We start from the raw sequence: 57,671 nt of genomic DNA, 5'->3' as shown, positions 1-57,671 counted from the left end.
AAAGATCGTGACATTGCAATGGTATTTCAAAATTACGCACTATACCCACATATGTCTGTTTACGATAATATGGCGTTTGGTTTAAAATTACGAAAACTACCAAAAGGTGAAATTAATCGTCGTGTAACTGAGGCAGCAAAAATATTAGGTCTTGAAGATTATTTAAAGCGAAAACCAAAAGCATTATCGGGTGGACAGCGCCAGCGTGTGGCATTAGGAAGAGCTATCGTTCGTGATGCAAAAGTATTCTTAATGGACGAGCCTCTATCCAATTTAGATGCTAAATTACGTGTAAGTATGCGTTCAGAAATTTCTAAGCTTCATCGCCGCTTAAACACAACTACTATATATGTAACACATGACCAAACGGAAGCAATGACAATGGCATCACGCCTTGTTGTGATGAAAGATGGTATCATACAACAAGTTGGTACACCAAAAGAAGTTTATGATACTCCTGAAAATGTTTTTGTTGGCGGATTCATTGGTTCTCCAGCTATGAATTTTTTTACTGGAACATTAAAAGATAACTATTTTCATATAGAAAACATTCGTTTTAAAGTACCAGAAGGGCAATTAAAAAAATTGCAGAAAAAGGGATACAATAAAAAAACACTTATACTCGGTATTCGTCCAGAAGACATTCACGATGAACCAATTGTCCTTCAATCTTCTCCCGATTCAACTGTCGAAATTAATGTTGAAGTTGCTGAACTATTAGGTGCTGAGACTATGATACATGGAAAACTTGAAAATCAAAGTTTTGTCGCACGAATTAATGCTCGATCAGAACTGAAAGCTGGCGATAAACTTTCAGTAGCCTTTAGTTTAACAAAAGCACATTTTTTTGATAGTGAGACAGAACTACGTATACGTAACAATTAAATACACTTAATTGATTATTCTAAAATTAGATGTACAAAAAAGCTGTGTAGTATGACCTTTACACAGCTTCCTTCTTTAATCCCTTAAACATACTATTACTATTTAACCTTATGATGAGAGAATTCTTCTCTTAAACATTTTGATATTAATCATTTTATTTGTAGGGTTAAGGGGATGACCGTCCGTTTAATTAAAAACAAATGAACGCTGTTAGTATCACATACCATTGCCATATCAAACTCGTTACATATCCCTTCAACCAACACCTTAAAACATTCTTCTATTATCATTTATTTCTGAAAAATTAAAATAAAAAATCTGAAGACACTATCTAAACTTCGGATACTTAAAGTACCACGATCCTTACGGTTTTTAGTAGTATTCCGGATCCAACTTCCCTTTCATTTCATTCCATGCCTAAAGGCGGATCGGCTTTCTTGTTTAGAAAAAGATGTAATAAAACTAAGTACAAGCATAGCAAATAATATAATAACTCCTAACCCAATATTCATAAAACGAATCCCTTACATTATATGGTATAACTTAACATAAAGAGAAGATAATAACAAATAAATCCGTTACAGAATGGGAGCTCTCTAAAAATGAAACGAAAAATATTTTCTCTCTTTTCACTAATCTGTTTAGTACTACCAATACAAGCTAGTGCATACACATTTCAATCACTACCAATTGCATCAAAGTCTAAACAATGGTATATCGAAATTGATAAATCTCATAACGTAAACAAGCAAGCAATCCAGCCAAAACAAGGTGTATTTGATACATATAGTTTACTCGTAAAAAACATCGGTCATGATGTATCAAACGTATCCGTGGAAATACTTGATAACAATCCTACCTCTAAAGCTACCTTTAAACCTACTACACCTAATGAAAATATTTCTAAAAGTCATACAAGCTTTGACTACATGGTATTCCCATTAGACTTTAATAGCCATAATTTTAAAGTTGTGATTACTTGGGAAGAAAAGAACTTTTCTTACAACGGCCATCCAGTAAATGAAAGTAAAAAAATGAAACAAACATTTGTATTTAATGAAGAGTAAGCCCTAATTTAATTAGGGCTTACTCTTCATTTACAAAACCAGTTTGAATGGCTTCTGTCACTTCTTTTGTGATGTCCAGTTTTGTTGCATCGGTGCTAATTTTCTTATGCCAAATATGCACGGAAGGCTTTTCGTTACAAAAATGTTTTATTAATACTAGTTGATTATATGCTAGCTTATTTTCTCTATGGGTAGCAATATAGACTGTGAAATTTTTTGCTTCAAAGACCTTTTCCTGCAAAGTATATTGGTTGTCCCATTCCTTTGCGACTATATCGTTCAAATTTTCTATAAGCATATAAGTCGTTCCCACCTTCCCTTATATCATCAATCAAATCTTCGAATACTCGGCACACATAATGCTACTCCAATTGTTACAAGTACTAAAATAGCTAGTGTTATAATCGTTATCTCGCCACCTATGACAGTAGCTAACCATCCTACAGCTACATAACCTAGTGGCAATAAAGCAAATGAACCTAACATATCAAGGCTTGCCACTCTTCCAAATGCTTCTTCTGGCACAAGCTCTTGTAAACTCGTTTCCCAAATGAGTCCAAATATCATCATACCGAACCCTTCAATTGCCATTAATACAATTAAAACAGGTGCCCAAGTAATGAACGGCATTATTAAAAGCGCACAACCACTTATTAAAACACCACCATAGGCAAGTATTCCCCGCTTATACCACCGTTCTCTTCCGCCAAATATTAGCGCAGCAACTACAGCTCCAACACCAGAGGATGCCATTCCTAATCCATACACATATGCTTCAAAATGATGATGAACATTAAATAACCATGGAATTAATACGACGATAATTCCTGCATAACAAATATTGATGAAAGAAAAGACTAAAATTGTAATCCATAGCCACGGATGACTTTTTAAAACAAAAACACCTTCCATAAACTCTTGTTTATAATCGACTTTTTTCTTTTCAATAGGTTTTACTTTTTTAAACTTTATTTCTCTTAAAAATAATAAACAAAAAAATGATAACAAATACGTTACTGCATCTAGTCCAAACCCTATTCCGGCAGATGCAACTGAAACGATTAATCCTCCAAGAGCCGGTCCAATTAGTCGTATACCTTGATTACTCATTTGCGTTAATGCATTAGCTGCATTTCGAATTTCTGGTACAAATACTTTCGCTCTTACAGCCGCATACGCTGGCTGAAATATGCCTTCCATAAGTCCATATAATGCTACAAGTACATATAGAAGTGGAATTGTTAATACATCCATAAATATAAGTGTTGCAAGTAATAGCATTAATATGCAGCGAATTATATCTGTAAATAACATTACTTTCACCCGATCCATTCGATCTACGACTAATCCAGCAAACGGTAACGCAAGAATATTAGGGAGCATGTACATTGCCATAGTCATTCCCATTACAACTGTTGAACCAGTTAATGAATACACAACGACTGGCAAAATAACCATCGTTATCGAACTACCTAAAGTCGAAAGCAATTGCCCAATCCATAAAAATTTAAAATGTGGTGACGCTTTAACTGGCAATAGCAATTTACCGATATAGCTTAATTTTTTCTCTGTTGGTATTTCTTCTTGCATATACCTCTCCTCTTTTCAAATTAAGTTAACAATAAAACAAAAACAGAAAATTCAATCTTCAACACTTTTAATTATATATGAAACGGTTTAATTATTGGTAAAAACATAAAAAAGAAACTCATACTGAATCTAAAAATATTACATGTTAAATATAAATAAAAAAGGTGTTTTCATAAATGAAAACACCTTTTTATTTATAATTTTAAGTTCTTCTTCAATGTCCAATATTTTTCTTGCGCATTTTCAAATGAAAATTCTACCCAGCCATTTGGATCTTCACGATATACATTTACTTTTGTACCATTTTCTAATTTTCCAACTTCATTTTGTGTCACATTTGGTACACTCTTAATTGGATTGTTAAACGGGAATGGAACTTGATAGTAAGATCCTACCGATTGGACAGTAGCTTTTGCATCTTTTGCATAATCTGTATAAGGAATCGCTTCACTTAATACTTCTACATTTAATGTATTAGGGTTTTTCGGTAGTCGTTTTGCATTTTGGTAATCTGCTTTATTAAAAGGCTTAATGCGTTCCATGATATTAGCGATTTTTCCAGCCCATGCTGTATCTGTTGAATACATAACATTCATTGCTGGCAATGTGTAACCTTTGAAATATCTTGCACCCTCTTCTAAGTAGTTCTTTTTTACATAATCAGCGTTATATGAAATACTTAGTCCGTATGACGGTAAATATTTTGCATATGCAAATGGATCACGATCATATGCTCTTAAACCAAATAAATTATGTTTACGATATGCAATTTCTGATTTACCGTAACCAGATTCTAAGATTGCATGTGCAGCTAAGTATAGTGCATTCACACCATACTCATTTTGCGCTTTAATAAAGTCTTGTCCAATTCCAACTAACGGGCTATCTGGATGGAATCTTTGAATATAATTATCAATCTCTTGCGCTGTTACGTTAGATGGTAATGTCACATCTAGATTAATATATGAAGGCTGTTCAGCAGGAACATCCTTTTTAATTTGCATCGCTCTATATAACAATTGTGCATAGCTTTCACGTGTTAATACACCTGATGGATCAAATCCTCCAAGTCCATTCCCTATTGATACACCATTAGATTGCAATGCACTAATTGCTTCTTTTGCCCACCAATATGATGCATCTATATCATTAAATGTATGTGGTGCTTTTACTTCTAATTTAAATGCTCTTTGCAAAATAACAGACATTTCAGCACGAGTTAATGATTCTTTCGGTCTAAACGTTCCTTTATCATCACCTACGAAAATCCCCATATCTGTTAATGCTAAAATTTCCTTTGGGAACATTGTCGTTCCTGCACTAATATCAGAGTATGGATTTTTATAATCACTTTTTGCTTCTGGTTTTAATGCGCGATACATTAATGCTGCTACTTGCTCACGAGTTACAACATCTCCGAAGCCGAATTTACCATTATCGTAACCTGCAATAATCCCTTTTGACGTTAAATCAGTAATTGCTTCAAGTGCCCAATGATTTTTTGGAACGTCTGGAAATTCTTTTGTAGATGCAAACGAAGTTGCTGGAGCCATCACTACTTGAAGCGCGACTGTCACTGCTAACACATTAGAAATAACTTTTTTCATAAATTTTTTAACACGTTTTTTATATGCTTGTTCCCGTGTTAACTTGCCTCCCTTTATCGTGTAATTTTCCCTATTAAACTAACAAACTCTTAAATAGTCAACAGTAAAAGTATACGTGATAAAAATCAACTAATCTACCATTATTTTATTTATAATTAACATAATACGATATATCTTTTTATTTCGATACAAAATTACATAAAATCACATAAAAAGCCCATCTATATAAAGGCGATGGGCTTAGTAATCAACATTGTTATTTAGCTAAACGATATTTTGCAACATCGAAACCTTTCCATTCATAATAATCTAAAATACCAGCATAAACTGCCTCAGCAGCAATTTGTCTTCCTGATTCAGTAGCTAATTTACCATTATCTATATCATTATCAATAAAGGCAAGCTCTGTTAAAACTGCTGGTACTGTATTATTATTTACTACATAAAGTGAGTGATTGTCTTTTATCTTTCTATCTCTTGTATGTAGTGCTTCTACTACTCTATTTTGAATTTTATTCGCTAATACTTCACTATCCTTTTCAATCTGTGTCTCTTCTCCACGCTTGGATTTTTTATAATAATATGTTTCCGTTCCATGACCATCATGTTTTTCAGAAGAATTTGCATGAATGCTTACAAATATATCTGCATTGTTCTCTTGACCAAATTTTACTCGATTCGCAAGAGATTCATTTTTGTTACTTCCTGGATTTCCGTTTTCTTCACGTGTTAACAAAGCTTTTAAAGGTGTATTTTTTTCTAACAACTTCTGTAATCTTAAAGATGTATCAAATACAATTTTACTTTCCTCTACGCCTTGTCCTGGATTCCCCGGATCAAATCCTCCATGACCAGGATCAATAATAACTACCTTTTCTACTAAAGGGTTACCTATTCTAAGAGAATCTGCCTTTTTAATAAATTGAGCTGCCTCTGCTTTAGTTAGAATTTTTTCAGGCTCCCATTTGTCACCAGTTCCAATAGAAATCCCTAATTCAACTAGAATGTTAGCTTTTGCTTTACCCCAACTTTTTTCTAGATCACTGAATTTAGTTGCTGGAGTACCATTTACTTTAGAATCTAATTTGTAAGCTTCTACAATAAGAGAGGCCATTGAAACTCGGTCAATTTTCCCAGTTGGATCGAATACGCCCGCTCCTTTCCCTTTTACAACGCCAGCTTTTTCTACAGCTGCGATGAATGGGGTATACCATTGGTTTTGAGAATCACCGAAAGATGGTTTAGCATTTTTATCGATTGGTAAGTTTAAGACTTTAGCCATCATTGTAGCTGCTTCTGCACGAGTGATTTCTTTTTCTGGCTCAAACATTCCTTTTTCGTTACCTGTAACTGCACCTTTCTCTACTAAATAGTAAATAGAGTCTTCTGCCCAATGTTTAGCTGGGACATCTGGAAATTTTTTCGTTTGCGCGAAACTACTAGATGAATAAGATAATATACTAGCTGCAATTACTCCTGCTGCGATTATTCTATTTTTCATAGAATATATTCCCCTCTCAAGTACGATGTATTTATGTAACAGACTCATTATAGTACTGAAAATTAGTAATAGTCAATTGAAAATTGTATAATATTGTATTATTATTGTATTTTTTGTCATACATAACTATAGTTAAAAACTATAAGATTTTATTAAGAGGAGAGATTCATATGAGCAACAATTGGAAAGATATAGAGCACCGTATGTATACAATGTGTATGATTCAGCGGAATAACAAAGTATTGTTAATACAGCGCCCCAATCACCTTGGCTTCCCTGGTTACATCGCTCCCGGCGGAAAAGTAGATTTTCCAGAAAGTATCGTTCAAGCTGCTAAACGGGAAGTAAAAGAAGAAACTGGATTACTTGTTTCAAATTTAACTTTTAAAGGATTAGATGAATACGTAAATCCGAAAGAAAATGTTCGATATATGGTATTTAACTATTGGACAGATTCATTTGAAGGTGAACTCCTTTCGAATCCTCCTGAAGGCAATTTATTATGGGTACCAATCAATACAGCACTAAATCTTCCTATGCAAGATTGGTTTAAAGAAAGATTTCCATTATTTTTTGAAAAAGGTACGTTTGAAATTCAACGTGTTTGGGACAAAGACTTAGATAAACAAGTCGCTATGACAATTACCCATACGTAAAAAAGCTTGGAATCTCTCCAAGCTTTTCTTACTTCTCCTCTATTTTCTTAATCTCATAATCAATTTCTAAAAACTTAACTCCAAATATCCACATTTTATGGTTAGCTTCTAACATTTGATTGGTGCCCTCTTTAATAATAAACGTCTCTGCTAACGGTAACCGTACTGTAAAGAAACGAGTATGTAAATAAATCCCCTCATCTCCCTTACCATTTCTTCTCAGCTTACTAGTAATAATTAAATTATTATTATCATTACGTAATTTTAAAATCCCCGTCATATTCGAATATGGTAGAGGTAATGCGATATTCATATATGTCTCATTCTTATACGTATGTTTTGAGTAAAGAGCTACAAAAATAGATGCTCCTGCTTCATTTTTTCTTAACCAAGCTCTTACATTCTCCCTTCCATCCTTCTCATCCATTACCCCTATGATAGAGCCGTGCATTGTTTCCCACTTGCCGCCCATTCCTAAATGTATTTGTCCTACACGCTTACTCATTTTCTCATAACAAAATGCTAACAGGCGGAACGAACGAGTCCATTTAATATGCGATTGTAACTCATACTCTTTTGTATTTTCATAAAACCGAATAATGCTTAAAGGTATCTTCGTCACGTCAAATGCCTCACTATGAAAATCATTCATTTTATCAACTAAACCGTTGTATTCCTTACTATCTATTACATTTCTGTTATGTAAAAACGCTTCACCAACTGTCGCCTTTCCTCTTAATCTGCTCATTGGTTTCCCGTAATATTTATAGTTCGGAACACTATTTTCAATCATCCAGCCGACAAATGCCGGTAACGCTACTCCAATTCCATTCACAACACCGTGAATCCAAACCATTTGAGCAATTGTAATCGTCATTACATGTTTCAAATTCCCATACGAGTATATAAGTGAAAACATAATTGTTACCATAAGTGTACTAGACGATATGATCAGAAGAATCTTTGCGTTGATAGCATTAAATTTCGTACGCCAAACATAAATTCCATAACCATAAATAGCGCATAAATATAGGAACACTGCAAAAAATTCAAATACCCTTGAATACGTAATTCCTACTGCGACTGTCAGAGGTGAAATAACGATGACAAACATAATAACATCATATACTTTACTTCTCTTTTCTCTTTTTCTCCCAATTAAACCAGCCGATAACGGCAATAGAAACGCCGAATAATGAAAGTGTGCAGCTGTGAGTAAAACAATGTCAGAACTAAAGTGCATAATGGAAAGCTTTGCTACTGAGGCGAAAAACCAGAAGCCACCTAAAAACAAATAAATAAACGCACTATCGATTGCCGTTTCTTCTAACGGTTTCCATCCTCTTTCTAGTAATCTACTCACACCAAATAACGCGACAATTCCTGTATATACAAACCAAAATAGCGCAAAGAAATAGTGACTTGTTACGAAAGCTAACATTGCACTAATTGCTGCGATTGGATATAAAAACGATAAAAATTTATAAAAGAATACATATGATCCATTTCTTATTTTCTTATCAATGATGCTAAATGACATCGGTATAAATAACAACATAGCTAATAAAATAATTGCTTCCACTGGATTTATATTTGGCCACTCACATATTAGAAAAATAATATAACAAACAAGTCCAACTATTATATTTTTCATATTATTTATTTCCTCTCCACAAACATTCCCCTATATGAAAATAATGAACCAATTAACGGATTGCGTACTTGAACATGAATTCGAAAGCATTGTTGTGTTTCATCATAACTTTCTACAATGTTGGCCTCCCCGTATAAAAACCTAGGTAACGGGACTTTCCTTCCAAACATGTAAAACCATTGTTTCTTTGAAGAAATATGCATTGCCCCTAACTCATCAATATAAAAATTCAATGTAGAGACGAGTAAATGTGGTTCACCAAAATAATCTACAATTTCATTTTCATCAAGTTTCATTACCGCATTAAAATATCTTTTCTTATTATGAAAATAAAAAGTACGATTCCACCGCACAAGTTCATGTCCATGTTCATCACGCTCAGCGGTATTATGTATTGTAAATGGCACTCCCTTACCTCTCTCAGAGAAAAACATTCGAAACTTCGATGCAATTTTTAATATGAATTTTACGAAAAAAGAACCACCGTAAATTTCATCCATCTTCCCTTCTCCAATAAAGCTATTTTCTTCTGTAATCTCATAACGTTTCTGTAATTTCGGATGAAGTTTTTTATAAGAATCCCCTAATAGTCTTTCATACATATTAGCCATACATTATCCCTTTCTCTTCCTCTTGCAATTTTTTGCACTTGGCAAATTCGTACTATTTATATAACCGACAATCGATAATCCAATTAGAAGTAGATTTAACGTAATTGGATTAAACGGCTCTGTAAAGCTTGCGATATTCGTAAATCCTGCTGCTATCGTTAAGGCTATTAACATAAAAATATGTACGACAAATACTTTTCGTTTTGGAAATGGTAACAGCCATAGGACACCAAAAATAATTTCTAGTAATCCAATTATTTTAAGTACAAAAATACTATGTTCAGTTGAACCAACCATCACCGATAGCATTTTTACTTCTTCTGAATGAGTAAACACTAGTTTCGGTACTATTCCTTGATACATCCATACGAAAGCAAATAAAAAACATATGAGCCAATACGTCACTGTTCTTCTAATGAGCAATCTAGGATGAAGTCCCTTTTCTAACCATAATTTTAAAGCATCAAAACTCCAAGCAGTCGCCCAGCCTAATAATGGCCGAAACATATAGAAATCTATTACATTCCCTATACGACCAAACCTCGTATCATAATCATATTGTGTCTCAAAATGAATGTGTTCTTTACACGGTGCATACTTCCAATAACCACGCCCTATTTGAATAAGTGATAATTGATTGTCTGTCCAAAATTTTAAAGAAGAAATCCGTTCACCTGTTTCTTTTCTTATTTCACCTATCGATTCCCCTTCCCCAGCTATTTCAAGTCCAAATCCGATTTTTGTTTTATATAGAAATTTCTGTGGTTCTCCTTCTTTTTTCTCTAAATATGAAATTTCAGTAAAGCGAGCATCCCATTCTGTATGTATATGTGGTTCTTGCGTATATTCCCATAATTTCTCCATCGTTGTGTTCATTTCTGCTGAAACATAAATAGGCTTTTTCCCTTTCATTCTTCCACCTCCAATGAACTATAATTTTAATGTACATGTAATAAATTTATTTTGCTACATTTTTCACAAACTTCCTCGTAAAAAATAGAATTTTTAAAATTTATACAAAACACTTGATTCCCCAAAAAATTTAAATTATTATAAAACAAATGTTACCAACAACTTCATAAATCAAACACTCTCGCCTAAAACGTGAGATAGAGGTTGCGATACTTATGAGTATTCTAATGGAGACACAGAGAGGTCTATGAAATTAGATGAAAGGAAGTATTGCCGAAATCGATATATTTCTCTGTATGTATCGATTGGGGCTGTTTTCGAATAGAAACAGAACTGTCATATGTACAGACGCGTATGTATGAAGAGCTATCTACAAAAAAGAGATATCATTTTCATGGTATTCCTTTTTTGGCGGTTTTTTTATTAGCTCCGTTTTCTGTTTCCCTTTTCCTGTAACAGCACCATCCTCACTTATTTGAGATGGTGTTTTTTGTTTTTCTCTGGTAACTACAGGAATATTGGGATTTATATATGTCCTAATCTATTCTTAAAAATGGATGAAAGAAGGAATTCGCAATGGAAACGATTGTACAAAAATTTGGTGGCACTTCTGTCGGAAGTGTTGAGCGTATTCAACATGTAGCAAATTTAATTATTGAAGAATATGAACGAGGACATAGTATCGTCTCTGTCGTTTCAGCAATGGGAAAAAGTACAGATGAACTTGTAGCACTTGCTAACGCAATTACAGAAAATCCAAGTAAACGTGAAATGGATATGCTTCTATCGACAGGAGAGCAAGTAACTATTTCATTATTAACGATGGCACTACAAGCAAAAGGGTATAACGCGATTTCATTAACAGGATGGCAAGCTGGTATTACGACAGAATCTGTACATAGTAGTGCACGGATTACTGAAATTAATACAGATCGCATTCAATCTTATCTTACTAAAGGCACGATTGTTATTGTAGCTGGTTTCCAAGGAGTCAGTGAAGATTTTGAAATTACAACGCTTGGACGAGGCGGTTCTGATACAACTGCTGTCGCATTAGCTGCTGCACTAAACGCAAAAAAATGTGATATTTACACAGATGTGACAGGCGTATATACGACGGACCCACGAGTTGTAAAAGATGCTTATAAATTAGATGAAATTTCTTATGACGAAATGTTAGAACTTGCAAACCTCGGTGCTGGTGTATTACACCCACGTGCTGTTGAGTTTGCTAAAAATCATAATGTCATGTTAGAAGTTCGCTCAAGTATGGAACAAGAAAACGGAACAATTGTAAAAGGAGAATGTAACATGGAACAACAATCAATCGTTAAAGGTATTGCATTTGAAGATAATATTACACGCATCACATTGAAAGGATTGGAACAAGGCTCACTTTCAACTGTTTTCTCTACATTAGCAGCGGCACATATTAATGTAGATATTATCATTCAAAGTATTACAAATGAAGGAACTGTTCATCTCTCCTTCTCCATCCATTCTAATGATTTAAGAGAAACATTAGAAGTATTGGAACAAAATCAAGAGGCACTTCACTATGAATCAGTAGAATATGAAAATCATTTAGCAAAAGTATCAATTGTAGGATCTGGTATGGTCTCTAATCCAGGTGTTGCTGCGAATATGTTCACTACTTTAAAAGAAGAAGATATTCATATTAAAATGGTAAGTACATCAGAAATTAAAGTGTCTGTCGTTATTGACCGCCTTCATTTAGTAACAGGTGTTGAAGCACTTCACCAATCATTTATGGCGAAAATTCAGCCTTTAGTGCAGATGAGCTAATTTGATATGCTCAGTAACACTTATAAAAAAATCATATTAATCTACTTCCTTCCTAATTAAATAAAAGCTGTTCGTTAACAAGATGCTATATGACATATAAAAAAACACCTTGTCACATTTTCCTATACTGTGACAAGGTGTTTTTGACTGAAAGGAATTTGTAACTACTTAGTAGTATAATTATGAAGATGATTAAATAATAAACTTTTATACATAAGGAGATAAGACTATGGCAAAAAACAAATTACTACGAATGGACAATGTCAGCATCGTTGTAGAATCTCTTGATAACGCAATCTCTTTCTTCGAGGAGATTGGCTTGAACCTCGAAGGACGAGCCACTGTCGAAGGTGAATGGGCTGGTCGCGTAACTGGACTCGGCTCTCAGTGCGTAGAGATTGCTATGATGGTCACTCCAGATGGCCACAGTCGAATTGAACTTTCGCGATTTCTCAACCCTCCTACTATAGCAGATAACCGAAATGCTCCTGTAAACGCTCTCGGTTATCTACGCGTCATGTTCACCGTTCAAGATATTGACGAAATGGTATCGAGACTCACTAAGCATGGTGCAGAGCTCGTTGGCGAAGTAGTTCAGTACGAGAACTCGTATCGTCTCTGCTACATTCGTGGAGTGGAAGGAATTTTAATCGGTTTAGCGGAAGAACTCGGTAATAAATAAGTAATGTTTTATAAGAAGTCTTTACTAAAGTAAAAATATTTGAAAGAAATTATCGCTTCATAAAAACTTAGATTTTGAACCCCGTCCTAGCTTGAGAACGGGGTTATGCTTGTTTGAACTTTTTAACATACTATCAATATCCTAAAATCATTATGAAGCAATTCAATTGCTTCTTTTACTCTTTCCTAGGAAATATAACTGATTCTTCTCACTTCTTATCATATATATCTTTTCTTTTAAAAAACGATCTGAACTCATTCAAAATAACTTTCTTAACATCAGAGTAAAAAACCATCATGAATAGCGCAACTCCTAATACAACCACCTGTATTTTTTCATAATCAACGAAAGCACTCATAATTAACAAACCAAATCCAATATAAAAACCAAATTCATTCTCTTCCTCAAAATCCTCATCTTCTTCATCAATATGTATTTTTTCTTTCATGTTTTGATTCCCTTTTATTAACTCATCGAGCGTAACATTATACATTTCGCTCAGTAAAATTAAATTATTAATATCAGGATAACTTTTATCATTTTCCCATTTATATACCGCTTGCCTCGTTACACCAATCTTTTTAGCAACATCCTCTTGTGAAAATTCCTTTGACTCTCTTAGCTTTTTCAACTGCTCTCCTAAGCTCATAACGTCCCCTCCTTTAACAAATTATTACATAAAAAGAGATATAAAAGAAAGAAACCATTAGTAAAATCCACTGTAAACCATTCGTTTACACCATAAAAAAGAGAGGATAACTCTTTGAGCTATCCTCTCCCATTTCTATTAAAACAGATGAATGTTTTCCTTTTTACAAGCTTCACGTAAATCATCAGGCCATACAGAAGATTGAACTTCACCGATATGTGCTTTACGTAAGAAGTACATGCACATTCTTGATTGTCCGATACCACCGCCAATTGTTAATGGTAGTACGTCTTCTAAAATACCTTTATGGAAATCGTACTCACGTTTGAAGTCTTCACCTGTTTTCGTTAACTGCTCATCAAGTGATTTACTGTCAACACGAATTCCCATTGATGATAATTCGAATGAAGATTGTAGTACTGGGTGCCAGAATAAGATGTCACCGTTTAATTTCCAATCATCATAATCAGCTGCTCGTCCATCATGCTTTTCACCTGAACGAAGTGCATCACCAATTCCGATAATGAAGACTGCACCGTGTTCTTTTGCAATTGCATGTTCACGATCTTTCGGTGTTAATTCTGGATATTTATCTTCTAGTTCTTGAGAAGTAACGAACACAATTTCTTCTGGTAAATACTTCCCAAGGAACGGATATTTTTCAAATAAGTGATCTTCTAAATCTTTGAATATTCCATAAATTGTTAGTACTGTTTTTTGTAAGTAATCTACAGTACGCCATTCTTTTTGAACGATTTTTTCCCAATCCCATTGGTCAACGTAAATAGAATGTGTTGCATCAAGCTCTTCATCACGACGGATCGCGTTCATGTTTGTATATAAACCTTCACCAGCTTCATATCCATATTCATGCAGTGCAAATCGTTTCCACTTTGCTAGTGAGTGCACAATTTCTAATTCTTCTCCTGAGTGTAACATATCAAATTCAATTGGACGTTCTACACCGTTTAGATGATCGTTTAGTCCTGATTTTTTCGTTACGAATAATGGTGCAGATACACGGAATAGTTCAAGTCGTTTTGCTAATTGATCCTCGAAAAATGTTTTAACTTCCTTAATTGCGATTTGAGTCTCTCTTACTGTCATTAATGATTGATACATGGTGGTTTCCTCCTAAAATGTTTGGATGTTGTGAAAAGAAGCCAACAAAAAAAGCCCTTCTTTCCCAAAAAACTGGGACGAAAGGCTTTGGTTCCGCGGTACCACCCAAATTAGCAACAGAGGTTGCTCACTTATACAATACGGAGATGAAATATCTCGATACTGTTCTTCTTGTAACGGCGAAGTTCCCGGCTAAGTCTACTTTCCTGTAAAGGGATTTCGGTTAGCAACTCCAGGAGGTTCTTCATAATAGGCTTCGTATCAGGCTCACACCACCCCTGACTCGCTTAGACTACGTCCTACTACTACTCGTCCTTTCATAGTCGTTTTGTTGTCACATCTCTGAAACATTTTATTAATGATTATTCTATACAAAAAATAAAGAAAGTCAACAAAAAGTTTTAAAATGTTTTTCAATTCTTTATTTTACGGCTTTATTGATTGTTTCCAATATACCTTCTTTACTTCTTTTGTCTGGGTATTCCAAAAAACGTCTCACTAACAGAAACTAACATATATACAACAATTAATGTAATCGTCCGAAATATAGAATCCGCAGTATTTCGTATTATTTTCATTTTCTTTGTAATTCCTTTCAGTTTACTTGCAAATTCATGATATACTATAGCATTCAAGCAGTTTGTTTTTACTTAAAACAAACATAGTCATTTATAAAGAGTATTTTCTAAATCATTGACTATTATCAAATAAGATTTTTATATAACGGAGTGATTATATGAGTAAAACGAAAGCAAAACCGAAAAAAGGTGTAGGACAAGGTACAGGAAGTAAAGGATGGAACCGTTGGCAATCAAGCGCAAAGAAAAAGAAAGCAGCAAAGCCATACAAAAGTAAAGGTACAAAGAAATAATTGAAATAACATTTGATTTCTTTACTTTGTACAAAACAAAATATAATTATTACAACAAAAAAGCTATACCCTCATACATTTGAAGGCATAGCTTTTTTTATTAGATCATTAAAATATCTCGAATTTCTTCCTCCGTGATTGATGATAATTTCTCTTCTCCTGGCTCAATCACTTCAGCGATTAAATGTTTCTTACTCTCTTGTAGTTCATGCATTTTTTCCTCAATGGTTCCGTGTGCTACTAATTTAATAACTTGTACTGTATTTTTTTGCCCCATTCGATATGCCCGATCTGCTGCTTGTTGTTCAACAGCTGGATTCCACCATAAATCGTATAATATAACCGTATCAGCGCCTGTTAAGTTAAGACCTGTACCACCAGCTTTTAAAGAAATGAGGAATAGGTCTCCTTCTCCTTCGTTAAACCGATTACATAGTTCTACACGTTCTTGCGAAGGTGTATTCCCGTCTAAATAAAAGTATGGAATTGCTTGACGATTTAATTCACGACCAATAATGGACAGCATCTTCGTAAATTGAGAAAAGATTAAAATTCTCTTACCAGTGCTTCTACATTCCTCTAGTATGTCTAACAGTTGCTCGAATTTAGCTGAACTCCCTTTGTAATCATCAACGAATAAAGCAGGATGATTACATATTTGTCTTAATCTCGTTAAGCCAGCTAAAATTCTAATTTTATTTTTACGTAACGTATCTTTGTCTAAATGCTTTAATGTTTCTTCCCTTAATTTCGCTAAGTAAGCAGCATATAGTCTCTTTTGATCCGGTAATAACTCCGATGACTGTAAGTGCTCTATTTTATCTGGAAGCTCTTGTAATACATCTTCTTTTAATCGTCTTAATACGAACGGTTTTACGCGCTTCGCAATATCTTCACGCCTTAAATCACCGAATTCTTTTCTTCCTGGTAATAATTCTGGAAATACGACATGAAAGATAGACCATAGCTCTTCTAATGAATTTTCGACAGGCGTTCCCGTTAGTCCAAAACGATATTCAGCTTGAATTGTTTTCACTGCTCTTGCAGTTTGTGTTGTAGGATTTTTAAATGCCTGTGCTTCATCAAGAAATAGTGTATGAAATGGCCTCGCATATGACCTTACATCTCTTCTCAGTAATGGATATGACGTAATGACGACATCAAATTCCGCTACGTCTTTTAAGATTTTTCGTCGTTCTGTTTGATTTCCATCTGCAATAACCGCTCTAATATGTGGGGCGAATTTTTTCAATTCACTAAACCAATTATAAACAAGCGAGGACGGTGAAACGACTAATATAGGCAGCTTCTTCTCCCGAATTTCAGGCAAAACAGAATCTATATAAGCAATACTTTGCAGCGTTTTTCCAAGTCCCATATCGTCTGCTAAAATACCGCCAAAACGGTAATAGGCGAGTGTTTTCATCCATTCGAACCCGTATACTTGATACTCTCTCATTACAGCATGTAAAGTTGGCGGTACTGTAAACTTTAACTTTTTCGGATTTTGAATGCTTTCAACTAAATCTTGAACAGACTCATCTAAACTTAAAACATTACCTTCATGTAGTCCATTCATCCATTTTACACTCCGAATAAGCGGAACATTCACTTCTTCCCCATGTAAAAATTCTTTTCGAATACCTGATTCTTTTACAAACTGATTAATTTCATTAAACTCTTTGCTCTCTAGTGATAATAAAGAACCATTCGCAAGCCGATAATATTTCCGTTTTTCTTCAAGAGCCGCTAATACACCTTTAATTTCAGCTTCCGGTATTCCTTTTATATCAAAACGAAATGACAACCAATCAATTCTTTCTTTCCTTCTCACTCTAATAAGTGGCGCTGTATCCCCTTTATGAATGCGTAATTTGATTGCTGTTGTCGCGTAAATATCAACTAAACCTTTTAACGTTGGAACAATGTGATATAAAAAGTTATACTCAGCTTCTTCATTATGCATAAAGTAACCGCCTTCTGTTTTCGCAAAGGCACTTTCACTCATAATGTCTAAAATCTCTTTTTCCTTTTTCTCATCACGATTAAAAACAGAAGGTTGCCCGTCTTCTTCTAGCGGATTAATCACAACGTTTCCATAATGAAATTCAAGACCTGCTAGCAAACGATTTTTCACTCGATCTAAATATAGCTTTGCTTTTAACGACGGCGTTTCAACACGATCGGATATGACTTCATCAATGCGCACTGTTCCAAGTTTCATTAATCCAGGCACAACTTTCGCTACGAAATGCTCCATCTTATTTTCAGGAATATAAAACTGATTGCTATTTGAGCGACTCATCATCTTTTGCAATTCAATAAGTCGCATACAATCTTCCATAGGTAAATGATATAATTTCCCATCGTAAAGAGCGTTGTTATACATCTCCATAACTCGAACACGATTTAGACCGTCTATATGAAGGGTAAACCCGCCATTATTCCCTTTCGTAAACTCAAAATGTAATGGCAATAACCCTTTTGAAATGTGTAATCCCTGGAACAGTTGCTCATTTTGTTTCAACTGTACATACTCGGCTCTAGAAAGTGCAGAGAGCATATCATTCCATGAAGCTGGCGGTATAAATATCATACTTTCATCTTGTTTCGCATGTACTTCTAGTGCATCTTCATACATTTTTTCGTTATGATATATTTTAATAAGTTGTTGTATAATCGCGTCTGTTTCTTGTTTAAAACTGTGTACATCTGGCGTATATGTAAATTCATTGGAACAATGAAAAGCCTCTCTCTTCTCCACTTTAGAAAGAAATTCTCTAATATGATTTATAAAATATGTTTTCGCAAGTTTTAACTGAATTCCAAGAAGAGCCCCACCGCTTTTCTTCGCTACTGGTGAACATATAAACGCAACATCTAATATTTCACGTGTATCAAACCGATGTTGTTTACTTTTTGGCCTCAGTGGTTTGTCTGCAAATAACTGAAACATCCCGTTTGTTAATTGATCATTTCTGTTACTAACAGAGCCCATTCCACCCGTTTGTTGGTTATAATTTATTTGTATTAGTACGGCTGCAACATGTTGACAGTACGTTTGAAAAGACGCTAATGAAGGACAACTACATCTCGCAACAACATCACCTTTTTTAGCTTTTTCTACCGTAACACGAAAATCCTCGTTCCCTTTTACCGTCGCCTCACAAATTTCTTTCGTTTCATCATAGTAATTAACGATTACTTTATTTGATTTATAATAAGCTTCGCCTCTTTTATATGAGGTTTCTCCACATACTTCTTTAATAATCGATTTATTTAATGTAAAACTCATTGTTTTAACACTTCCTTAATGTAAAACCATTTTCTCTTACTTAACATTTTACATGCTTCACGAGAAAATATAAAATGTTGATTTAACAAAAAAAGATGCTTATTTATAAGCACCTTTTCACTCTATCTCCATCAGTCGTTTCGCCTCAAAGTACAACACTTGAATAAATTTTTTCGTATTAATTCGTATATGTCCAGAAGTCGCTACCCCATCCTTTGTCATTTCTGTCATCCGTTTTCTAACTACAGTGAAATCAAAAAACTTCGGAGCATAACTTTCAAATTTCGGATTTGAAAAGTCTGTTAATCCAAGGGAAGCTAAATGATTCAATGATTGATAAATCGCTCTTCTTACACGTTGTTCAGATGCTTTTTTCTCCTTCTCTATATCTGCATCTGAAGCTATTTCCCCTAATTTTTTCAGTGTAATTTGGTGGAAAATATCTTTTAACGCAGGAAATCCAAATTCAAATGTTTGCGCCTTTTCTTGTCCATATAAATATTCCAGCATACTAAGTAAATCTTTACTTCCGTTCTCTCCCGCAATACCGAGTTCTGCTAGTAAGAAGCGTCCTGAATCTGATATCTTTTTCCCTTCTTGCACTGTTTCACTACGCATTTGCGGCTTTTCCCACTGAAATACATTATTTAATGATTTTTGAATGTCATATATAGATCGCTCCAAACGAATACGCTCTATCACTTTTCGTACAACAGATACTACTTCTATTTTGTTGAGTGGTTTGGTAATATAATATTCTACACCAAGTGTATATGCCTCACCAATGAGCTGTTTCGATTCAACTTGAGAAATCATAATAATTTTCCCAGTAAATGAAGACGCTATATGACGAACTGTTTCAATACCGTCTCTCACCGGCATGAGTAAATCAATAAATAAAATATCCACTTTTTTATAATTTAGCTGTTCTGCTTCAACAAAAGCCCCATCTTCCGATTCTCCAATTACTTCCCCAAGATCGCCATCCTCAATAATTTGCGAAAGCATCGAACGGAAAACTTCATCATCATCTACAATATAATAAAACAAACCTATTCCCCTTCCCGCTTTAAACTGCACTCCGGTAAACAAACGATAAACTTACACCCGTTCCCATTTTCATTGTCTTCTAACCTTACTTCTCCGCCGAGCTCTGTTACCATTTCATATATGTAAGAAAGTCCAATACCTGTGGACGGCGTTCCTGTTTGATCATACTTTGAAGTAAAACCGGGCTTAAATACTAATTTCTTATACTTTTGCGCAATACCAGGGCCATCGTCAATTACTTCAAAGATTACATGTTGCTCTCGTTTATATAACTTAATACGAATGAGTCCTCTATCTTCAATTGCTTCAACTGCATTCGCAACTAAATTATTAAAAATTGATAGCACTGTATACACGTGATATGCAGCATGCTCGCCTTCTATATGTTTAGAGAAACGTATATCTTTCTCTAGCATTTCAGCATACTTTTCATTTATTCTTACAATCATTTCTGTAAGCTCATGACCTTCTACGTACTCAGCCACATTTTTATCTAATAACAGTTTAGATAATCCTGCAAAAATCCTTTGATTATCTTTTTTTATTTCATGCACTTCTCCTGCTATTTTCAATGCAGTTTTACCATTCGAATGATCGCTTACTTGTAAATTCCGATATAATTGATACGCTTCTTGTGTAATTAATTCTGCATTTTGTAACGTTTTTTTCAAATGAACAGATTCTACATATAAATTGGATAAGTGCATTAACATTTTTTCATTTTCTTTTCGCACTTGTGATTCTTTTAATTTCGTTTCATATAAATTCATCATATTTAAAAAGCCAAGTGCAAAAAAGCTACGAAAAATAGCAATAATGATGAGTTTATTTACTTCAGAAATTGTTATTGTTGTACCTAGTACTAACATGTGATAAAACGCAAGTTCCGACATACTTGCAACAATTTCAATTGAAATTCCAAGACATCCAATAATAATTGGTTTCTGATGGAACTTATTTACCCTGCAAAGTGAAAAAAGACTTCCATAAATAAAATAATAAAAAAACACAGGATAGCGCAAATAAAATGATTCTGTCATATGAAATGAACCTTGCATGACCCAGTCAAGACATACGCGGAATAAGACTACACATATACCAACAACAATACCTGCAACTCCTGCTGGTATTCTTCTTAAAAATAGTAATAAAAAGAAGAATAACGGCGTACCAAAGCTAACGCGAAACGTATCATTAAAAGGATGAAAATTAAGCTCTCCAGCAATCGGAACAACAACCATTAATATAATTAAAAGGGATATGTCTTTCTTCCATAATTGATTCCAATTCAAAGGTGCCACTTCCTATATTCTTTTTTCAATAATAAAAGTGAAAGCCCGCTTATATTTATAAACGGGCTTTATTTCTATATTCTAACCTTTTCTACCGCTTTTATTTGGCGATACTCAGGCTCCCAGATTGCTTCTTTCACTGCAATCTTGATATCGTTATCACTTAAGTTCTCTCTAGCAACACCTTCTGCAACAGCAACTTTCGCTACTTCAATTGCTACCATTTCCGAGATATTACGTAACTCTTCAACTTCTGGTAAAATAGGTGCTCCTGGCTGACTTGTATCTACCATGCTCGCAACTGCTTCAGCTGCTGCTGCGAACATGCCATCCGTCATGACGCTTGCACGTACGACAATTGTTCCAAGACCAAGACCTGGGAAAATAAGTGCGTTATTTGATTGTCCAATCACATACGTTACACCGTTGTATGTAACTGGTTCAAATGGACTTCCTGTTGCAACTAACGCTCTTCCTTCTGTCCACTTGATTAAATCGGCTGGCTTTGCTTCAGCAAGTGGCGTCGGGTTCGACATCGGTAAAATGATTGGTCTTTCTACGTGAGAAGCCATTTCTTTAACAATCTCTTCTTTAAATGCGCCTGCAACAGTTGATGTACCGATTAAAATTGTCGGTTTTACATGTTTCACAACTTCAGCAAGTCCGATTACACCATTTTGCTTCCACTCACTTACTTCCGCTTCTTTTCTTGCATACGGCATTTGGAAATCAAGAAGATCTTTCATATTATCTGTAACTAATCCGTTACGATCAATACACCAGAAACGCTTATACGATTCTTCTTCTGATACACCTACGCGGACCATTGCATCTCTAACTTGATCTGCGATACCGATTCCAGCCGTACCAGCACCAAATACAACAACGCGGTGTTCACTTAGTGGTACACCCGAAGCTTTCACTGCCGATAGCACAGCAGCAAGTGAAACTGCACCTGTACCTTGAATATCATCATTAAACGTACAAATATCATGACGATATTTATCTAAAATTTTTCGTGCATTTCGAGAGCTAAAGTCTTCCCAATGTAAAAGTGCTTTCGGGAATTGTTTATTTACCGCTTGTACAAATGTATCAATAAACTCATCGTAAGCTTCACCTGTTATACGAGGGTGACGATTTCCAATATAAAATGGATTGTTTAATAGTTCCTCACGATTTGTACCTACATCTAAAATTACCGGTAATACACGACTAGGATCGATTCCAACCGCGGCCGTATAAACAGCTAATTTTCCGATGGCGATGTTAATACCACCAACGCCCCAGTCACCAATTCCAAGTATACCTTCCCCATCAGTTACAACGACTAAATCAATATTTTCTGCTGTTGCACCAATATTGGCGAACGCTTCTTCAATACCTGACGGATCGTTAATTGATAAATACACACCACGTGGTTTACGATATTCATGACTATATCTTTGAATCGCTACACCAACAGTTGGTGTATATACGATTGGTAACATTTCGCGTAAATGATCTGTTAAAATACGATAAAATAATACTTCATTTCGATCATGTAACGCTGTTAAGTATACATTCTTTAATAAATCATCCGGCTGAGAACAAAATTGTTCGTATGCTCGGCGTGCTTGTTCTTCCAATGTGAAAACTGCTGGCGGTAATAACCCTTTTAAACCTAATTCTTCTCTTTCTTCTTGCGTGAAAGCAACCCCTTTATTTAAAAGTGGTGTTGATAATACTTCTACTCCTCTTAATGTCGTTTCTAATGAACCATTAGAAGCTACTGTAAACTTACTCATAACATCCCTACCTCTATTCATATATAGCATTTCTATATTGTAAACAAAAAAGAGGGGCTTGTCCCCCCTCTTCTGTTAATTTTTCTTTAAAAGAGTTGCTCCTGCAATCCCTGGGTGCGTCATTTCGAATGGATCTAGAATTAATTCTAAGTCTTCTTGTGACAGTACACCATTTTTCACACAAAGTTCTCGAACGGATTGCCCTGTCGCGATTGCTTCTTTCGCAACGCGAGCTGCTGCTTCATAACCGATATGAGGGTTCACGGCTGTAATAATTCCTACACTCTTCTCAACATACTCTTTTAAGCGATCTTCATTCGCTTCAATTCCTTTTAAGCAATTATCTGTAAAGGCACGGAAACCGTTATTCATAATGCTAATTGATTGAAGTAAGTTGAAAACTAGTACTGGTTCCATAACGTTCAATTCTAATTGACCTGCTTCTGAAGCAAGACAAATTGTATGGTCATTACCAATTACTTGGAACGCAATTTGATTAATTACCTCTGGCATAACAGGGTTTACTTTCCCTGGCATAATAGATGAACCTGGTTGACGAGCCGGTAACATAATTTCTGCTAAACCAACACGTGGACCTGATGCCATTAAGCGAAGGTCATTCGCAATTTTAGACATATTCATCATACATACTTTCAGTGCTGCTGATACTTCTGTATATGCATCCGTATTTTGCGTTGCATCTACTAAGTCTTCCGCACCAACAAGTGGTAGTTCACTAATTGCAGCTAAATGTTTTACAACAGCTTGAATATATTCTGGATCTGCATTTAAGCCTGTACCAACTGCAGTTGCTCCCATGTTCACTTCATATAAGTGTTGACGTGATTGCTGAATTCGTTTCATATCACGTTCAAGCACACGAGAGTACGCTTTAAATTCTTGCCCAAGACGAATTGGCACAGCGTCTTGTAAATGTGTACGACCCATTTTAATCACATGATCGAACTGTTCTGCTTTTAATTCAAATACATCGTGCATATAGCCCATCGTTTGTAATAAACCTTCTAATGCGTTTAATGTAGCGATATGAATCGCCGTTGGGAATGCATCGTTTGTAGATTGCGCCATGTTTACATGACTATTTGGACTAATATAATGATAGTCTCCCTTTTCCATTCCTAATAATTCAAGAGCACGATTGGCAATGACTTCATTTGCATTCATGTTCATTGAAGTACCTGCTCCGCCTTGGATTGGGTCTACGATGAAATGATCATGCCATTTCCCGTCAAGAATTTCTTGAGCAGCTTCTGCGATTGCGCCGCCCTTGTTCAATTCCAATCTTCCTACATCTGTATTCGCAAGCGCTGCAGCTTTTTTTACAACTGCGAATGCTCTAATTAAACCTTCATGAATTTTGTATCCTGTAATTGGGAAGTTTTCAACTGCACGCATTGTTTGTACACCGTAGTATGCATAGTTTGGTACTTCTTTTTCACCTAAAAAATCTTTTTCAATTCGAACACCATTTTTAACTTCAGTTAATGTTGCCATACTTATTCACTCCTTAACGATTTCTTATGCTGCTTTTGTTTCTTTGACTGTTTCTACATATTGTTTTGCTTTCTCATTATCGAATTCGCCTTCCCACTTCGACATAACAATGGCCGCTAATGCATTCCCTAATACATTGACAGATGAGCGAATCATATCTAAAATGCGGTCAATCCCCGCAATTAACGCGATACCTTCTAGTGGTAACCCCATTGAACCTAACGTTGCTAATACAACAACGAACGATGCACCTGGAACTCCCGCCATACCTTTGGATGTTAACATGAGAACGAATAATAACGTTATTTGCTCTGTCAGTGACATGTGCACACCGTACATTTGTGCAACAAATAATGCCGCTAACGCTTGATAAATAGCCGATCCAGTCAAGTTAAATGTATAACCTGTCGGAATTACGAAAGAGGCAACTGCCTTTGGACAACCGAACTCTTCCATTTTTCTCATTATATTAGGTAAAACAGCTTCTGAACTTGCTGTCGTAAATGAAAGAATAAGTTCTTCTTTTAAAATTTTCATTAACGTAAAAATGTTTACGCCAACCATTCTTGCATTTATACCTAATACAATCACAACGAATAGTATAACAGTTACGTATACAGCTAGCACTAGTTTTCCTAAAGGAAGTAGTGTTGCTACACCAAATTTTGCAACCGTAACAGCAATTAATGCGAATACACCAAATGGTGCAAATTTCATAACTTGATTTGTAACCCAAAACATCGCTTCGAGTACACCTTCAAAAAAGTTAAAAACAGGCTTTCCTTTTTCCCCAATTGCTGCGACTCCTAAGCCGAATAATACTGAGAAGAAAATAATCGGTAATAAGTCACCTTGTGCAATCGATTCAAATACATTTTTCGGTACGATATGAACAATCGTCTCAGCGAATCCTTGCTTCTCTGTAGCATCTGCTGTTTGTTTATAAGAAGAAATATCACTTTGCTGTAAGTTATTCATATCAACGCCAGTACCCGGCTGGAATATATTCGCCGCAAGTAACCCCATTAAAATAGCGATTGTCGTAATGATTTCGAAATAAAGAATTGTCTTCCCGCCTAGTTTCCCAAGCTTCTTCATATCGCCTACACCAGCTACTGCAACAATTAATGCTGAAATAACAATTGGTACTACAATCATCTTAATTAAGTGAATAAATATATCCCCAATTGGTGTAATATAAGAAATCGCCGTTTTATTGCCATAAAAGACTGCCCCTACTACAATCCCTAAAACAAGCGCCACAAAAATTTGTGTTGCCAATCCGAATTTTTTCATTTATGTTCATCCCCTTCATGCGAACGCTTTCAATTTGAATTTATAAACGCTACTCACACATCTTATAAGCGAACCTACAAAATCATACAAAAACCTACAAGTTCGTCACAAAAAATTCAAATATTTTTCTTCTTTTTTTCATTGACACCATTTTGTTAAAAAACTATAAAATATACTTGATAAGTAATCAGATTGTTTCGTATAATCAAAAAGATATATACTTACAACAAATCAAAATGAAAAGGAGTGGATGATATGAAAAATTATGTGCAAAAATTCGTTCTATCTTCTTCTTTTCTTTTTCATTTTCTTAAAAAGGAACAAAGGCATTCGCCTTTGTTCCTTTTTTATTGCGATCTATATAGGGGGAATTGTTATGAGGCCATATAAACGTGTCTTAATTAAATTAAGCGGCGGTGCACTTGCCGATCAAACCGGAAATAGCTTTAACTCCAAACGATTAGAACATATCGCAAACGAAATTTTATCCATCGTTGATTTAGATATTGAGGTATCTATCGTCATTGGAGGCGGGAACATTTTTAGAGGTCATCTAGCGGAAGAATGGGGAATCGATCGTGTAGAAGCTGACAATATCGGTACGTTAGGTACAATCATTAACAGCTTAATGCTACGCGGTGTTTTAACAAGTAAAACAAATACAGAAGTGCGCGTTATGACTTCCATCCCGTTTAATGCTGTAGCTGAACCATACATTCGCCTACGTGCAATCCACCATTTAGATAACGGGTATATCGTTATTTTTGGAGGTGGTAACGGGCAACCGTTCGTTACGACAGATTACCCAAGTGTTCAAAGGGCTATTGAAATGAATAGTGATGCTATATTAGTCGCAAAACAAGGAGTAGATGGCGTCTTTACTAGTGATCCAAAACATAATAAAGCAGCAAAAATGTACAAAAAACTAAACTATAACGATATTGTTAGGCAAAACATACAAGTAATGGATCAAGCCGCTTTATTGCTTGCCCGTGATTATAATTTACCAGCACACGTCTTTAACTTTGATGAGCCTGGAGTAATGAAAAGAATTTGCTTAGGTGAACATGTGGGGACGTTGATTAATGATGATGCCTCATTGCTCGTGCATGAAAAATAATTATTAATCATAAAAAAGGGGTGTCTATAAAAGACTCCCTTTCTTTAAACTTTAGAAATAAAAATCAGCCAATCCCCCCAACTTTTCCTTACAACGCTCCCAAAACGATAACTTCTCAAAAAATTCTTTCGTCATTTCTTTTGAATTATGAAAATCCTCCGTTAACGCCTCATTAACTTGTCCTACAATTGAACCACCATGAATATACAAATTCATTTCATCATTTATATTGAAACTTCGCGAAGTAAAATTTGTCGTACCAATAACAGTTAGTTCATTATCAATAAGCATTAATTTGCCATGAAACATCCCTTTTTTATAACCATATACTTTAATTCCATTATTAACAGCTTGGCGAATATACGGATACGCCGCCTCTTTAATAAGAGGAATATCTGGTTTATATGACCAAAGTATTTTTACAGTAACTCCACGTTTTTGTGCTTCCATTAAAGCATTCATTACTTCTTTATTTTTGGCTATAAAGTAAGGTGTTGTAATGACAATTGAATGCTTTGCTTCTTTTATTAATTCTATATATTTTTCAGCGACGTGATGTCCATTGTAACTAGCCATCGTATGTAATGTATTCCCTTTACTCGCTTTATTCGTACTTCTTTTTATCTTTTCTTTCGTATCTCGTTTCCAATCTAAAGCGAATTGTTCTTCTAAATCTTTTGCGCCCTCTCCTTTAAGTCGCACATGATAGTCACGCCAATATCCAAATCGCTTATCTTTTCCTAAGTACTCATCCCCTATATTAAAACCACCCGTATAACCAATCACTCCATCAATCGTCGTAATACGGCGATGATTACGATGGTGAAGTGAATAAAACCCGAATGGTAATTCAGGTTTTCTACTATATGTAAAATGTACACCACTTTCCCGCAATTCATTTATCTTCTTTCTTTCAAATGATAAATCATTAATGCGATCAACCGATAAATAGACATTTACTCCTTCTTTTGCCCTTTCTTTTAATAAGTTTAAAAAAGTATGGCTACTTTTATCATCTGACAAAATAAAAAAGTACGTATAAATAGATCTCTTCGCCTCTCTTATATCAGTAAATAACTGTTTATAAAATGACTTCCCTTCTACATATAATTGAAAGTCACTATAATGAGGTGCATACTCTGTCGGCATGTTTTTCCCGGCTTCCATTTTTCTACCTAAGGTAACATCGATATGCATGCAAATTAAAATAAAAACAACAATAGCAACAATAATAGAAGTAACTCGCAATATTTTTTTAATCATTTTAATTTCCTTCCGCTCAAATTACATTCTACTCTGTAGTGTTTCATTTAAATATATTTTCATACGGAATGTATTTCTTCATTTTCATCGATGTTAAACAGGTAAAGGAGCGAAGAATATGAGAAAAGGAAAAACACCTATTGTTTTTGTCCCTGGACTTTTCGGTTCAATGAATAATATTATTATTCCGGGTACTGGTGATTGGAGCTTCGGACTATCTGCATTTGTTTATGAGCCATTTATTTTGATGTTAGAAAGTATGGGCTATGAACGAAATAAAAACCTATTTATTTGTTTTTATGACTGGCGTCAGCGGATTATTTTTTCTACACAAAAATATTTATTACAAACGATTGCTTATGCTAAAAAAATTACAGGGCGCGATAAACTAAATCTAATCTGTCATAGTATGGGAGGACTTCTTGGACGTTCTTACGTTCAAAGTGAAGAATATAAAAATGATGTAAATCAACTTATCATACTCTGTACACCAAGCGCTGGATCTCCGGCAAATTATAGTTATTGGACTGGAGGTAGTCTCCCTGTCCATGCCTCTTCTAAAATAAATATCGTTCATTTTTATATGGAACAATACATTCACTACTTAAGCACCTTATATAAAATGAATACAGTTGAGGCGATACATCTTTACTTTCCAGGATTACAAGATGTTATTCCGTGTAAAGATTACGGGAATTATTTATTTATAAAATCTGGATCTTCAATTACATTTATTCCTTATAGTAAAATGAAAACGAAAAACCCTTTCCTCGATAATTTAAATAAAAATAGATTTATGATACAAAAAAGAAATATTGAAACTACACTCATTGCTGGAGATGGAGAGGAAACCATTCAATATTTACAAGTCGTTCCTTCATATTCTAGTCTGAAATGGACAGACGGCAAAGTCGTCGGTGATATGCTTACAAAACATGGTGACGGGAACGCTATTTTACATAGCGTTTTTCTCCTAGAGGGAAATAAATGCGTTGTGCATGCTTCACATAACGAAGTGCTCTACAAAAGCATTCCTATATTACAAAAGATACTCTAAATTACAAAACAAAAAAGGTGTAGCACTACGCCACACCTTTTTTTGTTAAACAAAGTTCCTCGCATCATTATTTCTTCCAAATTTATAAATCGCAATTAAGAAGAATGCAATTGCAAAAGCGAATAAAATGAAAATATTTAAATACAACTCAGCGAATGGAATTCCTTGCTGTAGTTTTGCTATCGTGTCTAATAACCAGCGCTGCGGAAGGAAATTAGCTACTTTTTGTACCGCTTTTGGCATAATGTCATACGGGAAATAGCATCCAGCCAGTAAACATGTCGGTACAATAATCATATTTTGCATTGCATTTGCTGACGCTGAGTTTTTCGAAAAAGCGACAAGGACTAATGATATTCCAATTGCTATTAAAGCAAATAACATGAGTACGCCCAACATCACTATGAAAGGCATATTGATATTCGTATGAAAAACATTCGTTAGGAATAAAGTTGTAATTAGAATTTGTACTGTTAGTATCATCATATTTACCCCAACATTAGATAATATGAACTTCTTTCCGTCTATCGGTGTTGATAAGAGTCTAAAATATGTTCTATTCTCTTTTTCTTTTAAAATATGACCCGATAAGTTCGCTGCTGAAAACAACATAAACATAATAAGGTAACCTATCGTTTGGGTTGTCATATCTTTATTTTTCGAAGTATCTTCTAATGTTTCAGTTTTCATTTTAAATGCACTTTTTTGATACCCTGCGTACATAGTATCAAATGCACTTTGATCTGTTCCTGCAACTTTACTAATCGCTGCTATATTATCAATATAATTATATAAATAGGACCTTATAAATCCTGTTACTTGATCACCTTTAATCGATGAGATTTCAATATGATCAGGTTTCCCTTCTCGAACACTTTCGGAAAAACCAGAATCTAATGTAATAACACCATCAAGTTTTTTTGAAGTGAGTTTATCTTCTACTTCAGAATCTTTAATCTTACTTACATTTACATGCTTTAATCCTTCTAAAAATTTCACTGTATCATTTGCTATAGGTTGATTTTCTTTATTTATAACCCCGATATTTAACGTTCCTTGCCCTACATTTCCGTATTCCGAAAAGGCGATGAGCGTTCCTATTATTGGCAAGCTAATAATAATAAATAAACTTTTTTTATTTTTCAAAAGTACAGATAACGTTTTTTGTATGAGCCATAAAATATCTTTCATACTATAGCCCCTCCCGTCTACGTAATGCAATAATTGCAATTAATAAAAAGAGTGCCGAAATTCCAAGGTTTAAACCTATTACCGGCAGTGCTGCCCCAACATCATTCGCGTAGATAATTTTCATAACAGCTGTATTTGCCCACGTTAATGGTGATAAATTCGTAACGAAATTTTCTTCTACTACGAAATATGCACCACCAAAAATAGAAGCTAATTGCACGACTACCATAATAATTGCTCTCGATGCTTCAGCTGTTTTCGTAATATATCCGATCCCTAAACCGAAGCTAATTGCTAGAAAAACCTGTGTTAATAAAATAATAAATATAATTCCAAGATGGTCGCCCCAATTCGCTTGAAAAACAAATTTACTAAATAACATGACAAGCAATATGCACAGAGCATTTGCTACTAGGCTCCCAAGTACTTTTCCAATGAATATTTCAGCCTTACTTATAGGCGCAGCAATGAGACGATCTCCTGTTTTACGTATTCGTTCTCCTCGAATTAAAGAACTGGCTCCCATCGCTGCATATAGTGCAATCATCGTCGTCATTACAACTGCATAGTAATCCATAGAACCTGGCTTTTTCGCTGCTTGTAAAGATGTTTCTTTTATATAATCATTATGATTTCCGTTTGAAATAACTGCGCTCACCTTACTAGGATCTACTTTTGCAACTTCGGCTGCTACATTGTACTTATCAACAAACGTTGTAAGCATGCCTTCCACAATACTTCCCTCAATACTACTTTTGTCACTTCCGTACAATTTTGCGCCATCTTTATTTAATTCTACATAAGCAGCATATTTATTTTGCTTCACTTCTTCTTTCCCATCTATACTGCCAGAAGCTTTTTTAAAATGAATACCTGATTTATCAACTTCTTTCGCAAATGCTTCAAATGCTTGAGAAAACGTACTACTTGCTCCATCTTTATATAGCACCTGTATATCTTTAATTGAATGACTATCACTATTAAATGCGTTTGTTAATGCTGTTCCTAATACAAGCATAAGCACAATTGGAAATGCTAACATAAAAACTAAAGTTCTTACGTCCCTGAAATCTCTTTTCATATGCATAATTGCAATATTGAAGATGTTCAATGGATGAACCTCCCTTTACCTTTTCTTCATTTACCTTTTATTTATCTCGTAAGTTTCTTCCAGTCAACGTAAGGAATACTGTTTCTAAGTTTGGAGCCTGCTCCTCTAACGAACGAATTTCAATGTCATGATTAATGAAGTGCTGAATAATTTTATTTAAATTGTTTAACCCTGCATCCGAGTTTACTTTAATTACATTCTCATCAATTTGAACAGCTTTCACTCCATTTATTTCTTTTAACTGTTCTACATCTAAATTTTCTACTGACTTCACTTCAATCCAAATGTCTTTCGTATCCGTAATAATCGCTTTTAACTGTTCTTTCGTGCCCTCTGCAATTACTTTACCGTGATCAACAATTGCGATTTTCGTACAAATCTCTTCTACTTCTTCCATGTAGTGACTCGTGTAAATAATCGTGCTTCCCATTTCATTTAATTTCCGAACAGACTGGAGAATATAGTTTCTTGACTGTGGATCAATTCCAACTGTCGGCTCATCCATAATAATTAACTTCGGTCTATGAGCAATCGCACAAGCAATATTCAGCCTTCGTTTCATCCCGCCTGAAAAGTTTTTCGGATAACTTTTATATTTATCGCTAAGCCCTACAAATTGAAGCGCTTCCTCCACTCTCGCTTTTAACTCAGCACCCCTTAACCCATACAATCCAGCAAAGAATTTCACATTTTCATAGGCAGTTAGCTCTTCATAAATCGCAATATCTTGCGGAACGATACCGATATTCATCTTCGCAAATCGATTATGTTTCTTTATATTTTTTCCTAGTATGCTAATTTCACCTTCATTACTTCTTAGCAAGCCAGCAACCATATTTATCGTTGTACTTTTACCAGCACCATTCGATCCTAAAAAGCCAAATATTTCTCCTTCTTTAATAGATAAAGACATATTATCAACTGCGATGAAATCACCAAATTTTTTCGTTAAATTTTTAATTTCTAAAGTATTCATCGTTTCACCCCTATTTCGGTTTCTCTGCTTTTAGTATAAACAAAAAGAATGAACCTGCTCAGTGCAGAAGTTCATTCTTTTCACATGAGATTATTCACTTTTTTCATATGAGATGATTCATTCTCATATCGGCAGTAACATTGTTACTGAAAAACCACTTGTTCCATCTACAATAATTTTACCATTTACAGACGCCGTTCGTTCCTCCATCCCCATAATCCCGAGACCTTTTTTAACAAGTGTTGCACCTTTTCCATTATCCTTCACTTGCACTTTCACCATCTTGTTAAGTACATGAATATCGATTGAAATGACTGTCGCATCAGCATATTTCATCGCATTTGTTAATGCCTCCGTAACATTTTCACCGATAATCTTCCACTGAATCGGTGAAATCATATCTAAATTCCCTTTATATACGAAAGGAATATTTATATCATGCTTACCGGCAAATTCCTCTATGAATAATTTCATACGATGAATGCCAATTTGCTCAGTTGGTGGCTTCATATTTTTTAATGTAATCCGAATGCTTTCAATACCATCTTTTGAAATATGAATTGCATTTTGTAATAACTCGGCAGATTTTTCTTTATCTATCCCCATTAATCTCTTTGCTGCTTCCATTTGAATGAGTGCCCCTGTCATCGAGTGGCCAATTTTATCATGAATTTCCTGTGATAACCGGTTTCTCTCTTCTAACTTAAATGTGTACTCTGATTGTCTTATGTACTCTTTATTTTCATTTAAGCTTTTCGTCAGCCGCTGCATATCTTTTCGCATCTTATCATTTTGTGATTCAAGCTTTAATACGCGCGATATATACCGTTCTGCCATCGTTAATACGAGGAAAGAAAATGCAACAATTAATCCATATGTCATTCGAATGCTTTCATTTGTAAATATAATAGGAATCATCATAATGATAAAGAGTTGCCATTTCTTCTCTATATAACGAAATATAATTTCATATAAGTTCAATGGTAAAAACAAAATGAAAAACGGATGAATCTTCCATGTAAATAACATAACTAAGCCAATCGACACAGAAGTTAATATGTTTTTGTACGTATCTTTTTTACATATAGAGATTAGCACGTTTACAGAAAGATATAAAAGCAAAGTCAGTATAATCCATGGTAAGTTTGCAACATTTAAATAAATGTAACTAAACACAATATATATAAATACAATTAATTTACTTACAATTAACCAAAATTCCATACCTTTAATCAACTTTCCCTGTTAAGTAATAAATAGCAATTTGTGTGCGATGTTCCAGTCCAGTTTTCCCTAAAACTGACGTAATATAATTTGCAATCGTTCCTTCTGATATGAAAAGTTGCTTCGATATTTCTTTATTCGAAAAGCCTTTTGCAATTAATGCGATAATACTCAGCTCTCTTTCAGTAAAAAGACTTTTATCTATTTTACATTCTTCCTCTTTACTTTCCATTAAATTAGACTTAATTTTATCTAGAACTACATCTTGCATAACTGTTTGGCCGTTATATACTCCTTTTATCGCATCACGAATACGCTCTGGATCATTATTTTTTAATAAATAACCTTTTGCCCCGTTCTTCACTGCGTCCAAAATATATTCATCATCATCGAACGTCGTTAAAATTAGCGGCTTCGTTTTCGTCTCTTCACAAATGACTTTCGTCGCCTCTACCCCGTTCATATTTGGCATGCGAACATCTAAAAGGGCGATATCAACGTCGTTCTTTTTGCAATATTCCACTGCTTCTTTCCCATCATTTACTGTATCTACTACTTCGAACTCTTCATATGTATTTAAAATAATTTTCATGCCTTCTCTAATAAAAGAATTATCATCTGCTATTAATATTTTAATTTTCATGTTTGTTAGTATGGACCTTTCCCTACTAACACTCACATCCTTTCTCCCTGTAACATTTCCTACTTGCTCATTATATACTTCTCTTTACCATTTTTTCACACCTTTTTTCATCTAGCTCACCTGCAAAAAATATATTATTCTTTTTTTACAAAATGTGTAGGGTGACTTATCATTCTTTACGTCTATATAATAGAATGCGTCAAAAAGGAGGGAGAGACCCATTGAGGAAAAACAATTAATTGAAAAAGCACAGCAAGGAAGCGAACATGCTTTTCGTATCCTTGTGCAAACATATCGTCACTATATTTTCCAAGTTATCTTTTCTATTTTAAGACATGAAGAAGATACGAAAGATGTTACACAAGAAGTATTCGTAAAAATTCACGCCTCTCTCCCAAATTATCAATTTCGCGGATTAAAAACGTGGATGGCGCGTATTGCCACCAATCACGCTATTGATTATAAGAGAAAAAAAGCTAGAGAAAACGAAGAACTCTCCTTATGTAAAGAAACTGAGGAAAATATAAAATCCTCTCAAAATATTGAGGATTTATTATTGACGAAAGAACAAAAATTACTAATTGCTCAAAAACTGAGAGAACTTCCCCATAATTACCGTGATGTCGTTCTCGCACATTACTTAGAAGAAAAAAGTTATTACGAAATTGCTTTGCAGGAAAATATCGAAGTGAAAACAGTCGAAATGAAACTGTATCGGGCAAGAAAATGGATTAAAAAACATTGGAAGGAGGAAGAGTTTCTATGATGCATTATTCAAAAGAAGATTGGCGCAATTATACATTAGATGTTATAGAAAGTAATGAACGTGAATCTATGGAAGAACATCTTTATGAATGTGATCATTGTTTAGCGCTTTATATGGAAAGTATTGATGAACAACAGGAAAACCTTCCAATGATAAATGATGATTCATTTACGAACGAAGTTATGACGCAAATTAATTTTAAAACGCTACAACCTAATGAAAATATAAAAACAAACTCATTAAAGCGAACGATTATTCACTACATAATTGCAACCGCAGCTACAATTATTTTTATGGTAAGTGGTTTATTCCAATATATTTTCACAGCGACATCAAATTTCGAGAAATCTTCAAAACATAACGAGTCTTCTATCTCACAACAAATTGTAAACAAATCGGTAGACACATCAAAAAAGAACGGAGGTTCAAAGCATGAATAAAAACCCCTTTTTAGCACTTGTATTAGGGCTAATTCCTGGGCTTGGACATTTATATTTAAAGAAATTTGGACGGTTTATTGTATATAGCGGAGGGGCTGTATTTCTATTTATCTTTGCAGCATTTTGTACAATAGCATTGGGAGCGCGTGATATTGCTTTTCTTTCTCTATTTTTACTAGCCGTGTTATGGGTGGTCAACTTACTAGATTTAGTTATCACGATTATTAACCAATCGAAAAAACAAGCAACCGGAGAATTAACAGAGTCCTCTAAAGAGAGCGAACGATTTTATATCATTCTTCTTTCCATCATCCCTGGACTTGGTCATTTTCAATTAGGGCTTATGCAACGTGGACTTACATTTTTAGTAGCTTGTACAGGAATCGGAAGTATGATCATTTTCGTTGCCCTTTTAACATCTCAAGAAAGTTTCCTTATCTTTCTCGTGACGTTACCTGTTTTATGGATTTATAATTTCTTCGATGTTGTTCAGCAACTCCAGAAAAAAGAACGTGGTGAGCAATTAGTTGACCGCACTATTTTTGAAGATTTTGAAGAGCACCGTGAACAAGGAAAGAAAAGTAAAACATTCGCTTCTATTTTAGCGATGTTTCCTGGAGCGGGACATATGTATTTAGGCTTACAGCGACGAGGCCTCCAGCTTATGGCAGCCTTTTTACTTTCCATTTATTTACTTGACTTATTAAGACTTTCAGCGTTTTTATTTTTAGTACCAATCATTTGGTTCTATAGCTTCTTTGACGCTTTACAGCAAACTGCAAAGTATGGAAAAGAACGTGTACATGACGAACCTATCATTGATTATTTTATTAATCATCAAAGATGGATCGGTATCGGGTTAATTACACTCGGGGGTTATTATTTATTAGATCAAACAGTCCTTCCTATTTTGAATGATTACTTCGCAACTATATTTAACATTCATCTTAGCGAGCTGTATTATCGCTATTTCCAAACATCTATCGTTGCACTCCTCTTAATTGGTGGCGGCTTTAAATTGTTACTTGGAAATAAAGAAAATAAAGGTGGTACGAAAGAATGAGAACATGGCGCGTTGGAACATTTTCAATGGGGCTTTCTATTATTGCATTAGGTTGCTTCTTACTATTTTCAGTTATAAAAGGTACTGAGGTATTAGATTCCTTAACAGCATGGTGGCCTGTTTTACTTATTATACTTGGCGTGGAAATTTTACTTTACCTTCTATTTTCTAAGAAGGAACAATCATTTATTAAATATGATATTTTTAGTATTTTCTTTATCGGTGTTTTAGGAAGTGTTGGCATTGCTTTTTACTGTTTATTATCAACTGGATTGCTAGATGAAGTTCGTCATTCTATTCATACCACTCGCCAAACGAGTAATATTCCAAGTGGACAACTTAATATACCTGAATCTATCAAAAAAATTGTAGTGGATGCAGGACAGTACCCTCTAACAATAGAGGGAAATGATACAAATCAAATTCATCTTCTTGGAACATATGAAATGACGACGAAAGCTAATGAAAAACTTAATTTAAAACAAGAAGATTTTCTTTCCGTTGAAACAGCCGGGGAAACGATGTATATCACTTTAAAATCATTACCAGTTCAACATACGTTATGGAATTCCGCACCACAGGTCAAACCGACACTCGTTCTTCCACAAAATAAAAATGTAGAAGTTCGTGCTTCAAATAACGAACTATCCCTTTATCCAGGTCAATTACAAAATAATTGGTTTGTACAGGAAAGTTCAAATGTATCTGTTCATTTAACGAAAGAAAGCGATGTATCTTTAATCGCCATAACAAACAAAAAAGAATCCCAAGGAAACACACCTTGGGAACAAGTTGAAGATTTAACGAAAAAAGAAGAGAATACTTCAGAAGAAAATCCAGAATTAAACGAACAAGAACATTGGTATAAAAATTCGATTAAAACTGGAAATGGAACGTACAAATTAAGCATTGAGAAAGCTTACAATTTAAATATGAGTGTTATTGAAAAATAAGAAACCTTCCACAATTGTGGAAGGTTTTTCTCATATAATCGCTTTAATTCCCTCTAACACTAAGCCAATCATAAATCCGCAAACAGCTCCGTTTACTCGGATCCATTGTAAATCTTTACCGACGTTATTTTCAATCATTTCAATTAACGTTTTATCATCTAACTTATCAAGATTTTCTTGCACTAGCTTTCCGATTTTCGAATGGTTATTCTCAACAAGCTTCACAACTTGTTTTTGTAACCAATCTTCTATTTTTTGAACAGTCACTTCGTCATCTTTTATTTTATTCATTTGTTTTTGCAAAAATGGAATAACATACTTATCCGCAAATTCTTCATTGTTTACAAAGGCAACTGCTTTTTGCTGCGCTTGTTCCAACATCTCTTTAATTTTGTCAGTAGCATTCCAATTTGAAATCCATTTTTCTTTCCAATTTTCTAATTCTTGTAGTAACGCTTCATTTTCTTTTACATTTATAATTTCTTGACGAATTTTTGCTAATATAAGCTGTCTCGTGCTATTATCCGCATCTTGTAAGCTGTTAATATTGCTAATAATGAATTTCTGCAAAATGCCGCCAATTTTATCTTCATCTACAATATTCATAAACGACTTCAATGTAAACTGTAAAAATCCATCTACTTTTATATTTTCCATCGCCTTCATCCCTAAACTTCCGAGCTGATAGCGTGCTTCATCTTGCGCTGTCCAATCTTTTACTTTTACTAAAATATAATCCAGTGTCTTCTCATCATATTCTTGCACAACTAATTGATCAACAAGCACTTGTAAGATGTTACTTGTATTCATTGTATGCAAATACGTTTTTAATTCTTTTTCAATAATAACCGCTAATTTTTCCGTATCTATTGAAACAATCGCCTTCTCAGCAATCGTTACAATCCCTTTTTTCACAGCATTAGACTGCATTTCTCTCTCTGCAATTTGCAGCACCATTTGTGCTAGTTGCATTTCTTTTACTTTATTCGTAATACTTTCTTTCGTTAGCCACTCATTTTCTAACGTATTGATGAGCCCTTTCGTTACTCGTTTACGGTTTTTCGGTAACAAAGCTGTATGCGGAATTGGAATTCCCATCGGATGACGGAATAAAGCTGTAACTGCGAACCAATCCGCAAGTCCACCAACTAACCCAGCTTCAAATCCACCTTGAATAATCTCACCAGCTATCGACCCTTGAAAAGGAATAGAAGCCGCAAAACCTACCCCCATAACCCCAAGCGAAATACCCGCTATATATTTAGTCTGTAATGACATCGTATACACATCCTCTTATTATGTAAAATAAAGCTTTTTTGTTATATTTATTCGATCTTAGTAATCCTTTATATCTATACTATAAAGAACATATGTGAAAATAACAAAGATTTTTATGTACATGAAAAAATGAGACTATAACTAGCCTCATTTTCCTTACAGTATTAATTCTAAACCTTTCTTATAATACCCATTCATCACATCTTCTGGAACCATACTACCTCCCGTTCCCCACACAATATGAGTACCTTTCTTCATCTTCTCTGTTAACTGTTGTTTTTGTAAATACTCATCTTCTGTACATACTTTCACTGGTCCTATCATACCAGCTAATGCAGAAGGCTCTAAATAAATATTTTCCGTATCAGCTAGTTCTTTTAATAATCTATATAACTCTTCATCACTTACTGTGTAATTTCCACTCAAAAATGGTTCTATCGTTTTACCGACAAATCCAGACGGTCTTCCTACCGCTAGTCCGTCCGCGTCTGTTACATTATCAATCCCGATATCTTGAACGGCAATTTTATCATGAAGTCCTGTCATTAAACCGAGTAACATGCATGGAGAATGCGTAGGCTCGGCAAAGAAACAGTGTACGTTGTCTTTATACAATAACTTTAAACCAAATGCGACTCCGCCAGGTCCGCCCCCTACTCCGCATGGTAGATAAACGAATAAAGGATGTTCTTCATCCACTACAATCTCTAACTCTTCTAATTGTTTTTGTAAACGCGAGGCTGCTACTGCGTATCCTAAAAATAAATCATGTGAGTTTTCATCATCTACAAAATAACAGCTAGGATCTGCATCTGCTTGCCTTCTTCCTTCTTCTACAGCTTTACTGTAATCAGCTTCATATTCAATAACATTTACACCTTTACTTCTTAATAAATCTTTTTTCCATTGTTTCGCATCTGCTGACATATGAACCGTTACGTTAAAACCTAGTTTCGCACTCATAATCCCAATGCTTAGCCCTAAATTTCCTGTTGAACCGACTGCGATAGAATACGTGGCAAAAAACTCTCTACATGTATCACTATCTAAAATGGAATAATCATCTTCTTCTGTTAACATACCATACTGCAACGCTAATTGTTCAGCATGCTTCAACACTTCATAAATGCCGCCCCTAGCTTTAATTGACCCTGATATCGGAAGATGACTATCACATTTTAATAATAATTCTCCTAAAATAGGTTGCTCATAATTTTTCTCTAAAGCTTGTTTCATTGAAGGGATTTTCACTAAAGGTGATTCAATTATGCCGTTAGTCTCTTTCGTTTCAGGAAAAACTTTCGCAATATATGGTGCAAAACGCTTTAACCTCTCTTCCGCATCTTTTACATTCTCTTCATTCAGTGGCGAATCTTTTATTGCCGTTTCATACTTTTCCATATTCGGATTCACCCAAAACACTTCTTCTGTTGCGATTAATTTATTTAAGAGTGGATATTCCTCTTTTAATTTCTCTATTTCCTTCATTCCTCTTCCTCCTTATCACCTTGTAGCTTACAATTTAATAAATTATAATTAAATTAATTTTAATATAGTTTAACATAAATTATTCACTTTAGTTAATTTTAATTTAATTTATTTAAATATAATTTAATAATTAGCAAGGAGATTTTCATTATGGAAAATATAGATATTGGTAAAAAAATTGAAAAACAAAGAAAGGAAAAAGGTTTAACGAGTAAAGAACTAGCAAAGATGGCCGATATTACACCATCTATGTTAAGTCAAATTGAACGCGGATCTGCTAACCCTTCTATCCAAACATTAAAAGTTCTCGCTAAAGCGCTTGATGTTCCAACATTTAGCTTTTTACTTGAAGATACAAATACAGACGATTTAATTGTACGCTCTCATAAACGTAAAAAAATGATTATCGATAATTTATCATATGAAATGCTATCACCTGATTTCACAGGAAATTTAGCAACAGCGATTATGACTGTCCCGCCGAATACAGCTTCATCAGAAAATGTACTAGAACATAAAGGAGAAGAATTAGCATTTGTATTAGATGGGAAAATCACATTATATTTAAATGAGGAAGAATACATATTAGAAACTGGTGATAGCGTAAAAATACCCGCTTATTTAAAACATAAATGGGTAAATCAATTTGAAAAAAATGCGATTGTCTTATTTTCTGTTACTCCACCGATTTTTTAATAGATGTAATAAAAATAGCCACGTGCGGATTCCTCCATACATGGCTATTTTTATTTTTTCGGCACGAACAAAATCCCTAAACTAAAAACACAAAAACTGAGTATTTGCTGCATCGATAAACCAAATAAAACCGAATTCTGTTCACTAACAAGTGAAATAATAATATGAGCAAACCCCTCAATAATTAGAAAAACACTTATATTCTTTCCATTTCCGAGCCTTTCATTTTTCATCCATAACAAGCTCACTATACAAAGAGCCAGGATAATCTCGTATACGAATATAGGATGATATAAAAATTTAGATTCATATATTTTCACACCCCAAGGCAATGTCGTTTGTACACCTATTTTGTGGTGAAATAGAAAATAGAAAACAATACTCATACATAGTCCAATAGGCAATGTATCAAGTAAAATGCGAAGTGAAAATTGCTCCTTTTTACTTTTCCAAACAATGTATACACTTGCAATTATGCATCCTACTATAATATGTTTCATACTTCCTATAGCTAATAATGCTTGCAGTGGCGACCTAATAGCCCATACTGGATTTAAAATTGCCGGTGCAAATTTCCATAAAAATACGATGATAAGAAAAGCATTTGTTACTGCATCCATCATTTTTTCATATGGTACACTTTCGTTCTTCATCTTTCGTTTCATCAACATAAATCCAAATAGACTTCCAATTATAAGAGATACGGGTTGTAACCTCACGATCCACTCCATTAATACAAAATCCCCTCTTTAACTCTCAATTAATTTCTTAAATTTCTCTTCTAATTGATCTGGAGGTAATACGCCTCGTACTTGCTCTACGATAATGCCATCTTTATTAACAAAAAACGTCGTTGGTAAAGAAAATACTTTATAGTCTAATCCAGCTACTCCGTCCATATCTAGTAAAACAGGAAACTTAAATCCGTGACGATCCGCAAAAGCGCTCGCTTCTTGCACTGGATCTCCGATTGTTGCATTTACCGCAAAGATTTCAACATCCTTTTTATATTTATCATACATACGAACTAAGTCAGGTGCCTCCATTTCACATGGACCACACCATGATGCCCAAAAATTAATAAGATACGGTTTTCCCTTTGCATCATGTAACGAATACAACTTCCCGTCTAGTCCTTTTAACGTTATGTTTGGTGCTTTAAATCCTACTTGTGGTAATACTTCTGTTTTTTGTAACTCCGCTTGTTTTTCTTTTCTTTCCTTTTCTTCTTTCTTTGTATTATAAAAGTTCACTCCGGCCCAAATTAGTGCTCCGGCTAGTATAATCACAATTAGTTTCTTCACTTTTCTTCCTCCTAAACACACTACATAAAGTAGTGTTAATACTTAAAAAAAAGAGGCTATATGCACTCTCCGACAATCAGTACAACCGACATACAAAATAAACCTACTGTTACATATACCGAATTCGTATGTAACGGCATATTGAGCTTAACAACTTTTTCATGTAACACTTGCTCAATTCGTAAATTTATTGCTGTTTTTGCAAATGAAGCTGTAACACATCGATTTTCCATTGTCTTTATTTTAATTAATTTTAATAATGCGCTTCCTAACTCGAATTTAGATTTCATTTTCCGCATTGCATACTTATCTGCAGCTAACTCTTGATACACATGATAGCGCTGCAATAGCCCTTTTAATATCGGGATGTATATCATTCCTTCTGCTAATAACGTAAAACAAAATAATTTTAATGGGTCTCGATTGTTTTGATGATATTCTTCATGAAAAATAATCGCATCCATTTCTTCAGCTGAAAATGTTTGAAGCATCCCTTCTGACACGACAACTTTCGGACGAAATAACCCAATTGTAAATGCCGCAACTTCCGCAGTCGGCAATATATATATTTGTTTTCCTTTTCGAACGAAGGGAATAAGTACTTTTTGTAATCTTTTAGTATCAAAAAATTGTCGCCACATTCTTTTGCAAACAATAAACACAGTAAGTAGTAGAAATCCAGCGATTATAATACGAATGAATGATAATTCTTTCATATGTTTTTCTAACTGAAACAAGCAAAAATTCGAAAGAAAGAACGCCTTATTTTGAAACAGAAATGGATATGTAACGTAATACACTAACATACTAAAAAAGAGGGAACTAACAATGACTGCTAACAATACGATTTTACGCATTTGCCATTTCATTTCATTAATCCTCTTTTTTTAACTGACTCAATTTATCTTCTAACTTTTTTATTAAAGTCGGATCAACTTGCTCTAATTCATCTAGCATATGATTTACAACTAAATCACCAAATTCCCCCATCAATTCCTGTGTCATTTTCTTCGTTTGATTGGATAAGAATTCATCTTTTGTTTGTACAGCACGATATATGCCACTTCTTTTTACAGTCTGTTTTTCTAAGTGTAATTTCTCTACTAACCTGTTCATAACTGTCATAACAGTATTAAAATTCACAGGTGATTCTTCGCTTAATTTCTGCTGTACTTCTTTAATCGTAATACCCTCACTAGACCAAACAATCTCCATAATCTTTGCTTCAAGCGGTCCAAAGAAATGGTTTAACCCTTGTTCATTTAGCTTATAGTTTTGAGTAAACATCGTATAGCTCCTTTCACACTACGAATTGTAGTATAAATGAAATAAAAGGTCAATTATGAGTGCTATACACTAAAATTCACTCCCAAATCCCATTCACTGTAAACCTAACTTTTCTCCAAATGTTTCAAACAGATACTGCTCTAATATTTGCACACTAAACTTCTCATTGCGCCCTAGTGCAAACAATTCCCGATCTTTCGCTACGATAGTATCTAACGGGATAACGACATTATCCACTATTTTTGTAATTTCAATGATGTTACTTTTTACATTTACCTCTGTTTTAAATTCAATGTTTTCTAATACGATATGCGAGCGTCTTCCTGATGCAAAAAAAGTAAAGTTAGGATTTTTATAAATACCAATTTCACTCTCTAGTGGATATAAATATTGAAAAATGATATCTCTATGTCCATCTTTTATTATTTTTTCATCCTTCTCATCATCCAAGTATTCTTTCACCTTCGTTGTAAATTCAAATCGAAAATCCACTTTTTTCACGCTCCCTCTTTGTATTTTTATATTAAATAAATATATTGAAATAATTTTACCATATTGTAATACAACTTCCTATTAAAAGTAAAAACTCATTTGTAAAATCTCTATTATTTTCAGTTCTTTTTTAAAGGATAGGCACTCATTCAATATGAATTCATGCTTCGTTATATCTATTTAAACATATTGTTTCCATATTTTGAAACAATAGTAAGAAGCATTATATAACAATAAGGTGAAACTTTAATCAGTAGGGGTTTTGTTCATCCCCCGCCTAACTTCTTTGCTTCCGCTGAATTTTGAGATGCGGTTCTTACTGCCCGTTATTGCGGGATAAACTGTTTCTAATTCATTTTCCTATATAGCCACTATCACCTTTATTATTCCAATATATTTAAACCCCATTTTCTACTTATTCATTACGTAAGAGAAGGAATGTAACTCTCTTCTATCGAATTTTTATATAACGAAAATGATTAGGTGGTGCTTTACTATGAAATTAGCTGTCATTGGTGGCGGTGATTTACAAGATTCAAATCACTCGCCTATTAATGAGCGACTTATAGAATTAACAAATAAACAGTATCCGAAAGTATTATTCATTCCTACAGCTAGTCATGATGATGAAAGCTATATAAAATTATTTTTAGACACATTCGAAAAACAATTACACTGTGACGTACAAATTTTACGTATTATAGCCGATACACCTTCTAAATATGAAATAGACGAAATGATTCAGTCTGCTGATTTAATTTATCTCGGTGGCGGGAACTATATTCAAATGATTACAGAATGGAAAGAACATAAGCTCGATGAAAAATTACTATTGGCTCTGCAGCAAGGAACGCTCATTGCAGGGTGTAGCGCTGGTGCTATGTGTTGGTTCACATCTAGTATCCGCTCAAATTATGAAGGTTCTGGTTATATAGAGAGTAACGGCTGGGGCATTGTGAACAAAAGGTTTTGTCCACATTATAATCAATTAAATAGAATGAACGCCTTCCATTCCTTTTTACAAAATCATCAAGGTAATATAGAAGGCATTGCACTAGAAGATAATTGCGCCTTATATATTACAGAAGAATCTTTTGAAATTATCGGTGAACCAGAAAAAGCGTGGGAATTTTATATGAGTGATAATAAACTCATTAGACAACATTTTGATATTACTTTAAAAAGCTATTTGTAAATCTGCACTTATAAAAAATGTCCCTAAGTATAATAACTTAGGGACATTTTTTGTGTTTAACTCACTAATCGTGTAATTCGTTTCTTCTGCCATGAAAGCTTATAATATGCATATTGTAGTATTAAGCTGACAATAAATGCTGCTGGGTATCCAATCCATATTCCTTCTATGCCAAGACTTGTATGGTAAGAAAGGTAATACGCTACAGGTACTTCAACAAGCCAAATTGATACGACGCCAATAACAGTTGGCCATAATACTGTACCGCTTGCTCGCATTGTCGCACTAATAATTTGCGCATGACCGAAAATTAAATAACTCCATAATGTGATCATAACTAGGCTATGAGCAATTTCAATTGTAGTTTGACTCGTTAAAAATAGTGCTAGAATGTCTCTTGAGAACAAGTAAATGAGTGATATTAGCACACCACCGATGACGTAGTTCATAATAATTCCGGCCTTCACAACTTTCTGCAATCGATCAAATTGATTCGCACCAATTGATTGTGCAGCAAAAATGGAGACTGTAATACCAAGACTAACGGCTGGCATTTGTACATAACTTGCAACTTGGTTCACAACGCCATAAGCTGCTGTTGCATCCGAACCGTAACGATTTACAAACGCGATTACCGCAATTTCTGATAATGAAACTAATATCATATTAACACTTGCTGGAATACCGAGTCGTAGTAATAACTTTAATAAACCCCAATCCATTCGAAGATATTTCCTTACCGTACTATCTAATTGTAGCGGGTGATTTTTCTTCTTTAAATACACTAACATGACAATAAACGTAATAACTGTAGATATAACAGAAGCATAGGCTGCTCCATACACATCTAATTTTGGAGCACCTAACCATCCAAAAATAAGGATTGGTAATAAGATCATATTTAGCGCTGTACTTACAATTAAAAAGTAAAATGGCGTTTTAGAATCTCCTGTACCTCTCATAAACGTTGTGTATGCGAAATATAAAAATAAGATTGGCATCGATATAAATAAAATACGTGCATAATGTACACTTATTTCAATAATATTTTCTGGCGTCCCCATAAGGCGCATAATATCCATTGCAAAAATACTACCTACTATCGCTAACACAACTCCAATAATAAAGGTAAATGTTAGCGTCGTACCAACAATCGCTTTTAAACGATCTTCGTTTTTTGCCCCAAACGCCTGACCAATTAAAATGGAACTCCCTGAACCAATACCAATTACGAATGAAACAAGTAAGAAAAATAATGGGAAGAATGCCGATATGGCCGCTAAATCATTCACTCCAAGCCATCTTCCTACTACTACCATACCGAATAATTGTCCAACTGATTGTAGTACATTACTTAATAGTAACGGTACTAAAAACATGGACATCGATTTCCAAATCGGTTTACTCTCACTTTCTAACTTATGTGACTCCGCACCTTCTTTATTGTTATTTGTAGGTGGTTTCAAATTTCATTTCTCCTTTTATTAAAAATCTGTTTTTCAACTTCCATCTTTTTGTATATTTGTTGTAATGGTGTGCTTCTATTCATATTCTTTCCTATGTTATTATAACTTCACCCAATATTGGCTTCCATCAGCTGTTCTATCTAAAAACCCGTATTCGATTAAATATCTTCTCAAAGTTACAAAATCCGGATATACGCTTTCTATAATAGCATTTACTTCTTTTTCAGTGTACTTTTTATTACTATCAAACTTCGTCACTAAATGACGTAATATAATTAATTTACGCTTTTGCTTTTTTGGAAATTTAGAAAGCGGTCCATCTAATCCCTCTGTAAAATGCGTTTTTAACACCTCATCATTTTCTTCTTCTGTAATATTGTAACGATCATCTACCATCGTTGCTGTTCTATGAATGGGTACAAATTTTGTTTGTACTTTTGATTTTTCTTCTGACAGTTCCATTAACGCCAAAAACACTTTCGCTTGCTTCATTTTCTCTCGAAGGGTAAACCGATGATTGCGGATGGTTGAAGTACTTCCGCCATCCATCTCTTTCACAATCTCTTTATCATTCAGCCCCATATGGAAAAACTGAACCATCTTCTTTTGCAAATCAGTTAAACCTGTATACTTCTTATCTAGATTTAATAAATAATCAAACATCGACGTATGTTCGTTTTGCACATGCAATTGTACAAACTTCTCTGCTTCATACAAAACTTGATTATCTTGATAAATAACACCCTTAATAAACGCTTCTCCACACGCTAAACAAATATATTCCTCTGCTTCCGCTTCAAATACATACCCTTTCTTCAACTCCTCAACTGAGGCATCCCAAAACTTCTCTGAAATATCACTCATACTAAACACTCCTTTAAAATGTTTGTTTTAAAATAGACAAATATCAATAACGTTTATTATCACTTCATCATCTTAACATAATCAAAACAAACTTTTCAATATTTCGTTTACCTATTTTATAAACTTTTATAAAAACGTCTACTAAAAGGTTTTAACCAATGAAAAGCGAATATGTTTATGTAAATTCATTTTATAGGATGTGAAATAGAAGATGAATATTCTACAAGACTCTTGGTTTACTATTAAGCAAATCGCTAAAAATACATATGCGATTAGTGAATATGGTCATTTGGAGAAAATACATTCAATTTTAACTACAAAAAAGGTGTTTCCATATAAGAAAACACCTTTTACTTTTTATATATTCTATTTACAGTCTCTACTAAAACCTTACTTACCTCTACAAATATATGTTTTCGATTTCCATCCTCAACAAATTTCTTTGCACAACTACCCATAACCGTCATACAACTAATTATGACTAACGCTATCTTTCTATTCTTGTAAGTCACTTCATGCCACTCCACTATTACAAAACTTCTTTTGAATTTATCCCATCAAGAAATTTTACATGAATAATAAAACGTGTGAATATGCAATTATGCATATTCACACGTTTTATTACGATGTTATGATTTAATTTAGTTAAAGTACACGTATACCGAGGTGACTAACTTGAAATTTAAAGCGAAAAAAAATCCATTTCACGTCATTTTTATTACATTATTTATCATGATTTTTTTCATTTCGCTATTCTTCCAAAATGAAAATTCTATTTTTTTCACCCTCATGATGCTGCTAAATATCGTGAATCTTTCTTCATTCTATTTCTCTCACTACAACGTAACGGAATCATCTCTTTTCGTAAAACATGGTTTCATACTACGTACTGAAATTCCCTTTGAAGATATTCGCCACATTAAATACTCTGGTAAAAAACTTCATTCAAAGAAATGGACTAGACAGCAATTAGAAATCCATTATAATTTATTCGACTCTGTGACAACTTTCGTACCACAAGAAGAAGAAAAATTCATTGCACTTTTAAAAGAAAACTGCCCACATATGAAAATATTGAATATGTCTGCTAACAAATAATATATTTTGGCACTTACAGTAATAAAAAAAACCAAGATTCTAAACGAAGAATCTTGGCGTTTTTATTACTCTTTCGGAGCAATCATTTTTTTCGGATCGACAATTTCATCAAATTGTTCTTCTGTTAGTAGTCCAGATTGCAGCGCTGCTTCTTTTAAAGTTAGCCCTTCTTTATGAGCATGCTTCGCAATTTTCGCTGCATTTTCATATCCGATATGCGGGTTTAATGCTGTAACAAGCATTAATGAACGATTCACATTCTCTTTAATGACTTCTTCATCTGCTTCAATACCAACTGCACAATTATCATTAAATGAAACAATTGCATCTGCTAATAAGTGAGCAGATTGTAAGAAGTTATATGCAATAACAGGTTTAAATACATTTAACTCAAAATTGCCTTGGCTCGCTGCAAATCCGATTGTTGCGTCATTTCCCATCACTTGTGCTACAACCATCGTTAACGCTTCACTTTGCGTTGGATTTACTTTTCCTGGCATAATAGAGCTTCCTGGCTCATTTGCTGGAATAATAATTTCTCCTAGCCCACTACGTGGACCACTTGCCAGCCAGCGCACATCGTTAGCGATCTTCATTAAATCCGCTGCTAATGCTTTTAATGCCCCATGCGTATATACAACTTCATCATGACTCGTTAATGCATGGAATTTATTTGGTGCAGAAATAAATTGCTTACCTGTAAATTGGCTAATTTCTTCAGATACCATCTCACCAAATTTAGGATGGGCGTTTATACCTGTTCCAACTGCAGTACCACCAATCGCAAGCTCTTTCATATATGTATTGCTCTCTGCAATCATACGCTCTGTTTTTTCAAGCATACGGTGCCATCCACTAATTTCTTGTCCTAATGTTAACGGTGTCGCATCTTGTAAATGTGTACGACCAATTTTTATAATATGTTCAAATGCAGTTACTTTTTCTGCTAACGTTTCTTTTAATTTCGTAATTGCTGGTAACACGTGATTTTCTACTGCGAGTACACATGCTACATGAAGCGCAGTTGGGAAAGTATCATTTGAACTTTGAGACATGTTCACATCATCATTCGGATGAATATGTACGTCAGATCCCTTCTCTTTCAAAATTTGATTCCCTCGGTTTGCAATTACTTCATTCACATTCATGTTTGACTGAGTACCACTACCTGTTTGCCATACGACAAGTGGAAAATGTTCATTCCATTTCCCTACAATCACTTCGTCAGCTGCTGTCACAATTGCTTCTGCTTTTTCTTCTGATAACTTTCCTAATTTTTTATTAGTAAGTGCTGCACTCTTCTTTAAAATGGCAAATGCTTTTACAATTTCAAGCGGCATTTGCTCTGTGCCAATCGGAAAGTTTTCTTTACTACGTTGTGTTTGTGCTGCCCATAATTTATCAGCTGGAACTTTAATTTCTCCTATTGTATCTCTTTCAATTCTGTACTCCATTTTTTCATCCCCTTGAAAATAAAATACCTACATTTCTTATAATAACAGACTTTCTCTTAAACGATAAGAATTCTCACTCATATATGTAGATATTCTATACTTATTTTTAAAAATTCCTCTTGGCCTAAACTTAAGTTTAGGCTGTACCCTTTCCTTTGTAACCTACTATAACACTACTGGAGGAATTCAATACGAAAAAATATGCTTTCATAACAGGTGCAAATAAAGGAATTGGATATGAACTTGTTCGTCAATTAGCAGAAAAAGATACGACAAAAAATTGCTAAATATGAGGTTGAGATAACTTCTTCAACTCCTATTACAAAATAAAAAATCACCTTCTACAACACGTAGAAGGTGATTTTTTATTTATGATGCTTCTTTTCCTTTTTCAGCATCATCAACATACCAAATAAATTTGCCTGTATATCCGTAAATAACTGCTAAAATTAACGATACGAAGCTTAACCACATAAACGGAACGTATGAGAACGTTGCTACACCTAAAATACCAGCCATAAAAATACCATTATCAGACCATGGAACCATACCTGAAGTTAACGTTCCACCTACTTCTGAGTTACGTGCTAATACACGTCGGTCTATTTTTAATTTATCATAGCTTTCTTCCATAATTTTCGGTGTTAAAATTAATGATACGTACATTGCACAACCAAATATATTCGCTAAGAATGCCACGATTAATGTAGACAATGTTACATTACCTGCAGAATTTAATTTCTTCTCAAATTTTGATACGATTACTTTTAAAACACCTAGTTTTTCAAGTAGTCCACCAAATCCTAAACCGAAAATAATAACGGCTACTGATCCAAGCATACCGTTAATTCCACCACGGTTTAATAACTTGTCCACAAATTCAACACCAGATTGAATTGAGAATCCATTATACGCTGTTCCAATGGCATCTCCAAAGTTCATTCCTTGGAAAAGAGTTGCCCAAATTGCACCAATTAAAGCTCCCATTGCAATTGTTGGCATAGACGGTCTCTTTAGTGCTAATAGAACAATAACAATGACCGCTGGAACAAGCATCCATATTTTAATATCAAATTGCTTTAATAAAGCTTCTTTTAAAAACTCTACTCGATTTAAATCTACGTTATCTCCGCCATACATCCAACCAGCTACAGTAAACATAATACTAGTAATAATGTAAGCCGGAACATCTAATACGAGCATAGCTCGAACGTGAGCAATAACATCTACTTTCGCCATAGAAGCTGCCAGAACAGTACTATCAGAAAGTGGTGATAATTTGTCGCCGAAATAAGCTCCTGAAAGAACTGCACCAGCAACAAGTGGAAGTGGTAAACCAAGCCCTTCACCAATCGCCATCATAGCAATACCTGCTGTTCCAACTGTTCCCCATGATGTTCCTGTCGCGATAGAAGTGATCGAACAAATAATTAATGTTGCTAATAGGAATATGCTAGGGTGAATAAATTCTAATCCATAATAGATTAATGTTGGTACAACGCCACCAGCAATCCATGTTCCAATTAAAGCACCTACTGCAACTAAAATCAGTATTGCTTCTAATCCGTTAGAAATCCCTTTCGTAATTGCATCTTGCAATTCTTGATAACGAAATCCTAATCTTAATCCAAGCGCAATTACTAAAAACCATGAAATAAATAGCGCTAATTGAATTGGGAGATCAAAAATCGTTTGGAAGGAAAAGACAACAGCAAGAAATAGTAATAAAAGAACTATGATTTCTAGCATCGATGGTAATCTTACACTTTTCATTTTTTTCTCTCCTTACAAGTCGATAACATGACGTGTGTCGTCTTACATGTATGTAATATACAATTAGCGAAGACAAAACAAAATTTTCATATTATTTCGATTTATTTTTCCAGTATAATATATTGGACACCTTTTCTATTGTAAAAGTAGATGCTACTTTTCGCAATGGAAAATATAAAAAATGTTACATTTTTTATATTTAACAATCAAAGAGTAACTTTTTTAATATTTGCCACCATCAAACTTTTTACTATTATCCTCACCGTTTAAAGGAATATCATTATTCCCCACACAAAAAAGCATGCATCATTCAAATGATGCATGCTCCACTTTTATTTATACATATTTTGTATTTCTTCTTTATTTTTAAGTATTTCCACAAACTTATCGCTACAACCTTTCGGAAATAATACGCCGAGTCCATATGAATGCTGGAACTGAAAATGAGGGTGCTTTGCTGTGACTTCATCCCAAAACTTATACACGCCGAAGTTTCGATCTTTCACCTCAATATCATGAAATAACACAATACCGTTATTCGCAAGTTTCGGTAACCATGTTTTATAATCATGAGAAACTGCTTCATACGTATGATAGCCATCAATATGCAACAAGTTTATCGTTCCATCTTGAAATTGATCAACGGCCTCATCGAAAGTAGAACGAATTAAATTACCTATATTGGGATAACTCGTATTTACGACTTTCTCTACGATTTGATAAACGCCTTCTCCATATGGACCTGTATGCTCATCTCCCGTCCAAGTATCTACAGCAAAACATTTTGTAGCCAATCCCCCATCCTTTACCCCTTGACAAAAACTGAAAAAAGAAGCTCCTAAATGTGTACCTAACTCGACTAATACTTCCGGCTTTTCAAACCTTACTAAATCATATGCAAAGTCTAAATGCCCAATCCACGCCGTATTTGCCCGAATAAAATGGTTATAGTTATCAAATTCAAATGTTGGTTTATGAGTAACCCAGCTCATCGCATATCTCCTTCTACCCATATTTTTAACAAACCAAATTACTCTTATCTTTATTTTTTTGTTACCGCAATTATGAGTCTATTTCATGAAAATATGAAGAATTAGTTCTTTTTCATTGTGGTAAACCATCGTATACATACGGATCTATAGGCGTATTGATTTTCTCTACTTTACTTACTTTTACAAGCGGAAATAGTGCTCCTTTATATGTCGTTTCGTCCAACAAACCTGTTATTTTCACCCATGTTTCCTGTGGGAGCTTTTTTACGTTTTCCCCTGCAACAATCATCCCCCAGACTGATGCATCCGCAATACAACAAGTTATGCCGTATCGCGCCACTACCGCTTTATCACCTGTCACATCCTTATCATTATATATAAACCCTGAGAATGTAATTTCCTTCCCTTTAAACCCTTTTACATCTTGACCAATTATACTCATTGTTTGAACATAATCCTTATCCTCTACTTGTATCTTTCGTTGTCCTAACATACTTTTTGCTAATTGTTCTTCCGCTTGATCAGTCACTTTTAAATTCGAAGTTTCATCTTGTTCTTTCCCATTAGAATTTGCCTGTATTCCCTCTTTTTCGTTCTTTTCCACACTTATCGCCTGTACACTTTGATTCATACCCCTTTTTCCTGCTAAACTTCCATCAATTGTTACACCTCCAAATAAAAAAGCACTAATAATTAGAACAACAAATAAAACATATACAAAATATCTTTTTAACCCTAACTTCAATTCCCTATGATGCACACAACAATTACAATCATCTTGTTCCTCTCTCTCATCTCCCCAAACTTGTAATGAACCAAGAAGTAAAATTACTACAAAAGCTATATACGTAAATTTAATCATTTTTGGAGCGATAAAATTATAAATATTCCCGGTTACAAATAGTTTAAATAAGAGCATTGCTAAACCAATTAAAATAATGCCACGAATATAGCGATGATAGGCCTTCTGTTCCTTTCCCTCCACGTTTCTCATCTCCTATAACGTTGTAATTTGCACGATTGTGTACACCGATAAAATAATAATTCCAATCAAAAAGAATACAAATCTCTTTTGAAAATATGCAAACAACATGAACGTATTTTTCATATCGAGCATAGGCCCAAACACAAGAAATGCGAGAAGTGCTTTTACAGAGAAAACATGTCCAAAAGATGCCGCTATAAACGAATCGGCCGCAGAGCAAATGGATAAAACATAACCAAATCCCATCATAATAATTGGGGCAATTACTTCGTTATGTGCTACTGCATCCAGTACATTCCGATCAAAAAATGTTTGAAATACACTTGCTAAAAAAGCACCAATCAGTAAATACTTACCAGTATCAAAAAACTCATCTACAGTGTGATTCATAACATCTTTCCAACTCTTTTTTTTGTTTTTTTGAACTGACACCTCTACGTCTTTTAAAACATTTCTTTCGCGATAGCGATAATACACAATTAAACCTATGAATAGAGCAACAAGAATTGTTACCCCAAAGCGTGCATATACAATGTAATCATTTTTTTGAAACGCATATACAGTAGATAAAAGAACAACTGGATTCATAATAGGTGCACTTAGTAAAATAACAATGCCCACATGAAGTGGTAACCCCTTTTGAATGAGCCTTCTTACAATTGGTATAATGACACATTCACACATTGGAAAAAGAATTCCAACAAATACTGCTGGAACCATTGCAACAATTGGAGATTTCGGCATTACTTTTTGAATCATATCTTCTGTCACAAACACTTGAATGAGAGAAGAAACAATTACCCCTAATAAAATAAATGGTATTGCTTCAAATATAATACTTAAAAACACCGTATTCACATTCAACCATTCTTTTGGCATACTTTTATGCAAATTTGCTAAACTTGTAAAATCTACAAAAAATAATAAAAAGAGAAACATAGCAATAAGAGCTATTCCTATTAATTCTTTTGAAACCCTATTAAAGACCATCCTTCTCGCCTCCATTTTACTTATATGTAAACAAGTGCTTGTCCAAAAGCTTCCTGCTACAGCACAAATTTTATAGTCTATTCCTATTCTTAAATCGTAACCATTATGATTTATTATTGATTTTTTCTTTTCCATCATTTAATATAAAACGTAATCATTACGATTTAAAGGAGAGAGTATTTCATGAAAAAAGTACCTATCACTGTATTGAGTGGTTTTTTAGGAGCTGGAAAAACCACCTTACTACATCATATTTTGACTAATAAGAACAACTTAAAAGTAGCTGTTATCGTTAATGATATGAGCGAAGTAAACATTGATGCATCCCTTATCAAAAAAGGTGGTTTTTCACGTACGGAGGAAAAACTAGTAGAAATTCAAAATGGCTGTATTTGTTGCACACTACGAGAGGATTTAATGATAGAAGTGAATCGGCTTGTAGAAAACGGTGATATTGACTATATAGTTATTGAATCTTCCGGTATAAGTGAGCCGATTCCAGTTGCCCAAACGTTTACGTATACAGACGATGTTCTGAACATTGACTTAACAAAAAATTGTCGCCTCGATACGATGGTTACTGTTGTAGATGCAAATAGATTTTGGGATGATTTTGCAGATGGTGAAAGTTTATTAGACCGTAAGCAGGCAATTGATGAAAACGATACTCGGGAAGTTATTGATTTATTAATAGATCAAATTGAGTTTGCAAATGTAATTCTCCTTAATAAGATAGACCTACTAGAAAAAGAAGATGTGAGAGAGCTCCATCATTTACTTAAGAAATTAAATCCTAGTGCAAAAATTATTGAAACTTCATTTAGCAACGTACCACTGCAAGAAATTTTGAATACAAACTTATTCAATTATGAGGAAGCGAGTCAATCGGCGGGTTGGATACAAGAATTAAATAGTGAACATCATACACCTGAAACTGAAGAATATGGCATCAATTCCTTTGTGTATCGCCGTAAATATCCTTTCCATCCTGAACGCCTTATGAATTGGCTAGAAAAATGGCCTGTGGATGTCGTAAGAGCAAAAGGCTTTTTCTGGCTCGCATCACGTAATAATATGATAGGGCTTCTATCTCAAGCGGGTTCCTCTATTACAATTCAAGGAGCCGGTGAATGGATAGCAGCATTACCTGAAACTGAAAGAAATCAAATTATTACAGAAGAACCCGAGGTATTGAAAAGCTGGAACGAGCGATATGGAGATCGAATAACCGAACTCGTATTTATCGGAATTGATATGAACCGTTCTTTAATTGAACAATCATTAGATGATTGTCTATTAACAGAAAAAGAAATGGCACAAAACTGGGATACATTCATTGATCCTATTCCAGCTTTTACTTACACTTCATAATTTAAAATAGAAAGGCTTCCGTAAACGAAAGCCTTTTTATTTTATCGTTCTCTTATTTAACAAACTTCTTTAATCTGAATAACAGCTTTACATCAAGTGAGAATTTTCAGTTTATTTTTTATTCATTTCGTGATATATTGCATATTGTATACGATATATTTTTTGAAAGGAGGAATCAATACATGATGAATCCAAATCGTTTAAAAGGAATCATTATGGTTGTAATTGGTGCTTGTTTATGGGGATTATCTGGAACAGCTGCACAACAACTTTTTCAATATGAACATGTTTCTACTGAATGGTTAGTTACAATTCGATTGCTTATATCGGGCGTTATATTGCTCATTATTTCATCATTCGGAACGAGAAAAAAAGAAATATTCAGCATATGGAAACAAAGATCTGATGCTACTAAAATGATATTGTTTGGCCTATTCGGTATGCTTGCTGTACAATACACGTACTTCGCTTCTATTAAAGAAGGAAATGCTGCCGTTGCAACATTATTGCAATATTTAGCTCCTATATTTATTACTGTATACTTACTTTTCAAATGGAACGTTCGTCCATCAAAAATTGATTTTATTTCAATTGTCCTTTCATTAGTAGGCACTTTCCTCTTACTAACAAACGGGTCTGTTCATAACTTAGCTGTTTCTACACCAGCTATCGTTTGGGGTATTTTATCTGGATTATCTCTTGCTTTTTATAGTTTATATTCAAAAGAATTACTAGATAGATGGTCTTCCTCAGTTATCGTTGGATGGGGCATGATTATTGGGGGTATTGGTGTAACGATTGTACACTTTATTACTACGAAAGAATTCATTTTATTGTCAACGATGAAATATGTAAAACTAAATACCTTACCGCTCATCACATTTGTCATCATTTTCGGGACACTCATCGCATTTTATTTATACTTAGACAGCATACGATACTTAACCCCGAAAGAAACGACATTATTCGGTTGTACAGAACCACTCGCAGCTATTATTTCTTCTGTACTTATATTACATGTACCATTTCAATCTTTTCAGTTATTAGGGGCCCTTTGTGTCATTGTAATGGTGCTTATCTTAAGCCAAAAACCGGATGAAGGGAAACCCGAATTAAAGCTTGTTCATGAGAAAAAGAAAAATATACAATGAAAGGATTAAATTCACTATGCCTATCCCTCAAAATAATAAAAAACTAGGAAGAGTTTGAACTGTACCCTATAAAATGGACAGTTTAATAAAAAAGCCCTGAAAAATCAAGCACTTAAAAGATGGTTCCGATAT

Annotated in this window: 53 protein-coding genes, 1 riboswitch and 1 other annotated feature (1 of these 55 running past the window's edge); of the genes, 17 read left to right on the top strand and 36 right to left on the bottom strand. The window is 34.3% G+C overall.

Features of this window, described 5'->3' with window-relative positions; genetic code table 11:
* Together PDK19_RS16400 and PDK19_RS16395 are read left to right on the top strand one after the other, a co-directional pair.
* Nucleotides 1-885, top strand: partial view of an ABC transporter ATP-binding protein gene (locus PDK19_RS16400; protein ID WP_074614965.1) — the 3' portion only. Its footprint begins 219 nt before the window's first position; 885 of the gene's 1,104 nt are visible here — the last part of the coding sequence; the start codon falls outside the window, past its left edge; its stop codon occupies nt 883-885.
* 602 nt (nt 886-1,487) lie between these two features.
* Nucleotides 1,488-1,952, top strand: a complete 465-nt coding sequence (locus tag PDK19_RS16395) for a hypothetical protein (RefSeq protein ID WP_074542492.1) — start codon at nt 1,488-1,490, stop codon at nt 1,950-1,952.
* Between the two features lie 19 nt (nt 1,953-1,971).
* Here PDK19_RS16395 and PDK19_RS16390 read toward each other — a convergent pair whose 3' ends face one another.
* The 4 genes from PDK19_RS16390 to PDK19_RS16375 form a co-directional block, all read right to left on the bottom strand.
* Nucleotides 1,972-2,250 (bottom strand): hypothetical protein, encoded by a 279-nt coding sequence (locus PDK19_RS16390; RefSeq protein ID WP_016717143.1) that lies wholly within the window; start codon nt 2,248-2,250, stop codon nt 1,972-1,974.
* Nucleotides 2,251-2,279: 29 nt separating this feature from the next.
* On the bottom strand, nt 2,280-3,542 hold the full coding sequence (locus tag PDK19_RS16385; protein WP_270707612.1) for an MFS transporter: 1,263 nt from the start codon (nt 3,540-3,542) through the stop codon (nt 2,280-2,282).
* Between the two features lie 194 nt (nt 3,543-3,736).
* The gene (locus tag PDK19_RS16380) at nt 3,737-5,149 is read right to left on the bottom strand and encodes an S-layer homology domain-containing protein (RefSeq protein ID WP_000756005.1); all 1,413 of its coding nucleotides are present in this window, start codon (nt 5,147-5,149) and stop codon (nt 3,737-3,739) included.
* A gap of 256 nt (nt 5,150-5,405) precedes the next feature.
* Nucleotides 5,406-6,650, bottom strand: coding sequence for an N-acetylmuramoyl-L-alanine amidase (locus PDK19_RS16375; protein WP_270707609.1), 1,245 nt, complete (start codon nt 6,648-6,650; stop codon nt 5,406-5,408).
* 170 nt (nt 6,651-6,820) lie between these two features.
* On the opposite strand from PDK19_RS16375, the gene PDK19_RS16370 reads away from it, so the two are divergent.
* The gene (locus PDK19_RS16370; RefSeq protein ID WP_270707607.1) at nt 6,821-7,306 is read left to right on the top strand and encodes an 8-oxo-dGTP diphosphatase; all 486 of its coding nucleotides are present in this window, start codon (nt 6,821-6,823) and stop codon (nt 7,304-7,306) included.
* Between the two features lie 28 nt (nt 7,307-7,334).
* Here PDK19_RS16370 and PDK19_RS16365 read toward each other — a convergent pair whose 3' ends face one another.
* From PDK19_RS16365 to PDK19_RS16355, 3 genes are read right to left on the bottom strand one after another with little or no spacing between them, the layout of a single operon-like run.
* Nucleotides 7,335-8,960, bottom strand: coding sequence for a YndJ family protein (locus PDK19_RS16365; protein ID WP_049114140.1), 1,626 nt, complete (start codon nt 8,958-8,960; stop codon nt 7,335-7,337).
* 5 nt (nt 8,961-8,965) lie between these two features.
* Nucleotides 8,966-9,571 carry a DUF4166 domain-containing protein gene (locus PDK19_RS16360; RefSeq protein WP_014893856.1) on the bottom strand — a complete coding sequence of 202 codons (606 nt, stop codon included), beginning with the start codon at nt 9,569-9,571 and terminating at the stop codon, nt 8,966-8,968.
* A gap of 3 nt (nt 9,572-9,574) precedes the next feature.
* Complete coding sequence (locus tag PDK19_RS16355; protein ID WP_014893857.1) at nt 9,575-10,483, bottom strand: DoxX-like family protein; 909 nt, start codon at nt 10,481-10,483, stop codon at nt 9,575-9,577.
* Nucleotides 10,484-10,673: 190 nt separating this feature from the next.
* A riboswitch (Lysine riboswitch) is annotated at nt 10,674-10,860 on the top strand.
* A gap of 199 nt (nt 10,861-11,059) precedes the next feature.
* Here PDK19_RS16355 and PDK19_RS16350 point away from each other — a divergent pair.
* Both PDK19_RS16350 and PDK19_RS16345 read left to right on the top strand, forming a co-directional pair.
* Entirely contained in the window at nt 11,060-12,289 is a 1,230-nt protein-coding gene (locus PDK19_RS16350) for an aspartate kinase (RefSeq protein WP_049114143.1), read from the top strand.
* A 229-nt stretch (nt 12,290-12,518) separates the two neighbouring features.
* The gene (locus PDK19_RS16345) at nt 12,519-12,971 is read left to right on the top strand and encodes a VOC family protein (protein WP_001107263.1); all 453 of its coding nucleotides are present in this window, start codon (nt 12,519-12,521) and stop codon (nt 12,969-12,971) included.
* A 208-nt stretch (nt 12,972-13,179) separates the two neighbouring features.
* Here PDK19_RS16345 and PDK19_RS16340 read toward each other — a convergent pair whose 3' ends face one another.
* Nucleotides 13,180-13,620 carry a helix-turn-helix domain-containing protein gene (locus PDK19_RS16340; RefSeq protein WP_014893858.1) on the bottom strand — a complete coding sequence of 147 codons (441 nt, stop codon included), beginning with the start codon at nt 13,618-13,620 and terminating at the stop codon, nt 13,180-13,182.
* 138 nt (nt 13,621-13,758) lie between these two features.
* Nucleotides 13,759-14,742 carry an aspartate--ammonia ligase gene (gene asnA / locus PDK19_RS16335; protein ID WP_000284908.1) on the bottom strand — a complete coding sequence of 328 codons (984 nt, stop codon included), beginning with the start codon at nt 14,740-14,742 and terminating at the stop codon, nt 13,759-13,761.
* Between the two features lie 70 nt (nt 14,743-14,812).
* Nucleotides 14,813-15,072, bottom strand: a binding site (T-box leader).
* 406 nt (nt 15,073-15,478) lie between these two features.
* On the opposite strand from asnA, the gene PDK19_RS16330 reads away from it, so the two are divergent.
* Nucleotides 15,479-15,613, top strand: a complete 135-nt coding sequence (locus tag PDK19_RS16330) for a DUF3934 domain-containing protein (protein WP_000047591.1) — start codon at nt 15,479-15,481, stop codon at nt 15,611-15,613.
* A 100-nt stretch (nt 15,614-15,713) separates the two neighbouring features.
* Here the strand turns inward: PDK19_RS16330 and PDK19_RS16325 are convergent, their stop codons facing one another.
* The 6 genes from PDK19_RS16325 to PDK19_RS16300 all read right to left on the bottom strand — a co-directional run bounded on the left by PDK19_RS16325 (nt 15,714) and on the right by PDK19_RS16300 (nt 25,848).
* Nucleotides 15,714-18,908 (bottom strand): DEAD/DEAH box helicase, encoded by a 3,195-nt coding sequence (locus PDK19_RS16325; protein ID WP_014893859.1) that lies wholly within the window; start codon nt 18,906-18,908, stop codon nt 15,714-15,716.
* Nucleotides 18,909-19,025: 117 nt separating this feature from the next.
* The gene (locus PDK19_RS16320; RefSeq protein WP_270707599.1) at nt 19,026-19,958 is read right to left on the bottom strand and encodes a response regulator; all 933 of its coding nucleotides are present in this window, start codon (nt 19,956-19,958) and stop codon (nt 19,026-19,028) included.
* 2 nt (nt 19,959-19,960) lie between these two features.
* Nucleotides 19,961-21,259, bottom strand: coding sequence for a sensor histidine kinase (locus tag PDK19_RS16315; protein WP_270707596.1), 1,299 nt, complete (start codon nt 21,257-21,259; stop codon nt 19,961-19,963).
* Between the two features lie 65 nt (nt 21,260-21,324).
* Nucleotides 21,325-23,037 carry an oxaloacetate-decarboxylating malate dehydrogenase gene (malS, locus tag PDK19_RS16310; protein ID WP_270707593.1) on the bottom strand — a complete coding sequence of 571 codons (1,713 nt, stop codon included), beginning with the start codon at nt 23,035-23,037 and terminating at the stop codon, nt 21,325-21,327.
* A gap of 75 nt (nt 23,038-23,112) precedes the next feature.
* Nucleotides 23,113-24,552, bottom strand: a complete 1,440-nt coding sequence (gene aspA, locus PDK19_RS16305) for an aspartate ammonia-lyase (protein WP_000224208.1) — start codon at nt 24,550-24,552, stop codon at nt 23,113-23,115.
* Between the two features lie 24 nt (nt 24,553-24,576).
* Nucleotides 24,577-25,848: a cation:dicarboxylate symporter family transporter gene (locus tag PDK19_RS16300; RefSeq protein WP_000713289.1), complete on the bottom strand. Its 1,272-nt coding sequence runs from the start codon at nt 25,846-25,848 to the stop codon at nt 24,577-24,579.
* Between the two features lie 376 nt (nt 25,849-26,224).
* On the opposite strand from PDK19_RS16300, the gene pyrH reads away from it, so the two are divergent.
* Nucleotides 26,225-26,968 (top strand): UMP kinase, encoded by a 744-nt coding sequence (gene pyrH / locus PDK19_RS16295; protein ID WP_001248048.1) that lies wholly within the window; start codon nt 26,225-26,227, stop codon nt 26,966-26,968.
* A 51-nt stretch (nt 26,969-27,019) separates the two neighbouring features.
* Here the strand turns inward: pyrH and cls are convergent, their stop codons facing one another.
* The gene (gene cls / locus PDK19_RS16290; protein ID WP_000591936.1) at nt 27,020-28,231 is read right to left on the bottom strand and encodes a cardiolipin synthase; all 1,212 of its coding nucleotides are present in this window, start codon (nt 28,229-28,231) and stop codon (nt 27,020-27,022) included.
* A gap of 118 nt (nt 28,232-28,349) precedes the next feature.
* On the opposite strand from cls, the gene PDK19_RS16285 reads away from it, so the two are divergent.
* Nucleotides 28,350-29,288, top strand: coding sequence for an esterase/lipase family protein (locus PDK19_RS16285; protein ID WP_001225403.1), 939 nt, complete (start codon nt 28,350-28,352; stop codon nt 29,286-29,288).
* Nucleotides 29,289-29,333: 45 nt separating this feature from the next.
* Here PDK19_RS16285 and PDK19_RS16280 read toward each other — a convergent pair whose 3' ends face one another.
* From PDK19_RS16280 to PDK19_RS16260, 5 genes are all read right to left on the bottom strand, one after another.
* Nucleotides 29,334-30,479 carry an ABC transporter permease gene (locus tag PDK19_RS16280; protein WP_049112621.1) on the bottom strand — a complete coding sequence of 382 codons (1,146 nt, stop codon included), beginning with the start codon at nt 30,477-30,479 and terminating at the stop codon, nt 29,334-29,336.
* A gap of 1 nt (nt 30,480) precedes the next feature.
* Nucleotides 30,481-31,590, bottom strand: coding sequence for an ABC transporter permease (locus PDK19_RS16275; protein ID WP_001020174.1), 1,110 nt, complete (start codon nt 31,588-31,590; stop codon nt 30,481-30,483).
* Nucleotides 31,591-31,627: 37 nt separating this feature from the next.
* Entirely contained in the window at nt 31,628-32,566 is a 939-nt protein-coding gene (locus tag PDK19_RS16270; RefSeq protein ID WP_001093843.1) for an ABC transporter ATP-binding protein, read from the bottom strand.
* A 123-nt stretch (nt 32,567-32,689) separates the two neighbouring features.
* The gene (locus tag PDK19_RS16265; protein WP_270707590.1) at nt 32,690-33,790 is read right to left on the bottom strand and encodes a sensor histidine kinase; all 1,101 of its coding nucleotides are present in this window, start codon (nt 33,788-33,790) and stop codon (nt 32,690-32,692) included.
* Between the two features lie 4 nt (nt 33,791-33,794).
* Complete coding sequence (locus PDK19_RS16260; RefSeq protein ID WP_014893862.1) at nt 33,795-34,433, bottom strand: response regulator transcription factor; 639 nt, start codon at nt 34,431-34,433, stop codon at nt 33,795-33,797.
* Between the two features lie 283 nt (nt 34,434-34,716).
* On the opposite strand from PDK19_RS16260, the gene PDK19_RS16255 reads away from it, so the two are divergent.
* Genes PDK19_RS16255 through exsE form a run of 4 tightly spaced genes read left to right on the top strand, consistent with a single transcriptional unit; the run spans nt 34,717 to nt 37,655 of the window.
* Nucleotides 34,717-35,199, top strand: coding sequence for an RNA polymerase sigma factor (locus tag PDK19_RS16255; RefSeq protein WP_001195481.1), 483 nt, complete (start codon nt 34,717-34,719; stop codon nt 35,197-35,199).
* On the top strand, nt 35,196-35,639 hold the full coding sequence (locus PDK19_RS16250) for a hypothetical protein (protein WP_000972364.1): 444 nt from the start codon (nt 35,196-35,198) through the stop codon (nt 35,637-35,639). Before PDK19_RS16255 ends, PDK19_RS16250 begins: the two co-directional genes overlap by 4 nt.
* Nucleotides 35,632-36,702 (top strand): hypothetical protein, encoded by a 1,071-nt coding sequence (locus PDK19_RS16245; RefSeq protein WP_001039105.1) that lies wholly within the window; start codon nt 35,632-35,634, stop codon nt 36,700-36,702. Before PDK19_RS16250 ends, PDK19_RS16245 begins: the two co-directional genes overlap by 8 nt.
* Complete coding sequence (gene exsE, locus PDK19_RS16240; RefSeq protein ID WP_001261397.1) at nt 36,699-37,655, top strand: exosporium protein ExsE; 957 nt, start codon at nt 36,699-36,701, stop codon at nt 37,653-37,655. Before PDK19_RS16245 ends, exsE begins: the two co-directional genes overlap by 4 nt.
* A 30-nt stretch (nt 37,656-37,685) precedes the next feature.
* Here the strand turns inward: exsE and PDK19_RS16235 are convergent, their stop codons facing one another.
* Together PDK19_RS16235 and dsdA are read right to left on the bottom strand one after the other, a co-directional pair.
* The gene (locus PDK19_RS16235; protein WP_014893863.1) at nt 37,686-38,933 is read right to left on the bottom strand and encodes a DUF445 domain-containing protein; all 1,248 of its coding nucleotides are present in this window, start codon (nt 38,931-38,933) and stop codon (nt 37,686-37,688) included.
* Nucleotides 38,934-39,089: 156 nt separating this feature from the next.
* A complete protein-coding gene (gene dsdA / locus PDK19_RS16230; RefSeq protein ID WP_000658345.1) occupies nt 39,090-40,421 on the bottom strand; it encodes a D-serine ammonia-lyase in 1,332 nt (443 codons plus the stop codon).
* Nucleotides 40,422-40,571: 150 nt separating this feature from the next.
* Between dsdA and PDK19_RS16225 the strand changes: the two genes are divergently transcribed.
* Nucleotides 40,572-41,117: a helix-turn-helix domain-containing protein gene (locus PDK19_RS16225; RefSeq protein WP_074567980.1), complete on the top strand. Its 546-nt coding sequence runs from the start codon at nt 40,572-40,574 to the stop codon at nt 41,115-41,117.
* Nucleotides 41,118-41,167: 50 nt separating this feature from the next.
* Here PDK19_RS16225 and PDK19_RS16220 read toward each other — a convergent pair whose 3' ends face one another.
* The 5 genes from PDK19_RS16220 to PDK19_RS16200 all read right to left on the bottom strand — a co-directional run bounded on the left by PDK19_RS16220 (nt 41,168) and on the right by PDK19_RS16200 (nt 44,200).
* Complete coding sequence (locus PDK19_RS16220; protein ID WP_074567979.1) at nt 41,168-41,848, bottom strand: prolipoprotein diacylglyceryl transferase family protein; 681 nt, start codon at nt 41,846-41,848, stop codon at nt 41,168-41,170.
* Nucleotides 41,849-41,866: 18 nt separating this feature from the next.
* Nucleotides 41,867-42,421 carry a TlpA family protein disulfide reductase gene (locus tag PDK19_RS16215; RefSeq protein ID WP_000734019.1) on the bottom strand — a complete coding sequence of 185 codons (555 nt, stop codon included), beginning with the start codon at nt 42,419-42,421 and terminating at the stop codon, nt 41,867-41,869.
* A gap of 56 nt (nt 42,422-42,477) precedes the next feature.
* Complete coding sequence (locus PDK19_RS16210) at nt 42,478-43,290, bottom strand: M56 family metallopeptidase (RefSeq protein WP_014893864.1); 813 nt, start codon at nt 43,288-43,290, stop codon at nt 42,478-42,480.
* Between the two features lie 4 nt (nt 43,291-43,294).
* Nucleotides 43,295-43,708 (bottom strand): BlaI/MecI/CopY family transcriptional regulator, encoded by a 414-nt coding sequence (locus PDK19_RS16205; RefSeq protein ID WP_000495064.1) that lies wholly within the window; start codon nt 43,706-43,708, stop codon nt 43,295-43,297.
* Between the two features lie 93 nt (nt 43,709-43,801).
* Entirely contained in the window at nt 43,802-44,200 is a 399-nt protein-coding gene (locus PDK19_RS16200) for a DUF3942 family protein (protein ID WP_014893865.1), read from the bottom strand.
* Nucleotides 44,201-44,696: 496 nt separating this feature from the next.
* Between PDK19_RS16200 and PDK19_RS16195 the strand changes: the two genes are divergently transcribed.
* Nucleotides 44,697-45,395: a peptidase E gene (locus PDK19_RS16195; protein WP_000762134.1), complete on the top strand. Its 699-nt coding sequence runs from the start codon at nt 44,697-44,699 to the stop codon at nt 45,393-45,395.
* A 56-nt stretch (nt 45,396-45,451) separates the two neighbouring features.
* Here PDK19_RS16195 and PDK19_RS16190 read toward each other — a convergent pair whose 3' ends face one another.
* The 3 genes from PDK19_RS16190 to PDK19_RS16180 form a co-directional block, all read right to left on the bottom strand.
* Entirely contained in the window at nt 45,452-46,861 is a 1,410-nt protein-coding gene (locus tag PDK19_RS16190; RefSeq protein WP_000804169.1) for an MATE family efflux transporter, read from the bottom strand.
* Between the two features lie 99 nt (nt 46,862-46,960).
* On the bottom strand, nt 46,961-47,725 hold the full coding sequence (locus tag PDK19_RS16185) for a DUF2087 domain-containing protein (RefSeq protein ID WP_014893866.1): 765 nt from the start codon (nt 47,723-47,725) through the stop codon (nt 46,961-46,963).
* Nucleotides 47,726-48,075: 350 nt separating this feature from the next.
* Nucleotides 48,076-48,237 (bottom strand): hypothetical protein, encoded by a 162-nt coding sequence (locus PDK19_RS16180; protein ID WP_033678361.1) that lies wholly within the window; start codon nt 48,235-48,237, stop codon nt 48,076-48,078.
* A gap of 163 nt (nt 48,238-48,400) precedes the next feature.
* On the opposite strand from PDK19_RS16180, the gene PDK19_RS16175 reads away from it, so the two are divergent.
* Nucleotides 48,401-48,823: a PH domain-containing protein gene (locus PDK19_RS16175; RefSeq protein ID WP_000669080.1), complete on the top strand. Its 423-nt coding sequence runs from the start codon at nt 48,401-48,403 to the stop codon at nt 48,821-48,823.
* Nucleotides 48,824-48,888: 65 nt separating this feature from the next.
* Here the strand turns inward: PDK19_RS16175 and fumC are convergent, their stop codons facing one another.
* The 5 genes from fumC to PDK19_RS16150 form a co-directional block, all read right to left on the bottom strand.
* Entirely contained in the window at nt 48,889-50,277 is a 1,389-nt protein-coding gene (gene fumC / locus PDK19_RS16170; protein ID WP_000456602.1) for a class II fumarate hydratase, read from the bottom strand.
* Between the two features lie 369 nt (nt 50,278-50,646).
* Nucleotides 50,647-52,050 (bottom strand): Na+/H+ antiporter NhaC, encoded by a 1,404-nt coding sequence (gene nhaC, locus PDK19_RS16165; protein ID WP_000843989.1) that lies wholly within the window; start codon nt 52,048-52,050, stop codon nt 50,647-50,649.
* A 332-nt stretch (nt 52,051-52,382) separates the two neighbouring features.
* On the bottom strand, nt 52,383-53,042 hold the full coding sequence (locus PDK19_RS16160; protein ID WP_074615382.1) for a class I SAM-dependent methyltransferase: 660 nt from the start codon (nt 53,040-53,042) through the stop codon (nt 52,383-52,385).
* A gap of 112 nt (nt 53,043-53,154) precedes the next feature.
* Entirely contained in the window at nt 53,155-54,027 is an 873-nt protein-coding gene (locus PDK19_RS16155) for a TIGR03943 family putative permease subunit (protein ID WP_270707585.1), read from the bottom strand.
* A 12-nt stretch (nt 54,028-54,039) separates the two neighbouring features.
* Nucleotides 54,040-55,017, bottom strand: a complete 978-nt coding sequence (locus PDK19_RS16150) for a permease (RefSeq protein ID WP_000231711.1) — start codon at nt 55,015-55,017, stop codon at nt 54,040-54,042.
* A gap of 183 nt (nt 55,018-55,200) precedes the next feature.
* On the opposite strand from PDK19_RS16150, the gene PDK19_RS16145 reads away from it, so the two are divergent.
* Together PDK19_RS16145 and PDK19_RS16140 are read left to right on the top strand one after the other, a co-directional pair.
* Entirely contained in the window at nt 55,201-56,388 is a 1,188-nt protein-coding gene (locus tag PDK19_RS16145; RefSeq protein ID WP_000757655.1) for a GTP-binding protein, read from the top strand.
* A 182-nt stretch (nt 56,389-56,570) separates the two neighbouring features.
* Entirely contained in the window at nt 56,571-57,539 is a 969-nt protein-coding gene (locus PDK19_RS16140; RefSeq protein ID WP_000981813.1) for a DMT family transporter, read from the top strand.
* The last annotated feature ends 132 nt before the right edge of the window (nt 57,540-57,671 follow it).

It is taken from the genome of Bacillus cereus group sp. BcHK124 (genome assembly GCF_027712065.1).
Classification (GTDB): Bacteria; Bacillota; Bacilli; order Bacillales; family Bacillaceae_G; genus Bacillus_A; species Bacillus_A pacificus.
This window is presented reverse-complemented; position numbering and strand designations above follow the sequence as displayed.

Bases quoted from the DNA above. Each gene is read 5' to 3' on its own strand.
- PDK19_RS16220 (WP_074567979.1), bottom strand. From the start codon at position 41,848: ATGGAGTGGATCGTGAGGTTACAACCCGTATCTCTTATAATTGGAAGT.
- PDK19_RS16250 (WP_000972364.1), top strand. From the start codon at position 35,196: ATGATGCATTATTCAAAAGAAGATTGGCGCAATTATACATTAGATGTT.
- malS (WP_270707593.1), bottom strand. From the start codon at position 23,037: ATGAGTAAGTTTACAGTAGCTTCTAATGGTTCATTAGAAACGACATTA.
- PDK19_RS16235 (WP_014893863.1), bottom strand. From the start codon at position 38,933: ATGTCATTACAGACTAAATATATAGCGGGTATTTCGCTTGGGGTTATG.
- exsE (WP_001261397.1), top strand. From the start codon at position 36,699: ATGAGAACATGGCGCGTTGGAACATTTTCAATGGGGCTTTCTATTATT.
- PDK19_RS16185 (WP_014893866.1), bottom strand. From the start codon at position 47,725: ATGAGTGATATTTCAGAGAAGTTTTGGGATGCCTCAGTTGAGGAGTTG.
- PDK19_RS16325 (WP_014893859.1), bottom strand. From the start codon at position 18,908: ATGAGTTTTACATTAAATAAATCGATTATTAAAGAAGTATGTGGAGAA.
- PDK19_RS16300 (WP_000713289.1), bottom strand. From the start codon at position 25,848: ATGAAAAAATTCGGATTGGCAACACAAATTTTTGTGGCGCTTGTTTTA.
- PDK19_RS16385 (WP_270707612.1), bottom strand. From the start codon at position 3,542: ATGCAAGAAGAAATACCAACAGAGAAAAAATTAAGCTATATCGGTAAA.
- PDK19_RS16210 (WP_014893864.1), bottom strand. From the start codon at position 43,290: ATGAAATGGCAAATGCGTAAAATCGTATTGTTAGCAGTCATTGTTAGT.
- PDK19_RS16390 (WP_016717143.1), bottom strand. From the start codon at position 2,250: ATGCTTATAGAAAATTTGAACGATATAGTCGCAAAGGAATGGGACAAC.
- PDK19_RS16365 (WP_049114140.1), bottom strand. From the start codon at position 8,960: ATGAAAAATATAATAGTTGGACTTGTTTGTTATATTATTTTTCTAATA.
- PDK19_RS16355 (WP_014893857.1), bottom strand. From the start codon at position 10,483: ATGAAAGGGAAAAAGCCTATTTATGTTTCAGCAGAAATGAACACAACG.
- PDK19_RS16160 (WP_074615382.1), bottom strand. From the start codon at position 53,042: ATGAGCTGGGTTACTCATAAACCAACATTTGAATTTGATAACTATAAC.
- PDK19_RS16245 (WP_001039105.1), top strand. From the start codon at position 35,632: ATGAATAAAAACCCCTTTTTAGCACTTGTATTAGGGCTAATTCCTGGG.
- PDK19_RS16330 (WP_000047591.1), top strand. From the start codon at position 15,479: ATGAGTAAAACGAAAGCAAAACCGAAAAAAGGTGTAGGACAAGGTACA.
- PDK19_RS16205 (WP_000495064.1), bottom strand. From the start codon at position 43,708: ATGTTTACTCAAAACTATAAGCTAAATGAACAAGGGTTAAACCATTTC.
- cls (WP_000591936.1), bottom strand. From the start codon at position 28,231: ATGATTAAAAAAATATTGCGAGTTACTTCTATTATTGTTGCTATTGTT.
- PDK19_RS16380 (WP_000756005.1), bottom strand. From the start codon at position 5,149: ATGAAAAAAGTTATTTCTAATGTGTTAGCAGTGACAGTCGCGCTTCAA.
- PDK19_RS16265 (WP_270707590.1), bottom strand. From the start codon at position 33,790: ATGGAATTTTGGTTAATTGTAAGTAAATTAATTGTATTTATATATATT.
- PDK19_RS16270 (WP_001093843.1), bottom strand. From the start codon at position 32,566: ATGAATACTTTAGAAATTAAAAATTTAACGAAAAAATTTGGTGATTTC.
- asnA (WP_000284908.1), bottom strand. From the start codon at position 14,742: ATGTATCAATCATTAATGACAGTAAGAGAGACTCAAATCGCAATTAAG.
- PDK19_RS16285 (WP_001225403.1), top strand. From the start codon at position 28,350: ATGAGAAAAGGAAAAACACCTATTGTTTTTGTCCCTGGACTTTTCGGT.
- pyrH (WP_001248048.1), top strand. From the start codon at position 26,225: ATGAGGCCATATAAACGTGTCTTAATTAAATTAAGCGGCGGTGCACTT.
- PDK19_RS16370 (WP_270707607.1), top strand. From the start codon at position 6,821: ATGAGCAACAATTGGAAAGATATAGAGCACCGTATGTATACAATGTGT.
- PDK19_RS16260 (WP_014893862.1), bottom strand. From the start codon at position 34,433: ATGAAAATTAAAATATTAATAGCAGATGATAATTCTTTTATTAGAGAA.
- PDK19_RS16145 (WP_000757655.1), top strand. From the start codon at position 55,201: ATGAAAAAAGTACCTATCACTGTATTGAGTGGTTTTTTAGGAGCTGGA.
- PDK19_RS16360 (WP_014893856.1), bottom strand. From the start codon at position 9,571: ATGGCTAATATGTATGAAAGACTATTAGGGGATTCTTATAAAAAACTT.
- fumC (WP_000456602.1), bottom strand. From the start codon at position 50,277: ATGGAGTACAGAATTGAAAGAGATACAATAGGAGAAATTAAAGTTCCA.
- PDK19_RS16340 (WP_014893858.1), bottom strand. From the start codon at position 13,620: ATGAGCTTAGGAGAGCAGTTGAAAAAGCTAAGAGAGTCAAAGGAATTT.
- aspA (WP_000224208.1), bottom strand. From the start codon at position 24,552: ATGGCAACATTAACTGAAGTTAAAAATGGTGTTCGAATTGAAAAAGAT.
- PDK19_RS16225 (WP_074567980.1), top strand. From the start codon at position 40,572: ATGGAAAATATAGATATTGGTAAAAAAATTGAAAAACAAAGAAAGGAA.
- PDK19_RS16150 (WP_000231711.1), bottom strand. From the start codon at position 55,017: ATGGTCTTTAATAGGGTTTCAAAAGAATTAATAGGAATAGCTCTTATT.
- PDK19_RS16395 (WP_074542492.1), top strand. From the start codon at position 1,488: ATGAAACGAAAAATATTTTCTCTCTTTTCACTAATCTGTTTAGTACTA.
- PDK19_RS16195 (WP_000762134.1), top strand. From the start codon at position 44,697: ATGAAATTAGCTGTCATTGGTGGCGGTGATTTACAAGATTCAAATCAC.
- dsdA (WP_000658345.1), bottom strand. From the start codon at position 40,421: ATGAAGGAAATAGAGAAATTAAAAGAGGAATATCCACTCTTAAATAAA.
- PDK19_RS16140 (WP_000981813.1), top strand. From the start codon at position 56,571: ATGATGAATCCAAATCGTTTAAAAGGAATCATTATGGTTGTAATTGGT.
- PDK19_RS16350 (WP_049114143.1), top strand. From the start codon at position 11,060: ATGGAAACGATTGTACAAAAATTTGGTGGCACTTCTGTCGGAAGTGTT.
- nhaC (WP_000843989.1), bottom strand. From the start codon at position 52,050: ATGAAAAGTGTAAGATTACCATCGATGCTAGAAATCATAGTTCTTTTA.
- PDK19_RS16345 (WP_001107263.1), top strand. From the start codon at position 12,519: ATGGCAAAAAACAAATTACTACGAATGGACAATGTCAGCATCGTTGTA.
- PDK19_RS16375 (WP_270707609.1), bottom strand. From the start codon at position 6,650: ATGAAAAATAGAATAATCGCAGCAGGAGTAATTGCAGCTAGTATATTA.
- PDK19_RS16280 (WP_049112621.1), bottom strand. From the start codon at position 30,479: ATGAAAGATATTTTATGGCTCATACAAAAAACGTTATCTGTACTTTTG.